Origin of the sequence: Bifidobacterium choerinum, from assembly GCF_000741135.1 — a bacterium.
Lineage (GTDB): Bacteria > Actinomycetota > Actinomycetes > Actinomycetales > Bifidobacteriaceae > Bifidobacterium > Bifidobacterium choerinum.
Map to the genome: position 1 here is coordinate 1 of NZ_JGYU01000010.1, position 57,671 is coordinate 57,671.

The following is a 57,671-nucleotide window of genomic DNA, read 5'->3' on the forward strand; positions in this document are numbered from 1 at the left end:
TCTGGGCCGTATCTCAGTCCCAATGTGGCCGGTCACCCTCTCAGGCCGGCTACCCGTCAACGCCTTGGTGGGCCGTCACCCCGCCAACAAGCTGATAGGACGCGACCCCATCCCATGCCGCAAAAGCATTTCCCACACCCCCATGCGAAGGTGCGGAGCATCCGGCATTACCACCCGTTTCCAGGAGCTATTCCGGTGCATGGGCAGGTTGGTCACGCATTACTCACCCGTTCGCCACTCTCACCAGCCAAGCAAAGCCCGGCCGGATCCCGTTCGACTTGCATGTGTTAAGCACGCCGCCAGCGTTCATCCTGAGCCAGAATCGAACCCTCCACAAAAAACCTTCATGAAGAGCCAAACGGCCCCAAAAGAAAAAGACGGACCATCCAATAAGGAAGGACGGTCACACAAAAACCCCGACACCCATCAAACCCCCTCGGGTACCACACGGGCGGGCATCGGACTGGCAATCAAAGACCACCACACAACCAACAAAGGCCATGTGATGAAGTAGTACAGTACACACTATTGAGTTCTCAAACCACCACACACACCCACAACCACACCAATCAACCAGACCGGCAAGCCGTGAGCGGCAGCAAGAAGAAAACTTACACCACCCCAAACCAAAACGCAACCCACACCACCAAAACCCAACAAACACAACCCCTCCACGGCGTGTCGCAAACCACCACAACCACACCCCAACCCGTCCAGTCCACCCACGCTACGCCCCACCCCAGCGAACGCCACCGGAAAGGAACATGCCAACCGCAATCACACAGACCCACCTCAACGAACGTCACCGGCGAGGAACGTACCAACTACGTTCGCGCAGAGAGGTCTTAGCGAACATGACCGGCGCCAACCTCACCAGCCGCGTTCACTCAGCCGGGCACAGCGAACACATCGGGCACGAACCGCGCAGGTCATGTTCGCCCGGGCGGCCCCCAGCGAACATCAGCAGGAAGGAACGCACCGGCGGGTATCGTAAACGGCGAAAATCAGGGCGCGACACGCCGAAGAGGCCATCGGATTTGGCAAATCGGCGACCATCGGGTAAGTTTACTTCTCGGCCCGGGCGGTTGGCGCAGTGGTAGCGCACTTCCCTGACACGGAAGGGGTCACAAGTTCGAATCTTGTATCGCCCACGAAACCGGTTTCCGGTTGACTTTGCGGACATAGCTTAGTTGGTAAAGCGCGACCTTGCCAAGGTCGAGACCGCGGGTTCGAGTCCCGTTGTCCGCTCCACCACAAGCCCCCCATTCGGGGGCTTTTCTCATATCCGGAACCGGCCGCCAGTCGCCCCCCTCATTCTTCCCGCATCGCCACATGGCAGAACTGCGGAACCTTGTACCACTTGACCGGGTAGCCGGCGCCGTGCGCGCAGAACACCGAATCGGGCGTATGCTCCAGGTCGGCTTCCGGATCGTAGCCGCTCTCCTCCACCACTTCGGCTTCGTTGTGGCATGCGCGGTACCCGGCGAAGGTCAGTGCCAGCCGTCCGCGTCCGTGCGAGTAGGCGTGCACGTCCATCGCATAGTCGCGCATCGCGCTGACCGGTGCCACGCCTTCCAAGATCGCGTAGTCGCCGTCGGTCCGCGGCGCCTCGCTTTCGCCGCTCATCCGCTGCACGTCGCTCATCGCGCGACCGATCGATTCCTGCGGCAGCTCAAGACGGAACCGATACCACGGTTCGAGTAGCCTGCAGTTGCCGACTCCCCTGATGCGAGCGCCGCGACGACTAACACCCTCCGCACCGTCCGTACTAACACCATCGCCATCTCCCTCATCCTCGCGCACGTCGCCGCCGAAGCGGCGCGCCACATCGAGTTCGGTACAATCGGTCGGCACGCCGGCGCGCGATTCCATCAGTCCCATGCGCAGCGCGCGGTACGTCGCCTGCCTGAAATCACCGCCTTCGGTGTGCTTGAGGTGGCCGCGTCCGCCGATGATCGTGATGCGCATGTCAGTGATCGGCGCGCCGACGAGCACGCCGAGATGTTCACGTTCGCGCAGATGCTGGAGGATGAGCCGCTGCCAGTTGCGGTCGAGTTCGTTTTCGCTCACGTCGCTGGCGAACTGCAGTCCCGCGCCCGCTTCGAGCGGTTCGAGCAGCAGATGCACTTCAGCGTAGTGGCGCAGCGGTTCGAAATGCCCGACGCCTTCGACCGGCGCGCCGATCGTCTCCTTGTACAGGATTGACCCTTCTCCGAATCCGACGTCGAGTCCGAAACGGTCGTGCATGAGCTGTTCGATGACTTCGAGCTGCACGGCGCCCATGAGCTGCACGTGCGCCTCCTGCAGCCGTTCCTGCCAGACGACGTGCAGCAGCGGCTCTTCGTCCTCGAGTTCGCGCAGCGCGAGCAGGCATCGGTGCACATCGTTGTCACCGGGCAGCAGCGTGTACGTGAGCACGGGCTGCAGCGTCGGGTCGCCCGCGTCCTCTTCGATGCCGAATCCCTCCCCCGGGAACGTGCGTTCGGGTCCGCTCACCGCGCACACGGTGCCTGCGGGCGCCGTGTCCGTCGTCGTGCTTTTCGCGCCGGACACGCTGCGCACCTCGTCGACCTTCTCGCCGTCCGCGTCGCCGTCCTTCGCCGGCAGCACCATCTTCGCCTTCAATTCGCCGCCGGTCACCTTCATCCAGCTCAGTCGTCGACCCTGCGCGTCGTGGGAGATCTTGAACACGCGCGCGCCGAAGCGCTGCGGATACCGCGGCTGGCGCGCGTAGTGCGCGAAGCCGCCGAGCAATGCGTCGACGCCGTCCATGTGCAGCGCGGCGCCGTGGTAGACGGGGAACACGCGACGCGCGGCGATGAGCTCGCGGATGAGTTCGACGTCGACGACGCTGGTTTCGAGATATGCGTCCATCGCGCGTTCGCTCTGCATCGCGATGTCCTCGAAGCTCTGCGCAGCCAATGCGCCGACATCCTCGGCATCTGCGGGCGTGAAGTCGATGCAGCCGTCACCGAAGCGACTGCGCAGCTGCGCGAGCGTGCGCTCCACATCGGCGCCGGTCGCATCGCTTTTGTTGATGAAGACGAAGGTCGGCACCTCGTACTGTCCGAGCAGGCGGAACAACGTCTGTGTGTGCCCCTGGATGCCGTCGACGGCGGAAACGACGAGGATCGCATAGTCGAGCACCTGCAATGTGCGTTCGGTCTCGGCGGAGAAATCGACGTGCCCGGGCGTGTCGAGCAATGTGAGTTCGAGGTCGCCGTCCGTGATGATCGCCGGCTCCGTGTAGATCGTGATGCCGCGGGCGCGTTCGATCGCGTTCGTATCGAGGAACGCGTCGCCGTGGTCGACACGGCCGAGCCTGCGCGTCACACCGGACGCGTACAGCAGCGCCTCGGACAGCGTCGTCTTGCCCGCGTCCACATGGGCGACGACGCCCGCCACGATTCGTTTCATCCGCGTTCCTTCCATTCATGCCGCGTTCCGCGCGCCCGCCACATGATTCGCCGATCGTATCTGCATAGTCGATTGCGCAAATCAACAGTCGATTGTATGACGACGGCACGCCGCCGGCGTCATCACGCACCTGTGAACAGGCCGACGTGCAGCGTGTACAGCAGCCCGCACACGCCGCCCACAACGATGACGGCGAACAGCGCGCGCTCCTTCACGCTGAACAGCGCGCGCAATTCGACATCCGGAGCATGCTGGCGACGCGCGAGCGTGAAGATCGGCAATCCGGCGGCGAACAACGCGCAGGCGACCATCAGATATTCGAGACCGGCCGCGTAGACGAGAAATAGCGAGAACAGCGAGCCGAGTACGCCGGTCGTCAGGGCGCGCCGACGAGTGACGTCGGCGTGCGCGTCGAACAACGCGCGCTCGCGCACGGCAACCTTCCACAGATACAGGCAGCACAGCAGATAGCACGGCATCGACATGACCGACGTGATCGAGATCATCACGTTCCATGCGTCGCCGCGTACGAAACGGCACAGGATGAACAGCAGCTGGCATGTGCAGGCCGTCAGCAGGATGCCGCCCTTCGGCGCGCCGTGCTGGTTCGTCGTCAGGAACGCGCGCGGCCAGATGCCGTCGCGCGCGCCGAACAGCGGCATCTGGCTGATCATCAGCATCCACACGAGCCATGCGAACAGGACGCTGACGATGACGCCGACGTTGACCATGACGGCACCCCACATGCCGAAACGCTGCTCCATGATCATCGACATCGACGGATTCGCCATGCCGGCGATGCGCTGCTGCCCGTAGACGCCGAGCGGCAGCATCGACACGAGGAAATACAGGACGAGCACGGCGAGATAGCCGGCGATAGTCGCGCGCGACACGGCCTTCGGCGAGCGCGCGCTGCCGGAGACGACGACGGCGCCCTCCATGCCGATGAACAGCCACAGCGTCACGAGCATCGAATCGCGCATCTGCGCGAACAGGTCGGAGGCGTGGAACGCGAGCGCCGTGCCGTCGGGCGCCTGCCCCCAGAAGTCGGCGCGCATTATCGCGGGGTTGAACACGGCGCACAGCGCGACGATGAAGACGACGACCGGCACGATCTTGCATATCGTGCCGACGACGTTGATGGCGGCGCCAGTGCGTGTGCCGAGCATCGCAACGGCCGTCATGATCCACAGGATCGCCGACGCGCCGATGATCGAGGCCGTGTTGTTGCCATCGGTGAAGACGCCGGGCATGAAGACGTCGAGCGTCGACATGATGAGCACGCCGTACGCGACGATCGAGAAGCAGTTGCACAGCCAGTACCCGTAGCCGACGAGGAATCCGATGAATCTGCCGAATCCCTGACGCGCGTAGGTGTACAGGCCGTCCTTGAGTTCGGGTTTGATTTCGGTGAGCGTGCGGAAGGTGTCGACGATGAACCACATGCCGACGCCGGTGACGGCCCATGCGAGCAGCTGTCCGCCCGCCCCGGCGCGCGCGGCCATGTTCTGCGGGAGGCTAAAGACGCCGCCGCCGACCATCGCGGAGATGACGAGCGCGAACAGTCCGAGGAATCCGACCGATCCCGCCGATCCGCTCGCGTGTTCGGTGTCCTTGTGCATGTCCCGGTGCATGTTCCGCGCCCCGCGTTTCCTTCGACGACCGTTGTTACGCCGCCATCGTAGTGCATCGCGGGACGTTATGCCGACGGCGGGCGCGCAATCGCCGCCGGCGCGCGCCGTCAGTCGTCGACGACGATCTTCATGCGGTCGAAGGCGGCCTTCGCCGCATCCTCGGAGGCGTTGCCTTCCAGGAGGACGACGGTCGCGCTGTCCTTGACCTTGACGACGTAGTTGTGTTCGGTCGCGTCGTCGACGGCTTCCTGCCAGAAGATGAAGTCGTTGCCGTTGCGTTCGCCTTCGTTGAGGATCTCGGCGGTGTCGTCGCCGTCGATCTGCTCACGGTAGAGTTCGTAGCCCTCCTCATGCAGGAACGAGCCCTCGAAGATCTCCTCGCCGTCCTTCGTAACCTCGAAGGGCACCTTGCCGGTGATGTCGTAGCCGTCGGTGACATCGAGCGTGACCTTGATCGCGTCGCCGGTGTCGACGTTGAAGGTGTATGACTTGTCCGCGTGCGCCTTGACGCCGCACGCCCCCATCGTGACGACGACCGCCGCTGCCGCGCACATCGCCGCGATCCTCTTCGCGATCGTTCCGCCTGTGATACGCATCCCTCTGTCTTCCTTTCCTTGACGTCATGGACGTGCGGCCGCTCACGTCCGCGCATTCCGGCGTCACGGGAGGCCACCGTGCCACCCTACGGCACGGCGCGCGCCTTGCGCCGCCGCGATTCCATCGCGTGGGCACCGCCCGTCCTCATCGCGGACACGTTCGCCCGTCGTGTCACCTATGTCGACGACGTCGCCGACTTCTGCGCCGTCACCTTCCGACGCTTCGCGCGGAGCCGACTGAAGACAATCGCGGCGACGAGCAGCACGAGGAAGACGACGACGGCGACGGCCGCGGCGATGAGCCGTCCGTCCTTCTGCGTCGACGCCGGCGCGATCTTCGCCGGGATCGGCTCGCGCACGCCCGTCACGAGCAGCCTGTGCGAGTTGACGCCGAGCGGCGTGCAGGTGACGAGCGTGATCGTCGCCGGACCGTCGCGGTATCGCGAGCGCAGTTCGCGCAACGTCGATTCCATCTGCTCGGGGCGGATCGTGCGGATGTCGCTGACGCGGTAGCCTTGTTCGCCGCCGAGCACGTCCATGTAGAAGACGCCGCCCTTGCACAGTTCGCCGAGCCGCGTGAACAGCATGCCCTGCACGCCTCCCGAATGCGCGGCGAGCACTGAGTAGGTGTGGTCGTCGCCGATCGGCATTGCCGTGCCGTAGATGTGTCCAGCGCCTTCGTCGAGCACGTCATCGAGCGTCGTGTGGTAGACGGGGATGTCCACCGAGATCTTCGGGATGAGCAGGCGCGCCATGCCGCCGCGTCCGTCCACGTTGAGCGTGTGCCGGTAGTCCATGTCGAGCGTTTCGACGGCCACGCCTTCCTCGTTTTCGGCGTCCGCCGGGATGCGGCCGTTGAATCGCGTTCCGAGCACGGCGTTGTAGCGTTGCGCGCGCTTGTAGGCGCCTTGGCGGCTTTCGTCGGGCCATGTCGCCGGAGCGGATGCGATGTTGGCGGCCGCCTCGCGCGCGAGCATGTCGTTGTGCACGAGCGCGCCGACGACCCAGGCGAGCAAGAGCGCGGCGATGATGTAGCACGCCCATCCGGCGATCGCGAAGGCTGCCGTGACCGGGTCGCGTCTGTCGAGGTCACGCCGGATACGCGGCGCGAAGAGAGCGCCGTGCCGCGCGCTACAGTACCGTTCCCGTCGTCCCATCATCTGCTCCCGTCCGGTCGTCATATGTTGCCGCCGTGCTCCCCACTGTAGCTGCCGCGGCCACTGTAAGCTTCACGCAGCCGTCTGTGCAGATGACCTGCACAGACGACCTATGCAGCCAATGCAAGGGAAACGGCCCCTCGCAGCGACCCTCGAAAGAGAGGTCGTGCACGAGGGGCCGTCCCCGGCGTTTCTGGTAATCGGCTGACTCATGCGTGCTCACGCATGCCGGTCAGCTCTCCGACGCCGCTCGGCTCACGCCCTGTTGCGGCGCATGCGTGCCACGATGAGGCAGACGGCGCCGGTGAGCGCGAGCGCGACGACGACGGCGAGCACAATCGTGATCTCACCGCCGGTCTTCGCGAAGTCGGAGGCGTTCGTCGTGTTCTCGACGCGGATCGTCGAACCTTCGAAGCGGGTCGTCGTGACCTGCGTCGTCGTGCCGTCGGCGGCGGTCTTCATCGTCGTGCCGGTCACGACGGTGCCGTTGAGCACGCCGGAGTCGGAGGAGTCAACGAAGTTCGTGAAGTCGGCGCCGCTTGTCGCATTGCCATTGATCTTGTAGGCGACGCCTGTCATCGTGTTCGCCGTGTACTGCGGCGTGACGGTGAGCGTGAACGTGACCGGCGTCTTGCCGAGGATGTAGCCGGTAGGCGCCTTCTGCTCGGTGAAGGTGTAGGTCGTCGGGTCGGTCGAATCGCCGCCGAGGCCGACGAGTTCGACCAATGACGTGTTCGACGTGATCTGGTTCGCGTTCGCGCGCGTTGACGTCGGGTCGACGCTGTAGACGGAGCCGTCGGCGTTCACGTCGAAGTTCACAGGGTTGCCGTTCGTGTCGGTCACGGCGAACACGGCGCCGGAGAGCACTGTCGCCGGCGTGGCGTACTTGATCTTCTGCAGCGGCAGGGCGGCAACGTAGATGTTCTTCGTGTCGTCGGCGCTGCCGTTGCCGTGCCGCGAGCTGTCGGAGGGGCTGTTCGAGAAGTTGACGCTCGCCTTGTTCGTCGTCGTGTCGACCGTCACGTCGGTGACGACGCCGGTGTAGGTGACCTTGATCGAGTCGCCGCTCAGATCAACCGGCTTGGCCAACGTGACGGTGAACCCACCGCCGTCGGTCGGCGTGACCGTATAGTCGGTGTCCTTCGTGAGCGTCGTGGTCTCCAGGGTCGAGCCGTCGGTCTTCGTTGCCGTCACCTTGATCGAATCAATCGCGAGCGTCAGGTTCGTCGGCGCATCGGTGATCGAGAACTTCGGGTTTGTCCAGTTCGTGTATTCGTCGTAGTTCGGCACGTTCGTCGTGATCGTGAACGTGCGTTCCGACTTGGCGCGGGCGAGCTCGTCCTTGATGGCCTTGCCGTCGGCGTCGGTGACGTCCTTGCCGACCACGACCTTTTCGGCCTTGAGGTAGAGCTCACCGAGGTCGTAGGTCGTCGCCGGCGTCGTGGACGTGTCCTCGACCTGATTGATCACCGTACCGTCGGCGCTGTATGCCGTGCCGGTGACCATCGCGCGCGCGATGGTCGATTGGGACTGCGCCGTCGTGGAGGCTTCGGTGATCAGATAGAGGCCTTCGGCCGGGAGGTTCGTGAAGACGACCTTGTCGTCGGAGGTGCCTGTCACCGTTGCACTGGGGGTCGTGAGCTTGCCGGCTGCGGCCTGCGCGAAGCGGCGCATGAGCGGCTGGTTGGCATGCGTGTTGCCGTACGCATCGGTGCCGCTGCCGTAGAAGTAGCGCGAGACGAACTGCAGCGGCGTGAGGTTGGCCGCGTTCCCCTTGAACGTGCAGGAGGTGGCGCTCCCGCTGCCGGTGCAGCTCATGACGTCCTTGAGCGTCGAGTCCAGATTGATGCCGGCCACGGACTGGTTGATCTATCCCATGACGTCGCTGTCGCTCACGCCGTTGGCGTTTTTGAGGCTGTAGCCGCTGATCGCCGTCTTCGCGGCGTTGAGCGTCACGTCTTCGTAGGAGCCGAGTTCGTAGGCGTTGAATGTGCGTCCGTTGACCGATGGGGCGATCATGTTGTTGCTGTTGACGGCCGTAGGCGAATTGATCGTGATCTGAGCCGCCCCGTCCTCGGCGGCATAGGCGCTCGAAGCCGTCATGGCTCCGAGCGCGAGCATCGCGGCGGCCGCGACGATTGCGGCGGCCGACCTTGCCATTGAATGAGTGTTCATCATGCACCGACTTTCTTCCCGTTATCACTACAGGGTTTCCTCGGCAAATGATGGCCACTCGGCCGTGCGGATTTCTCGTCATCCCCCGCGCGGCCTCGCACCGCACACCTTCCGGTGATTCCCATGGTGTCTCCGATGGAGTTCCATCGTTGATTCCAATCGTAGGGAAGTTTGCGTCGGTTTGGGAAACTTGCGGCGGGAGAACAAACTCACCTATTCCGCCGAAAAAACGGCACGATTTCGCCGTTTTCTCACCTGTGGATGGAATCTGCGGGCACTGTCCAGACATTTCGTCGTCCGGTATCTGATAACGCTGAAGCGTGTCCTCGCGCGCCCCAGAGCACGAGTATGCAAACGGCGAATCACGGCACACGTGCGCCGATTTTCTGCTCCTGCGGCCACGCGCGCACGGCCCGGATATGCGGGCCATGCGGACGGCGGCCCGCATGCACGCCCCCATCGGGCATGCGCGCGGACCGCCGTCTTGTGGTGGCGATCAGGGCTCAGGCCTTGCTCACCTCGGCCTTGAGGACGTCGCCTTCCTCGAGCTTCATCGATGTGGCGAGCGTCTCGGACGTGATGAGGTCCTTGAACGCCTCGACCTTCGCGACATCGTCCTGCGGCACGCTCAGCGTCAGGTCGATGCGGTCGGTCACGTCGAGTCCGGCGGCCTTGCGCGCGTCCTGCACGGCGCGGATGACGTCGCGCGCGTAGCCTTCGGCGATGAGCGCGTCGTCGAGCGCGAGGTCGAGGATGACGAATCCGCCCGACGGCAGGATCGACGACGCCGAGTTGGCGCGTTCGGACGCGTCCGCCTCCTCGACGCGGCGCGTGATGTCGTATTCGTCGCCCTGCAGCGTGATCTCACCGTCCGGCGTCTCGATGACCGGGTCGCCGGTCTTCGGATCGGCATGCCATGCGCCGCTCTTCGACGCCTTGATTGCGAACTGCACCTGCTTGCCTAGACGCGGGCCGGCGGCGCGCGCGTTGACTTTGAGCTCCTCGACGATCTTGAGGCCGTGTTCGGCCGCCTCGTCGAGCATCAGGTAGTCGATCGCCTTGATGTTGAGCTCGCTCTTGAGCAGCGCGTCGTAGACGTCGACCTGCGACGGTTCATCGACGACAACGGTCAGCTTCGCAAGCGGCTGGCGCACGCGCATCTTGTTGGCCTTGCGCAGCGACAGCGTCGCCGAGACGATCTCGCGCACCTTGTCCATCGCGGCGACGAGCGCGCCGTTCTCCTGGAGCACCCGTCCCAGCTCGGTGTCGGCGCCGGTGTCGGGATCGGTCAGATACGGCCAGTCGCCCAGATGCACCGATTCGCCGCCGGTCAGGCCGCGCCACACGGCCTCGGCCTCCATCGGGGCGAGCGGCGCGAGCACGCGCATGAACGCCTCGAGCGCCGTGTACAGCGTGTTGAACGCGTTCTCGTCCTCGTTCCAGAAGCGGTCGCGCGAGTTGCGGATGTACCAGTTCGTCAGCATGTCGATGTAGTCGGCGACCGCGTCGCATGCGTCGGAGATCGCGAAGGCGTCCATGTCGCGGGTCACGTCGGCGATGAGCTGACGCGTGCGGGCGAGCAGGTAGCGGTCCATCTGCGCGAGGCCGTCGACCTCGTCGGGGCGCACGCGGCGCGCGTCGTAGCCGTTGCCGTCGTTCGCGGCGTTCGCATACAGCGTGAAGAAGTAGTACGAGCTCCACACCGGCAGCATGATCTGACGGACCGTGTCGCGGATGCCCTCGGAGGTCACGATGAGGTTGCCGCCGCGCAGGATCGGCGAACTCATCAGGAACCAGCGCATCGCGTCGGAGCCATACTTATTGAACACGCCGTTGACGTCCGGATAGTTGCGCAGGTGCTTGCTCATCTTCTGGCCGTCGTCACCGAGCACGATGCCATGGCAGATGACGTTCTTGAACGCCGGCTTGTCGAACAGCGCAGTCGCCATGACATGCAGCAGATAGAACCATCCGCGCGTCTGGCCGATGTACTCGACGATGAAATCGGACGGGAAGTGGTGCTCGAAGTACTCCTTGTTCTCAAAGGGGTAATGGAACTGCGCGAACGGCATCGAACCGGACTCGAACCAGCAGTCGAGCACATCGGTGATGCGGTGCATCGTCGACTTGCCGGTCGGATCGTCCGGATTCGGACGCGTCAGGTTGTCGATCCACGGACGGTGCATGTTGATGTTGCCGTCGTTGTCGCGCGGATAGTCGCCGAAGTCGCGCTTGAGTTCGTCGAGCGAACCGTAGACGTCGACGCGCGGGTACTTCGGGTCGTCGCTCACCCACACCGGGATCGGCGAGCCCCAGAAGCGATTGCGCGAGATCGACCAGTCGCGTGCGTTCGACAGCCACTTGCCGAACTGGCCGTCCTTGACGTTCTCCGGAATCCAGTTGATCTGCTGGTTGAGTTCGAGCAGACGCGGCTTGATCTTCGTGACCGAGACGAACCAGCTCGAGACCGGCTTGTAGATCAGCGGCGTGCCGCAGCGCCAGCAGTGCGGGTACGAATGCACGTAGCTCTTCTCCTGGAACAGCAGCGCGCGTTCGGCCTCGGGACGCTCGGCGAGCGGACCGTCGCCGGCACGCAGGTTGCGCAGGATCGGCAGATTCGCGTCGAATACGAACAGGCCTTCATAGTCCGGGCACAGCGACGTGAAGCGGCATGCGGCGTCGAGCACGTCGACGCTCCTGATGTCGTGCGCGTTGAGCGTGTTCATATCGTCCTCGCCGTAGGGCGCCTGATGCACGAGGCCGGTGCCTTCGGTCGTGTCGACGTAGTCGGCGGTGAGGATCTGGTACGCGTTCGGGCCCGGCGTGCCGTCCTCGGCCGTCGCGTCGGCGCCGGCGAAGTACGGGAAGATCGGATAGTAGCGCCAGCCGACCATGTCGCGGCCCTTGAGCTCGCGCACGATCTCGTAGTCCTCGCCGAGCTCCTTGTTGTAGGAGCCGAGCAGCGCCTTCGCGAAGTAGAACTTCTTGCCGGCGAATCGACCTTCCTTCGGGGCGACCTCGACGTAGTCGATGTCGTCGCCGACGACGACGGCGAAATTGGTCGGCAGCGTCCACGGCGTCGTCGTCCAGATGACGGCGTAGGCGTCGTCCTCGTCGCGCAGCTTGAGCGCGACCGAGACGGTCGTGTCCTGACGGTCCTGATAGACGTCGGCATCCATACGCAGCTCGTGCGCCGAAAGCGGCGTCTGATCCTTCGGGCAGTACGGCAGCACACGGTAGCCCTTGTAGGCCAATCCCTTGTCGTAGAGCGTCTTGAACGCCCACATCACCGACTCCATATACGGGATGTCAAGCGTCTTGTAGCCGTGCTCGAAGTCGACCCAACGCGCCTGGCGGTGCACATAGTCGCGCCATTCGCCCACGTATTTGAGCACGGAGGCGCGGCAGGCGTCGTTGAACTTGTCGATGCCCATCTTCTCGATCTGATCGACCGAATCGATGCCGAGCTCCTTCTGCGCCTCGAGTTCGGCGGGCAGGCCGTGCGTGTCCCAGCCGAAGACGCGGTTGACCCGGCGCCCCTTCATCGTCTGATAACGCGGCACGACATCCTTCGCGTAGCCGGTCAGCAGATGGCCGTAGTGCGGCAGGCCGTTCGCGAAGGGCGGACCGTCGAAGAACACGAATTCATTGTCGCTGTTCTCGCCGGAGGGATTCTCATCGATGGATTTCTGGAAGGTGTCGTTCGTATCCCAGTACTGCAGCACATCCTCTTCGAGCTTGGGGAAATCCGGGTTCGGCGCCACGTTGGCGCTCTGTTCGCCGGATGCTGCCTTAGGGTACACGTGCTTTGGTGTTTCGCTCACCGTTGCTCCTCGTTCTTGCAGACTTCGGTTGCCTGCGAGGACGATGGACGCCTGCGCGGCCATGCGCGTCGTGCGCACGCCCGTGGGGCCGCCACCGCGGTACCACCTCGCTTGCCACATGCGCGCCGCGTCCGGCGACGTGCCCGTGACCGCTTGATTCGGCTGTGTCGGGCCGATCCCGTCGGTTCTACTGAGCCCGGCGGCATATGCGCCGGACCGTTCTTCCGAAGGCTCCCCGCTGATGACGGATCGTCGCCTATCGTGTGCCACTATAACACCGGCGCGGAATGATGTATTCCGCGCCGGTGTCTTCGTGGGATGGCCGCCTCGTCCGGCTCCCGCCGGCGGAGCACGCCGTCACTGCTGGGCGTCGCCGCCGTTGAGTTCGGCCTTGAGTCGGGCGAGTTCGTCGTCGACCGACGCGCTGCCGCCGGCGAGGTACTTGTTTGCGAGGTCCTCCTCGCTCGACTGCGAGTTGAGCTCGGCCGTCGCGTTCGCCTCGTTGAGCATCTGGTCGGCCTTCGCCTCCATGCGGTCGAAGGCGGCCTGGCTGCGCGAGCTCTTCGCCGTCGACTCGGTGGCCTTGTTGACGGTGTTCTGCGCCTTCGCGACGGCGACCTTCGCGTGCACGGCGGCGCGGCGCGCCTGCAGCCCGTTGATGTCGTTGACGAGCTTGTCGTGCATCTGGCGCATCTTCGCGGCGTTGTCCTCGGCGACCTGCGCGGCCTGCTCGAGCGACGGCAGCGTGCTCTCGTACTGCTGCTTGCGCGTGAGCAGCTGGCGTGCGTCGTCGTCGGCGCCGGCCTTGACGGCCGCCTTCGCCGCCGCCTCGTACTTCGCGATGTCGGCCTTGCATTCGTTGACCTGCTGGCGCGCGCTCGTGGCCGCGGCCATGACGCCGGCGGTCTCCTTCTTGACGGCGGCGAGGTCCTCGTTGAGGTCGAGCAGCATCTGATCCACCATCTTCGCCGGATCCTCCGCCTTGTCGAGCAAGGCGTTGATGTTGGCGCGCATGATGTCGCCGAATCGTTTCAGGATAGCCATTATCGTTGTCCTTTCTGGTCGTCCTGACTATATTTTTTCAAAATCGGGTCCTCCGCCTCCTCGAGCGGGGTGTTGACCATGCGTTCCACGTACGCTTCGTGTTCGCGCCGGCGCCTGATCACCATCCAGACGATGATGCCGATGATGACGAGCACGCCGATGACGATGACGGCGATGATGACCCATCTGAGCACATCGTTGGTCGTCGTCGTCTTCGTCATGATGCGGTCGGCCGTCGAGTCGAAGGTCCTGACGATCGCGTCGTCGGTGCTCATGTTGGAGTACCAGTACTGGTCGTAGTAGGCCCAGAAGATGTCGACCGCCTGCGCGTCCATCACCGTCGAGACGTTGCGTCCGTTGATGAGCACGCTGTGGCCCACGACGTTCTCGGAGTCCTTGTCGGCGAAGTACACGAGCAGCAGCGTGTCCTGGTTGTCGATGTGCTGCTTGTACCAGTCGCGCGCCCATGTCTCGCGCTGTTCGTCGGTCGTGAGGTCCGGGTTGTACTTCGCGAGCAGCACGTAGGGCTGAATGCCGGTCTTGTCGTAGAACGACTTGAGACCGCGCCCGGTCGCGCGCACATCAGTGATCCATCCGAGTTCGTCGTCGACGTCGTCGGCGTCGTAGGCGATGCCCGAATCGATCTTCTCGCGGTTGTAGGTGCTCGTCGGGATCGAGCCTCCGGAGCTGTTCGCGTCGTTCGTCCGGCTCGAGCATCCGAGGAAGCCGAGCAGGACGACGCAGGCGATCGCGATGGCGACGGCGACCGCCGTCAGCCAGCTCGGCCCCGATTTCGGGTTCCGGCCGCCGCCGTTGCCGCCGGTCGGGAACGGACCCGACCCGCCGCCGGACGCGCCGCCGCCGAACGGACCGCCGTAGGCGGCGCCGGTCGGCTGCTGCGTCGTGTGCATGCTGTCCTCGCTCATGTGCGGCACCTCGATGTGCGCATGCTGGCGGGAACGGCGTTCCTGGTCCCTGCCGTAGGCGACGCCGATGCCGAAGTTGATCAGATCGCCCAGGTCGATGCCCGAACGATACCGCGGATGACTGTCGTGATAACGGCGCGGCGGCGGACCGCCGAATCCTCCGAAGCCGCCGAAATCGCCGAAGCCGCCGCCCGAATCCATGCCCGGGCGCCGCCCGGTGCCGCGCGGGCCGTGCGAACTGGCGCGCAGGCCGTCGTCGTGGCTGCTCGACGACGGTCCGGGACCGTCGCCGCTCCCCGGTCTTGGCATGGCCTCCTCCTTGCTGCCCGTCGTTATTCGATCCTGCGCGTCCGGCGCCTTCGTCGACGCCGCCGGCAGGTCGCGTCGCGTACCAATATACGACAGATCGGCAGGCCGCGCCCGCGGCACGTGTCGTTTTGAGACCGGACCGGCCATGCCGGGCACGCCGGCGGCCCCGCGCGACCGTCCGTCACGGAAAAACGAGGGGAAGCCATGTTCGGTCATGCATGACTTCCCCTGTACCGTCAATCCGGCCTATTCGCCGGTCTGTTCGCCGACGTCCGGTCTGTTCGCCGCTCAGCGGGTGGCGTCGCGGTCCTCGAGCTCCGGATCCTCCCACTCGTTCGCGTTCTCGGATTCCTCGGGTTCCTCGGCGGCGCGCTCGATCTTCGCGTCGTCGGCGGCCTTGCGTTCGGCGGACTTGAGCGCGACGCCCAGATCCTCGTGCGGCACGTCCTCGTTCGACTTGCCGGTGACCGGATCGGCGTACGGATGGTCGGTGTCGCGCACGATGTTCTCAAGGTTGTCGAGCTCGGTCGTGCTCATGTCGTCCAGATCGTCGCCGACGTTCTTCTTGTCCTGTGCCATGTCGTCTCCATTCGTGGGTCTTCCGTGCGACGTCCTTCGCCGCAGCCGCTATCCTCAATATAACCGTTCGCCGCCGCGCCGCGCCGTAGGTTTCCCCCATCGGGCGAATGATTCTCGTTTCATTGAAAATGCCGCGTTTTCATTGCCCGTCGCGGCCGTCGACACACGCCGGCGCACGTCGGCATATCGCCGCGGGCGCGGCATCCGCCGCCTTCCGCGCGCCGCGCATCCCCGTCGCGGCGCGCGCCGCATTCATGAAAATGTAATGAAAAAATGAAAACAGGTGAAGGCGTCGGCCTTCACCTGTCATCCGTTCGATGTCCGCCGTCTCCACGCAAACGTTGGAACGACGGCGTTTCGCGGCGCCCCGGCGATGGATGCGCCGCGTCCGCGCACCTCAGCGGGGCACTTCGTCCATGTTCTCCCACGTGTTCGCCGTGTTGAACAGCAGCGACTCCTCGGCGCCGGTGCGCTCCTTCTTCTCTTCCTTGATCTCCTTGGCGCCCTCGTCGTCCTCGACGTGCTTGTCGAATCCGTCGTCGGCGTTGCCGTCGGACTTGCCGCTCACCGGGTCGATGTGCGGATGGTCGGTCTCGTCGACGACCTCCTTGAGCGCGTCGATCTGTGCGGCGTCCAGAGCCTCGAGGCCCTCTTTCTTTTCTTCGTCTGCCATATGGGGCTCCTTCCTGTCGATGTGCCGTCTTCGCCGACGGCACTGTCCATCATAGGCGGATTCCGCTTCCGACGCGCGCAGCGAAGTCATCTTTTCCCAATAATTCCAAAACCATAAGCGCTTCAGTAACTTGGGTGCCGATGGCCGTTTTCGGCGCTGCCGCCGGCACCATGCGCGGGTCGTCTATCGACGCTCGCGCAGATACTGCCGATACCACCTGCCTTCGGCGGACAGGTCGGATTCGATCGGGTCGCGTGCCTCATTCGTCGTGAACAATGCGCTGCCCTCATGCTTGTCGGACAGGTTCCAGATGATGTACGAGATGTCGTACTTGTCGAGCATGCCGAGCCACGCGTCGGCGGACTTGACGTCCACGGCGCCGTCGCCGTTCGCGGCCGTCGCGCCGAATTCGCTGACGAACACCGGCGTGCCCGCCTTGACGGCCGCCACGACCTTGTCGCGCAGCCACTGCCCATGGTCGGCCGCATAGAAATGCACGGTGTACATGACGTTGTCCACGTCGAGCGGATCGGAGGCGACCACGTCGATGTCCTGGCACCAGTTCGGCGTGCCGACGAGCACGACGGCGTCCTTCGCATGCCCGCGCACGACCGGGATCACCTGTTCGGCGTACCGCTTGACCTGCGCCCACGTCGTGCCGCCGTTGGGCTCGTTGCAGATCTCATAGAGCACGTTCGGCACGTCGGCGTACTCCTTCGCGATCTCGCCGAAGAACTCCTTCGCCTGGTCGACGTGCATGTTCGGGTCGTTGTCCGACAGCGTATGCCAGTCGACGATGACGTACATGTCGTCCTTGACGGCCGCGTCGATGCCGTCGCGCACCGTCTTCTTGAGCTGCTCCTTGTTGCCGTCGGTGCAGTAGCCGCCGCTCTCCGCGCAGTACATCGCGATGCGCACCGCGTTGATGTCCCAGTCGCGCTTGAGGTTCGCGAACAGGTCGGCGTTCACGTACTGCGGATACCAGGCGATGCCATGCGTCGACACGCCGCGCAGCTGCATCGGCTTGCCGGCGGAGTCGAGCAGCTTCGTCCCCTCCACATGCAATGGGGAGACCGTCGTCGTCTCCAGTTCCCCGGCACTCGCCGACGTGTCCGGCGCCGCCTCCGTCGACTCGCCCTTGCCGCTCGGCGCCGTCGTGATCTCCGTGTCCGCGCTCGGCTGCGGCTCCGTTCGACCCGCGCCGCCGCAGCCGGTGAGCAACGCCATGCATGCCACAATCGTCATGACGGCCGATGCCCACTGCTTCATCATCGTCCTCGCCTCTCTCCCATCGCGCTTCACGTCTTCAGGGCGCCGCCGTCCGCTGACTGTACGCGTCCGCTCTCTCCGGCCACGATATGGATGGCGCACCCGGCACATCGCCTCCCCGATGCCCGTGCAGATCATACAAGCGTTACGCTAACAAGCCGGCGCGCATGTTCCCATGTCTTTTTCAGCTCACGGCAAACATATTGACAGGGCGCGCCGCACGATGCTTCCGTGTGGCGCGCCCCGTCATACCCCATGCAAAGGCCCGTCGGTCGAATCCCGACCGGCGATCCGAGGACCGATCAGTGGGTCTGGTGGGTCTCCTCGTCCTTGGCGATCTCGTTCTTGTCGCCCTTTTCGGCGCGGGCGGACTCCCAGCCCTCCTTGGCATCCTTGAGCTTGCCGGCGATCTTCTCGGCCGAATCCTTGACACCTTCGAAGTCATCCTTGTGCTCGTCGATGCGTTCCTTGATCTCCTCGAAGTTCTTCTTCATCTGCTCGGTCATGTCGGTCATGGTAACCATCCTTCGTTCCACGGTTGAATATTGCTGTCTTCCATTACAGCACGTCCGGCGTCCTCGCCGCGCGATTGCGCAGTTAGGCGAATCGGCGCGCCGCCGCTCGCCGTCAGTCCCGCGGCATGTCGGAGGCGTCGCAGGTGTAGCGTTCACGCAGCCGTTCGAAATCGGTTTCGGACAGTCCCACCTTTGTGCGCAGGAAGCCGACGAGGCCGCCGTAGCGCGTCGTCGCGCCGATGAACGCGTGGATGTAGGCGGGCGCCGCCGTCAGGAACTGGTTGATGTCGCCGTCGACGCGCGCGCCGAGGATCGATTCGAGCTTCTGTGCGAGCTTCGACGAGGTGTGCGGCATGAATCGGTTCGTCTCGAGGTAGTCGTCGATGATGAGCGTCTCGTCGACGCCAAGCGAGGCGAGGACGAGCGCGGCGAGCGCGCCGGTGCGGTCCTTGCCCTGCGTGCAGTGCCACAACGTGCCGCCGCCGTCGTCGAGCAGATGGCCGAAGCAGTCCTTCCAGCACGAGACGGCCATCGGCGCGTCGATCATCTGCGGGTACAGGCTTTCGATGAACATGCCCGGCTCGGCGATCAGCCCCCGCAGCTGCTTGCCGAGCTCGCCGCCCTCATCGAAGACCGGAATCGGAAAATAGCGCCAATCGGGAAGCAGCCGGTCCTCCTCCATATGGCGTTCCTGCCGTGTGCGCAGATCGATGATGTTGCGCACGCCGAGCCGGTCGAGCGTAGCGAGGTCGGCGTCGGTCGCCTTGTGCAGGTCCGCCGAACGCAGCAGCATGCCCGGACGGATCCGCTGGCCGTCCTGCGTCGGGATGCCACCCATGTCGCGCACGTTGCCCACGCCCTCGAGCTCGAGCGGCTTCGAGACGATCGGCCAGTCGCCGTCCTCATGTTCGTTCTCGAACTCGACGTGGTTGATCTGCCTGATGATATGCGCTTCGTTCCCTTGCATACTGCCCCATCCTACCTGTCCGCGGCGGCGTGGCGGCGCACTCCGCGAGGGGAAAAGCCGCGGCCTCTTCACTCCCCTCCCCGTAGAACGACGGAGGGCGGCCGCCCCGAGCAACGCACGGGACGACCGCCCTCATGAGGACCACGACCAGCCGGACCGGAATCACTCGAGCTCGAGCGAACCGGTGTACAGCTGGTAGTACTCGCCCTTCTCGGCCATCAGCTCGTCATGCGAGCCGCGTTCGATGATGCGGCCATGGTCGAGCACCATGATGACGTCCGAATTCCTGACCGTCGACAGACGATGCGCGATGACGAACACCGTGCGCCCCTTCATCAGGTTGTCCATGCCGGCCTGCACGACCTCCTCGGTGCGCGTGTCGATCGACGACGTCGCCTCGTCGAGGATGAGCGCCGGCGGATCGGCCACGGCGGCGCGCGCAATCGAGATCAGCTGACGCTGCCCCTGCGACAGTCCCGAGCCGTCGCCCGACAGCACCGTCCGATAACCGTCCGGCAGCATGCGGATGAACGAATCGGCGTTGACGAGCTTCGCCGCGGCGATGCACTCCTCATCGGTCGCATCGAGCTTGCCGTAGCGGATGTTGTCCATCACCGTGCCGGTGAACAGGTTCACGTCCTGCAGCACGATGCCGAGCGAGCGGCGCAGATCCGGCTTCCTGATGCCCTTGACGTTGATGCCGTCGTAGAGGATCATGCCCTCTTGGATGTCGTAGAAGCGGTTGATCAGGTTCGTGATCGTCGTCTTGCCGGCGCCGGTCGCGCCGACGAGCGCGATCTTCTGGCCCGGCTTGGCGAACCATGTGATGTCGTGCAGCACCGGCTTCTTCGGGTCGTAGCCGAAGGTCACATCGGTGAAGCGCACGTCGCCGCGCAGCAGCGTCAGCCTGCCGTCCGGGGACGTCACCGCCTGCTCATGCGCCTTCTGCCAGACCTCGTAGGCGCGGTCGCTGAGCTGCTTCGCAGCCTCGCGCGAACGCGTGCCGTCGTCGCTCGCCTCGCGCTTCCACGCCCAATGGCCGGTCTTCCTCGACGTCTCCGTCATCGTGCGGCCGTCCGAACCGAGCTCGACGTTGACGAGCGTCACCGTGCCGTTGTCCTTCTCCGAAGGCTCGTCCATCAGCGCGAAGATGCGCGACGCGCCCGCAAGCGCCATCATGACCATCGTCATCTGCTGCGAGACCTGGCCGATCGGGTTGACGAAGGACCTCGACAGCGTCAGCAGCGAGATGATCGTGCCGATCGTGAAGGTCGCGCCCGAGAAGCTGAGGTTGCCCCAGTCGCCGAGCGCCGCCAGGCCGCCGAAGATCGCCGAGAGCACATAGAGCAGATAGCCCATGTTGCCGACGACCGGCATCAGCACGTTGCCGTAGGTGTTCGCGCTCGCGCTCGCCCGGTAGAGCCGTTCGTTGCGCTCGTCGAAGTCCGCCTGCGTCGCGTCCTCGTGGTTGAAGACCTTGATGACCTTCTGCCCGTTGACCGATTCCTCAACGAAGGCGTTCACGTCGCCGAGCTCCTGCTGCTGCACGACGAAATAGCGGCCGGAGCGGCTGACGATCACGCGGATCAGCAGCATCAGCAGCGCCGTGAAGACGAGCACGAAGACCGTGTAGGGAATCGACAGGTACAGCATCGAGACGAGCGCCGCGAGCGCCGAGACGCCGGATGCGAACATCTGCGGAAGCGACTGGCTGATCGCTTGGCGCAGCGTGTCGGTGTCGTTCGTGTAGCGGCTCATGACGTCGCCGTGCTCATGCGTGTCGAAGTAGGAGATCGGCAACGTCTGCATATGCTCGAACATCTCGTCGCGGATCTGCTTCATGACGCCCTGTTCGACGCCGACGAGCAGATACGAGTACAGCCATGCGCTGACGGTGCCGAGCGCATAGAGGACGCCCATGAACAGCAACGCCTCGATGAGCGGCGCCCACGCCGGATGGCTTTCGCCGACGAGCGGCATGATGTAGCGGTCGATCAGCGCCTGCAGGAACAGTGCTGACCCGGCCTGCGCGATCGCGGACACGATGATCGCGATGATGATGAAGACCATGCGCGCCCGGTAGGCGAACACGTATCTGAGCAGTCGCCTGAGCGTGCCCTTCTTCGCCTTCTGGCGCGGCATGCCCTGCATGCCGTTCGCGTTCGGCATGCGCGCGTCGTCGTTGAGGGTCTCCTTGTCGGTGACCGCCGTGCGCGCCGTCGTCGCTGCTGCTGCGCTCATCGTTCCTCACCTCCCTTGATCTGTTCGATGTCGTTGCGGATATGCTCCTCGCGCACCCGTTCGCGTTCCCGCTGCCGCGCGATGATGTCGGCGGTCGACGTGTCCTCGTCGTAGTCCTTGCGGTAGCCGCTGGCCTCCGCCTCCTCCTCGTGCAGGTCCTGCGCCTCCTTGCCGAGGTCGCGTTGCGTGTGCTGCTGCGTCTGCGACTCGTAGATGCTGCGGTATTCCTCGCAGCGTGCGAGCAGCTCGTCGTTCGTGCCCTGGTCGAGGATGCGGCCTTCATGCATGACGACGATCAGGTCCGACTCCTCGACCGACGCCACGCGCTGCGCGATGATAATCTTCGTCGTGTTCGGGATCTCGTGGTGGAACGCCTCGCGGATCAGCTTGTCCGTCTTCGTGTCCACGGCCGACGTCGAATCGTCGAGGATCAGGATCTTCGGCTTCTTCAGCAGCGCGCGGGCGATGCACAGACGCTGGCGCTGGCCGCCGGAGACGTTCGTGCCGCCCTGCTCGATGTAGGTGTCGTATTTATCGGGGAACTCCTGGATGAAGCCGTCGGCCTGCGCGAGCTCGCAGGCGTGGCGCAGCTCCTCGTCGGTCGCGTACGGGTTGCCCCAGCGCAGGTTCTCGGCGATCGTGCCGGCGAACAGCACGTTCTTCTGCAGCACCATCGCGACCTCGTCGCGCAGCGACTCGAGCTCGTAGTCGCGCACGTCGACGCCGCCGACCTTGAGCGCGCCGGACGTGACGTCGTACAGGCGCGGGATGAGCTGCACGAGCGACGACTTCGCCGATCCGGTGCCGCCGACGATGCCGATCGTCTGCCCGGAGCGGATGTGCAGGTCGATGTCGTCGAGCACCGGACGTTCCGAATGCTCGGAATAGCGGAAGCTCACATGGTCGAAGTCGATCGAGCCGTCGGCGACGGCCGTGACCGGCTCGTCCGCCTCGCGGATCGTGCTCTCCTCGGTCAGGACGCCGCAGATGCGTTCGGCGGACGCACGGGAGATGATGACCATGACGAAGATCATCGACAGCATCATCATCGCCATCATGATCTGCATCGCATAGGTGACGAGCGCGGTCAGGTCGCCGGTCGTCAGGCCGAGCGCGGCGTTGTTGCCGGAGGCGACGATCTGGCGGGCGCCGATCCACGCGATCGTGATCAGCGACGCGTACATGCAGACGTTGAACAGCGGCGAGTTGATCGACAGCAGCTTCTCGGCCTTGCAGAACTGGTCGTAGATCTTCTGTGAGATATGGCCGAACTTGCGGCCCTCGAAGCCCTCGCGGTTGAAGGACTTGACGACGCGGATGCCCTGCAGGTTCTCGTCGACGACGTTGTTGAGCTCGTCGTAGGTGTGGAAGACGCGTTCGAAGATCGGATGGACGACGAGGATCAGGCCGAACAGGCCGACCGCGAGCACCGGGATGCATGCGAGGAACACCAGCGAGATCTGCGGGCTGATGCGGAACGTGAAGATCCATGCGACGACCAACATGACAGGGGCGCGCATGCCGACGCGGATCAGCATCTGATAGGCGTTCTGCACGTTCGTTACGTCGGTCGTCAGCCTCGTGATGATCGAGCCGGTCGAGAATCGGTCGATGTTCGCGAAGCTGAACTGCTGCACTTTCTGGAACTCGTCGTGGCGCAGGTTCTTCGCGAAGCCGGAGGATGCGACCGCCGCGTAGCGCCCGGACAGGAAGCCCGCGCCCAGCGAGACGGCCGCGCAGCAGATCAGGATCAGGCCGTACTTCCAGATGTCCGGCATCGATTTTCCGGTGATGCCCTTGTCGATGAGCACGGCGATGACCGACGGAATCAGGATCTCGATGATGGCTTCGACGATGACGAACAGCGGCGAGAGGACGCTCGCCTTCTTGTATTCACGCAGCGACTTGCCGAGCGTGCGTATCACATGCTTCTTGCTCGGCGGCTGCGGTAACTGAGGCGGCTGCGTCTGCTGCGACGCCGGCGGTCGCTTCGTGGCGGTATCCGCCGTGGTGGTTGCGCTCACTGCTCCGCTCCTTTCTTTGCTTTCTCTGGTTGGAATCTGTGGGCCTCTGACGAGTCGGATGGCTTGTTCGGGCCGTCCGCATCGTCCGGGTCGTTATTGGTCGTATTGGTTGTATAGGCTGCGTCGGCTGCGTCGGTCGTATCAGTGTCGGCCGACTGCTGTGGGCGGGTCGGCGACGCGTCCGCGGGTGCGCGAGCGCCGTCGCCGTGCTGCTCTTCGTCGGCCGGCGGATGCGCGCAGGCGCACCCCGGCGTCTCCTTGCCGAGCAGGCCGGTGGCGTACAGATTCGACTGCATGCGCTCGAGGTCGGCGAGGAAACGCCGCTGCTCGTCATCGGAGAACCCTTCGAACAACGTACGTTCGAGTTGCCGGGAACGGCGCTGTAGCTCTTCGACGATGCCGTCGGCGGCGGCCGTGAGCTCGATCTTGCGCACGCGCGCATCCCATTGGACGCTCGTGCGCGTGATCAGCCCCTTCTTCTCCATCAGCGCGAGTACACGAGATGCCGTGGAACGCGTAATCGAGAACGCCCGCTCGATGTCGTATTGGAAGACGTCCTCATGGCGATGGTCGTGCAGATACAGGATGATCGGCATGTTCGTGCCCGAGCCCGTGGATTCCGACGGCGTGACGACGTTCCAGTACCGCGCGATAAGCTGATGCACCGCACGAATCTCCAGACTCGGCTTGAGCCACTCCTGCCCGTGCCCGCCGTCCGCGTTCCCGATGACCACGATCCGCTTCCTTTCCTGCGCGCTATGTGTCGTATGCGTTGGTTGTACGCCGTCCGGTCAGTCTAGACCGGACGGCATACAACTGTTGTAGATGCAATTGTTGTATGCCGTCGGCGTAAGGAGATGGGGCTGGCGGGGATGACGGGCCGGATGGCCGCATTGCGGGTGGCTTCATCGACGGAGTCGACGGGCCGGGACAGAAACCGGTCCGATTGCGGGACGGTCCGTCGACGGAGCCGACAGGACGGGACGCAGCGGGACAAACCGTCGGGCACCTCGACGAATCGGGACGGAAACTGGCCTCTCCGCGGTCGGGTTCATCGATGTGGTCGATGGAATGGGACGGAAACCGGTCCGATTGCGGGACGAACCATCGATGGAGCCGACAGGACGGGACGCAGAACGGCATGGCTACGGGTGTAGTCGTCGACGGAACCGATGAAATGGGCCGGAAAGCATTGGCAATGTATGGGACGACCCGCGCAGCTCGTCGGGAGATGCGCGGGTCGTCGTGAAATCAGTCATCCACAGCGGTGTGCGAACGGAACACTCACTTCACTTCGTTCTCGGAGATGAAGGTCAGGAAGTCCTCAGCCTGCGTGCGCAGCGCCTCCTGATCGGCTTCCGTCATCGCCCAGTCGCCGGTCTGCACGGCCTCGTCCGGAACGGACAGGCCGACCTCGACAGGGAAGAGACGCATACCGGCATCCTCGAGCAGATCGCCGACCATGATGCGCGGATGCAGCTCCTCGAAGCCGCCGACGCCGGAAATCGCGACCGGCTTCTGGTTGAGCACGTTCTCGCCCTCCTCATCCTTCGTGGACGGCAGCGACAGCCAGTCGAAGAGGTTGCGCAGCGAATCCGGAATCGTCTTCTTGTACTCGGAGACGACAACCCAGACGGCGTCCGCGTTGCCAAGCTTGTCACGCACGGCGAGCGCGGCCTCCGGCAGCGGGTACTCCGGGGATTCGCCGGCGAGCGGCAGGTCCTCGTAGTCGAGGGTGATCGTCTCGGCGCGGTCGCCGACGATGCTCATGATCTCCTTGGCGAGGTCCGCCTCGAACGAACCGTCGGTGAGCGAAGTCTCGACGAATGCAATGGTTGGCTTATCCGCCATGGTGTCCTCCTATTGGTGGTTCAGGCACGGACCGAGACGACCGTACGCCGCCGCAATCCGTCTTGCTGACTACCATCTTCGTGCCACGGGAGGTGTCAGGGAACCGGAAATAGCCACCGGTGAACAAATGCGGCGCACGGTATGCGGAAGGTGGGCGCTACGCACGCTCACGCACCGCGCATCAGTCGCTCGAGGGGTCACGCAAACGTTCGTCGAGCGCCGCCACGAGATCCCCGTAGCCCTCCTCGGCCATCCTCCCGCGCGGCACAAACCGCAACGCCGCAGAATTCATGCAATACCGCAGGCCGCCGCGCTCACGTGGACCATCCGTGAACACATGTCCCAAATGGCTGTTGGAGTGCACGGCCCGCACTTCGACGCGTGGATGCAGCGGCAGACTGTCATCCCTGACGCCGCGCACCGCATCCTGACTGATCGGCGCGCTGAACGACGGCCAGCCGCATCCGGAATCGATTTTGTCGGTGGAGAAGAACAGCGGCTCGCCGCTGACGCGGTCCACATAGATGCCGGGATCGAACAGGCGGTCATATGCGTTGGCGAACGGCGGTTCGGTGGCGGAGCGCTGCGTAACGGCGTATTGCTCCGGCGTGAGTTCCCAGATGCGCTCGATGTAACGCTGACGCTCCCGCATATGGTTGATCGCATCCATCGGGATATGGCAATATCCATTTGGATTGACGAGCAGATAGTCCTGATGCTCGGGCTCCGCAGGCGTGAAATCGCGCAGCTCCTCAATCTCCACGGCTGGGGTCTCCCCCACACGTCGCTCGAGGTCCTTCAGCGCCTGTTCATACACCGTACGCTGTTCGTCCGTGTCTTCGCCGGACGGATACAGGCCAGAACGGTACTGCCGGCCGACGTCATTGCCCTGACGGTCGACGCTGAACGGATCGATGACGTCAAGGAACAACAGCGTCAGCGTCCGCAAGCTCACCCGGGTCGGATCGAAATCGATGCGCACGGTCTCGACGGCATCGGTCGCCCCGGAGCACACCTGACGGTAGGTGGGGTTCGGCGTGCGCGACTGCGCATATCCCACCGCCGTGTCGACGACCCCATCGACGTTCTGCATGGCGCGCTCAAGCCCCCAGAAGCATCCTCCGGCCATGTACGCCGTCTGCGTTCCGACTCGCGGCGTAGCCTCCTCTTGCCCAGCGCGGACCACCGGCTCTCCCTCTCCCGCGGCCGCGTGCGGCGCGCCGGCGACATCCTGCGAACCATAAGCCGTGCCACGTATGGGATCTATGTACTGCTCCTTCGTCATCATCCGCTCCTTCGACGCTATCCACAATTACGAATCGCCATACACAGCGTACGCACGCGCGATGCAAGACGCCGACGGCACAAATCAGCGTCGCGCATACGCTTCACGATACGAAGCGTGGATGCCGTCGCCGGCTTTGTCAGCATCCACAACAGGTCCCTATAGCAGCATACCGAGGACCAGCATGCCCAGCTCGGGTGGGTAGAGCGGCCAAGTGGCGCCCCGTTCATTGCTTCTGGCCTCGACGCCCAGCTTCCTGCCGTAGTCAGTGGGAATCCAGTAGCCCTGCTCCGTATGGATGATCAGCCCTTTGGCGGCCAGAATCGGATTGGCCTTCTGCGCGGTCATGGATTTGTCCAGAAGACCTTCATCATGAAGAGGCTGCAGGAGACGGGTCAACGCGACCTTCCCATCAGCCTGCACAGCGGGCTGCGCAGCGGGCGTCGAAGGTCCGGCCGGCGCGACCGCGGCGGCAACGGGCCCGGTTTGGACAGCAGGGGCCGAAACCACGGTCGGATTCTGCCCACCATGGTTCCCCTCATCCTCTTCCGTATTTGCGGATGCATCGGAAACGGGTATGCTCCTCTCTTCGACAGAGACGACTTGAGCCGACTCCTGCATCCGCCCCGCCGTTTCGGCAACCGCACCCGGGTTGTCCACGCGCTTGCGAGGAGCACAAATCGGTGAACGCCTTCATGAACCCGCTCAGGGGATCACCCCGCGCTTGCGGGGAGCAAACAACGTGGCTAACTCAAACAAGCGGCGTCTGTTCGGATCATCCCCGCGCTTGCGGGGAGCACCACAATCACTTTCCTTCGCTTGTTTGGTTTGAGGGATCATCCCCGCGCTTGCGGGGAGCACCGCGACCTCGGCGAACGGACGATTGCCCTGACGGGATCATCCCCGCGCTTGCGGGGAGCACGGCTGGCCGAAACGCCACATCAAAGGACGCCTGGGATCATCCCCGCGCTTGCGGGGAGCACCGCGAGATGGTCGTTTGTAGCGTCAGCCCAATGGGATCATCCCCGCGCTTGCGGGGAGCACTGCTGCATGATGTTTTCCACCGATAATTTCGTGGGATCATCCCCGCGCTTGCGGGGAGCACGCACACGGCCCCAACCAGCCGGCACGACACCTGGGATCATCCCCGCGCTTGCGGGGAGCACAGCACAAGCTCAGGCGTGTGCCCGTCATCCAGTGGATCATCCCCGCGCTTGCGGGGAGCACTTCGACTGCGACCGATGGGCCGACAGCAACCCGGGATCATCCCCGCGCTTGCGGGGAGCACGGCCGTTCCGTTCGGCCGGGAATACGCGATGGGATCATCCCCGCGCTTGCGGGGAGCACCGCCTTGATGCCGTATAAGCGTGGGCTTGTCGCGGGATCATCCCCGCGCTTGCGGGGAGCACGGCGACTCGGCGAACAGTGCGCAGTCGTTGAAGGGATCATCCCCGCGCTTGCGGGGAGCACGCACCTGCCCTCTTGACCATTTTTCGGGCCGGTGGATCATCCCCGCGCTTGCGGGGAGCACTCCCCTACGTGGAGACGGACCCTACGGCGGGAGGGATCATCCCCGCGCTTGCGGGGAGCACTGTAGCGTCATCCCAATGGTTTCAACGCTTTCGGGATCATCCCCGCGCTTGCGGGGAGCACTGTAGCGTCATCCCAATGGTTTCAACGCTTTCGGGATCATCCCCGCGCTTGCGGGGAGCACTTCTGCCTACGCTCAGACAACCCCGATGTCACGGGATCATCCCCGCGCTTGCGGGGAGCACCAGACCACCGGCTCGTTCCAGGATTCGTGGACGGGATCATCCCCGCGCTTGCGGGGAGCACACTAAGAAATCCTTGTGTTTCCAACATATCATTGATCAGCGAGAAGCATTTTCATTCACTTTTCACGGCGCACTTCGCATCTCCTCCTCCGCTGTATCATTCCCCGCATATGCGGGGCATGTCCGAAGTACATCTATACAGGGGGATCACTCCCGCAATTGCAGGACTCTTCTAGAGTAGCCTCCTCCTACCCCTGCCTTACCTCCGGCCGCATCGCATCCCCCGGCACCTGATCAAGCGTATCCCCGACGCCCAGTACCTCCGCCCAGTACTCCATCGGCCGGTCGTACGGTTTCGCGTCTCCCCCGCGCGACTGCAGCACGGCCTTCGCGGCGTGCACGTCCTCGCCGGTCAGTCCACTGAAATACGATTCAAGACGCCCGCGGCGCTCCGGATCGTAGAACAGGTCGCCTACGATCTGCGTGAGCCGTTCGGCGCGCTCCACCGGCAGTGAATCCCAGTGCCGCATCTCGATGAAGTTCTTCAGGCGCACATCGTTGAAATGCGTCGAGAGCACATGGTTGACCTCGTAGGCGTTGAGCTCGCGGTCCGGGTAGACGTCGGCCGCATTCGAGCAGAACGCCGCGAACTCGAGTTCGTGCTCCGGGCGTCCTTTGCATTCCGGCGTATGCGTCAGGTCGGCGAACATCAGCGGCGTGCTGAGCACGTCCGCCGCGTAGTCCTCCCAGCTGAAGCGTTCATCGTAGAGTCCCGGCGTCACGTTCGTGCGCTGCACGTCGAGATAGTCCCACATCCGCTGTCGGCACAACGGCCACGGGTTGCGCGCTCCTTCGAAATACGGGGTGTTGCGGAAGAACCATGCGAGGATCGGACCGATCGCGGTGCCGAGCCGCATCTTCGCGATCGCGTCGCGTTCGCTCGTGTAGTCGATGCTCACCTGCGTCGACGCCGACGCGCGCATCATGCACGGGCCGAACTGTCCGATGCGTCCCAGATACTCATTCATCGCCGCGTAGCGTCGCTTCGGGTTGAGCGGGATGTCCGCGAACGATGTCTTCGGCTGGTAGCCGTAGTTGACGAGGCGGAAACCGAGTTCGTCGAGGATCGGCTGCGCCTCCTCGATGAACCGTCCGTGCAGTGCAAGCAGTTCTTCCGGCTTGCGCAGGATGCCGATTGACGTTTCGATCTGGCCGCCGGGTTCGAGCGAGACGGCGAGTCCCTCACGTCCCAGTCCGACCAGATGGTCGTCCTGCCAGTATTCCTGGTCGGCGTCATAATATGGCCGCAGGCGGCGCAGCAGCTCCTCGACGCCGTTCGGCTCCCCGTAGGTGACGGCCGTGTCGTCGGCGTTGTGCACCGGCAGATGCTCGATCTCGACGCCGAAGCCCCCGGTTCCCGGCGCGGAGCATCCCTGTTCGAAGAAGCGGACAAGGCTGCGCACATGCTTCGGATTCGGCTGGACGAGCAGATGCGCGTATGAGACTCGTGGTGTTGTCATAAGTGCCCATAGTAACGTGCATCCGCGGGGACACGGCGGCGCCGTTCTAGGAAATCTCAATAATCAGTCCAAAAACGGCCATCTGACGCTGACGGGCGGCGAAGCGCCCGCCCGTCAGCGACGCGCCGCCTTTTTCGCCGCCGCGATCATCAGCTTGATGCGGTTGAGCTGGTTCGCTTCGCTCGCGCCCGGGTCGTAGTCGATCGAGACGATGTTCGCCTCCGGGTACATCCTGCGGATCTTGCCGAACATGCCGCGGCCGGTCACATGGTTGGGCAGGCATGCGAAGGGCTGCGCGCAGATGACGTTCGGGCAGCCGGATTCGATGAGTTCGACGATTTCGCCGCTCAGCAGCCATCCTTCGCCGGCCTGCACGCCGATCGACGTGACGGTCGCCGCCTTCTTCACGAGCTCGCCCATCGGCAGGTCCTTCTCGAACTTGCCGCCGCTTGCGTCGAGCGCGTCGTGCACCGGCTTCATGTAGGCGTGGATGACGCCCTTGAACGCGCCCATCAGCGCTTTGTTGCGTCCCATGCCGATGTTGTGCTCGTTCCAGTCGTTGATGTACGGGCGCATCGTCATGAAGTCGATGATGCCCGGCACGACGGCTTCACAGTCCTGCGATTCGATGACGTCGACGACGTGGTTGTTCGCGTCCGGATGGTATTTGACGAGGATCTCGCCGACGACGCCGACGCGCACCTTGCGTGGCACGTCGCGCAGCGGCAACGCGTCGAAGCTGCGCACGATTCCCTTGACGAGCGCGGCGTAGCTCCAGTGGCCGCGTCCGTAGAGCATCTTCGCAGTCCTCGAGTTGCCATGGTTGAGCAATGTCTCGCGCACGATTGTGTTCCAGCGTTCGTACAGCCGGTTCGCGCTGCCGGGACGCTGCTCGTACGGGCGCACGCGGTAGAGGCATTTCATCAGCAGATCGCCGATGATGAGCGCCTTCGCCGCGCGGTGCAGCAGCGGCACCGTCGGCGTGAATCCGGGATTGTCGACGAATCCCTGCGTCGAGATCGCGAGCACCGGGATCTGCGGGTAGCCGGCGTCAATCAACGCCTTGCGAATCAGGCCGTAGTAGTTCGTCGCCCTGCACATGCCGCCGGTCTGCGAGATCGCGAGCGCCGTCGTGTCCGGATCGTAGCGTCCTGATTTGATGGCTTCGACGAGTTGGCCGACCGTCATGATCGCCGGGTAGCAGGCGTCGTTGTTGACGTATTTGAGTCCGGTTTCGACGTCGGTCTTGTCGGCGTGGGTGAGCACGTCGAATTTGTAGCCGCTGGCGCGTACGGCAGCTTCGACGAGGCTGAAGTGGATGGGGCTCATCTGCGGTGCGACGATCGTGTGGGTCTTGCGCATCGCCTTCGTGAACGGCACGTGCTGCGCGTAGTTGCTCATTGTGGCTTTCTGCGTGCGTGTGTGACGACTGCCGTCGCCATCGCGCGCGCCGAGGATCGCGTCGAGCATCGCCTGTCGTCCGGCTGTCGGCGCCATTGTGCCGGTCTTGCGGAACGTCGATGTCGGCTGCGTGGGCGTCGTCGATGTCGATGTCGATGTCGATGTCGTCGATGTCGCCGTCGCGGCGTTCACGTCGGCGGCGGCTGCGTGTGCGCCGCGGCTGCTTTCGCGTTCCTCGACGGCGGCCTTGAGCGAGCGCAGTCGTATCTTGGCGGCGCCGAGGTTGCTCACTTCGTCGATCTTGAGCATCGTGTACACGTCGGCCTTGTCGGCGAGGATCTCGGCGACCTGGTCGGTCGTGATCGCGTCGAGGCCGCAGCCGAAGGAGTTGAGCTGCACGAGTTCGAGTCCCGGCCAGTGGGCGACGAAGTCGGCGGCCTTGTACAGGCGCGCGTGGTATGCCCACTGGTTCATGACGCGTAGCGGCAGTTTCGTGACCTTGCGGTCGTCGACGTGGCGGAAACCGGCGGCGTCGTGCCTGTGCGGGTCGCTTTCGCCGTCGGCGAGGTATGCGGTCAGGTCGAGCTTGTCGTCGGGGTTCAGCCAGCTGACGGAGTCCTCGGAGAGGACGACCATGCCGAGCGAGCAGATCGTTTCGGGGATGCCGTGGTTGATTTCGGGGTCGACGTGGTAGGGACGGCCGGCGAGGACGATGCCGCGGCAGTCGTGTTCCTTCATGTAGGCGAGCGCGCGCAGTCCTTCCATCTGCACGTCGTGTTTGAAGACCTTGTCTTCGGCGTAGGCGGCGGCGACGGCCAGTTCGGCCTCGTCGCGCGTGACGCCGGCCCAGGCGAACTCCTCGACGATGCGGTCGACCATCAGGTCGTGTTTGGACAGGTTGAAGTACGGTTTCATGAACCGTATGCCGTCCTCGCGCAGTGCCGCCATGTTCGCGGCGATGACGACCGGGTAGTTGGCGACGATCGGGCAGTTGAAATGGTTGTCCGATTCGGGAACGAGGTCGTCCTCGAAGCTCACGCACGGGTAGAAGATCGTCTTGATGCCTTTGTTGAGCAGCCATGTGATGTGGCCGTGGACGAGTTTCGCCGGGTAGCAGATGTTCTCGGACGCGATCGATTCGATGCCCGTCTCGAACAGTTCGTGGTTGCTGCGGCCGGAGATGACGACCTTGAAGCCGAGCGACGTGAGCAGTGTGAACCAGAACGGGTAGTTCTCGTACATGTTGAGCACGCGTGGGATGCCGATTTCGCCGCGCGTCGCCTTCTTGTCGGTCAGGCGCCGGTAGGCGAAGGCGCGCTTGTATTTGTAGTCGTAGAGGTTCGGGCGGTCGCTGCGTTTGCGTTTCGCGTCGCCGCCGCGTTCGCAGCGGTTGCCGGTCACGTAGCGCGAACCGTCGTGGAACGTCGTGATCGTCAGCTTGCAGTGGTTCTGGCACAGCTTGCACACGTCGCGTTCGGTCGTCATGCTCAGTTCGTCGAGCGCGTCGCCGGTGAGGATGCTCGATACGGTGTGCGCGGTGCCGGCGACGGTCACGACGTGCGCGGCCGCGTCGTCGGTGTCGCCGTCGGTGTCGTCGGCGACGTCGTCGTAGTGCATGCGCGCGGTCAACGCGGCGCCGTATGCGCCCATCAGACCGGCGATGTTCGGCCGCGTCACCTCGCGTTCGGTGAGCAGTTCGAAGGCGCGCAGCACGGCGTCGTTGAGGAACGTGCCGCCCTGCACGACGACGTTGTCGCCGAGCTCGCCCGAGTCGCGCAGCTTGATGACCTTGTACAGCGCGTTGCGAACGACCGAATAGCACAGGCCGGCGGCGATGTCCTCGATGCTCGCGCCTTCCTTCTGCGCCTGCTTCACGCTCGAGTTCATGAACACGGTGCAACGCGAGCCGAGGTCGACCGGATGCGTCGAGTTCAGCGCGGCCTGCGTGAACTCCTCGATCGACAGTCCCATCGACTGCGCGAAGGTCTGCAGGAACGAGCCGCAGCCGGACGAGCACGCCTCGTTGACGGCGATCGAATCGATGACGCCGTCGTCGATCGCGAGGTACTTCATGTCCTGTCCGCCGATGTCGATGACGGCGGTGACTCCCGGGCATGTCATCTCGGCGCCGCGGTAGTGCGCCATCGTCTCGACGACGCCCTCGTCCAGATGCAGGCCGGTCGTGATCAGGCCTTCGCCGTAGCCGGTCGCGCAGCTGCGCGCGATCCACGCGTCCTCGGGAAGCTCATGCTGGATGCGACGGACGATGTCGATCGCAGCGGTCAGCGGCGAGCCGTCGTTCGTCGCGTACGAACTCCAGACGATCTCACGGTCGTCGTTGACGAGCGTCGCCTTGATCGTCGTCGAACCGGCGTCGATGCCGAGGAAATGCGGTCCGTGCGCGCCGTCGAGCGTGCCGACGTGCACATGTTCGCGATGATGGCGGGCGTCGAAGGCCTCGCGGTCCTGCGCGCTCGCGAACAGCGGCGGCATCGTCGCCGTGTTCGCGCCCAGATTGCTCAGGTCGGCGAGCGCGGCGATGATTGCGTCGAGCGTGCGCGGCGGATAGTCGTCGGCATGTTCGATCTGGTCGGGTTCGCCGGCGGTGAGCGCGGCGCCGTACGCGACGTACAGGTGGGCGTCCTTGGGCGTGACGAATTCGTCGACCTTGCCGTCGAGCGCACGGCGGAACGCCTCGCGCAGCTCGGACATGAAGAACAGCGGGCCGCCGAGGAAGACGACGGTGCCGTGGATCGGGCGGCCGGCGGCGAGGCCCGCAATCGTCTGCGTGGCGACGGCGGTGAAGATCGAGGCGGCGAGGTCGGGTTTAGCGGCGCCGTCGTTGATGAGCGGCTGCAGGTCGGTCTTCGCGAAGACGCCGCAGCGCGACGCGATCGGATACAGGTTCTCGTAATGCTTCGCCATCTCGTTGAGGCCGGCCGCGTCGGTGTCCAGCAGCGTCGACATCTGGTCGATGAACGCGCCGGTGCCGCCGGCGCACGAACCGTTCATGCGCTGTTCGGGCGTGGGCTTGAGGTAGGTGATCTTCGCGTCCTCGCCGCCCAGCTCGATGATGACGTCGGCCTGCGGGATCCGCTCGTCGATCGCACGCGTCTCGGCGATGACCTCCTGGACGAAGGGCACATGGACGGCGTCGGCGAGCGCGAGGCCGCCGGAGCCGGTGATCGCCAGACGCACCGGCTCGTCGGCGCGGCCCAGTTCGGCGAGGCGTGCGCGCACGTCGCGCAACAGCTCCTCCATCGTGGCGCGCACATTCGCGTGGTGGCGGCGGTAGTCGGCGAACAGCGGTGCGTCGAACGCGTTGGAATTGTCGAGGACGACGGCTTTGACGGTCGTCGAGCCGATGTCGAGGCCGATGCGCGGCACGGAAGGCTCCGGACGCGCCCCGGTCGCGGATGCGAACTGCGATGCGGCCGGCGGCGTGTGCCTCCCCCTCGTTGCATCGTCGTTCGGCATCTGCTCCTTCGGATGAACCATCGTTACCTCACTCGCTCATGGTGCCCGGCAATGGCGGAATTGCGCCGCTGCCGCAGTGGACGTCCGACTTCGCGCCCCTGCAGGACCTGCATAGGGCAATCACCCCAGCATAGTCAGGCCTCGGTACGTTCGTCGCGGTGCGCGCAGGGCCGGTTCGGGGCGCCGCATACGTGTGCAACGCCCCTTTGCGGATGTATCTGCGCTGAGGGAGAGCGTCTTCTCGGCATTGGGTGAGTATCCGCGGTTTTCGGCGTTGGAACCATGCGGTTCCCGGGGCGCATACTCGCCATATTCGCACATGTTGCTCTCCCTCAGCGCAGATACATGCCGGCAGGGGCCGTCGATGGCCCTGCATGCCGGCAATTCCATGCCGATGGCCAAGCGGCGCTGCTAGAATCACCGGTATCGCGCAGCCGGGCATCACGCAGGGTGGCGGACAGGCACGCTACCCGACGCGGAGACGCCGGGCGATGGCGCGCACAGAAGACGTACGTAGACCACATAGACATAGATAGACAGACAGCAGACCAGCATACGGGGGTGCCCATGTCCGAACGCAGATACGAACCGACCGAGCAGGAGGCGCCGACGGAGGCTATGCCACAGTCGATGCCGACGACGCGCATCGACATCGAGACGCAGGTCAGCGAGGGGCCGGTCACGGCCGCGTTGCCGCCGCGCCCCGCCGCGCCAACCCCCGCCAGCTTCCCGCCGGCCCAGCCGCCGACATCCCACGACGGCGACAATGCCGGCGGAGAGGGGGACACCGACGGGAAACCCAGGAAGGCGGGCAGGAAGTGGCCAATCGTCACGGCGGTCGTGGTCGTCGTCGCGCTCATCGCCGGCGTGTGCGGCGCAATCGTCTACAGCAACAAGCATTCCGAGGCGCTGCTGCGGTGCCGCGCGGCGGTCAGCGATTTCAGCGCCGCGCGCAAGAAGCTCGTCGACACGACGAAGAACCTGTCGTCGACGCAGCAGTGGGTACTCGACGCGCTCGGCGTCAACGGCATGATCGACGCGGTCGCGGATGCCGCGTCCGCCGCCGAACAGACCATCTCGACCGAGGGATGCGCGACGAACGCGACGATCACACAGCTCAATCTCGTCGCCGACACCGTCAACAGCACGACCGATTCGCTCAACAAGTCGGTCAGTGAAATCACGAAGCAGCAGGAAGAGCAGCGCAGTCTGCTCGACAGCGGCGACTGGAGGAAAAAGGCGATGGAGTGGCTCGGCGGTTCCGGCACCGACGAATCAAGCAGCGCGGAGACCGACGGCGCGGACGGCGACAAGACCGACAAGACCACCGACGACGCCGACGACGATACGTCCGCGGCGAAGAAGGGCTTCAAGGATTCGCTCGAGCATGCGAAGGGACTGCTCGCGTCGGTCAAGCAGCAGTACGGATCCTCCGAGGCGGGCAAGCGAATCAGCGAAGGCCTGCAGTCGGCGATCGACGCGGCCGAAAAGCTCGACCTGTCGCCGATCACGAATTCGAAGATCTACAAGGCCGCCAAAGTGACGCTCGACGAGGCGATCGCCACCGTCAGCAATTGGATCGACTCGCAGGCCGCAAAGGCGCAGTAAGCAGGCAATAAACGCAACATTCTTCGATATTCTATGTCACACAGGTGTATCAGGCCCGCATTCAGGGACATGTGTGGCCGTACACGTGCGCAGGTGCAAACGGCGGATTCGCGTCTCGGATTGCGCTTAGATACGCGGCACTGGACGCCGACGTGGCCACATATGTCACACACCGCGCATAGGTACGCTAGACGGAACGCCCGCAAGGTCGCCGGCGTCACACACCGCGCACGCATACGCGACACCGGACACCGGCACACACGTTTGGGACGCCTCCAGCGCACGGATACGCCAGACGTGACGCCGGCAACACCGCCAGCGTCATGTACCGCGCACGCATACGCGACACGGGACGCCGGCACGGCCGCCGGCGTCGCATGACGCGCATGGGTACGCTGCGCGGAATGCGTCCCAGCCCCACCTCAGCTCGCGTCGCCTTCGCCGGCGGCGCGCTCGTGGCCGTAGATCTCCGGGATGAAGCGCTCCTGGTCGTGCAGTTTGCTCCAGATGACGACCTCGCCGCGCTCGAGCGAGGCGGGCACGTCGATGATCCGCTGGTTGCGCGAGCCGCGGAACTGCAGCAGCGAATCGTGCTGGTCCTTGAGATACCGACCGTCGACGAGGATGTCGATCTCGCGCAGCAGCTCCATCTTGTCGGCGCTTTCGCCGTCGCGCATCAGCTCCTCCCATGTGTAGCCGGTCCAGCACCAGATGTCCTTGTCGTGGCCGAAGCGTGCGCGGATCTTGCGTGCGAGCGGCAGCAGCACGCCGGTGTTGAGCAGTGGCTCGCCGCCGAGGAACGTGATGCCCTGCACGAAGCTCTGCGCAAGATCGTCCATGATCTGCGCCTCGAGCTTCTCGTTGTACGGATGCCCCGCCTGAAAATCCCAGATCGACGCGTTGTAGCACTGTTCGCAGTGAAACGGGCAGCCGGAGACGTACAGCGAGCAGCGGATGCCTTCTCCGTCGGTCATCAGGAAGCGCTTGTAGTCGGCGATCATGTTGTGGCTCATCCGCTCGCTCGTCCACTGCCCCGCCTTCGGATTGTTCGACAGCGGCGTCGGGATTCCCGGACCGCGGCCGCGCTCGCCGGCGGCGAAGTCATGCAGCCGCGGCTTCTTCCGCACCGGTCGCGCGTCGTCGAGCGGCGAATCCGATGCGTCGGTCATCGGTTCCGTCGACGATTCGACGACGCTCGCCGAACCGTCCGCGCTCGTCGTGCCTTCCGTTCTGCGCCATTCCTGGGCCATGTCCCGTCCTCTCCTGTGCGCCTGCCGCGCATCGTTGCCGACCTACCGATTGTAGACCGCGAAAAGGGGCGGCCTTACGACCGCCCCAATGTGTCCATGTGTCCATCCGAGCCTGTGTTCCGGTCATCCGCGCCGGCCGAGCCGACCGTATCGACGGTGTCGATTACGCCGATCGCACCGGCTGCGCATGGGCGTCAACGGCTCACTTCGTCTCTTCGAACCATTCGCGCGTTTCGCCGTCGGCGAGCGTGACGTGTCCGGTCTCGCCCGACATGTGCTTGACGCGGTGCGCGATCTCCTCGTGGCGGCCGTGCACCATCGGGCGCTGCACCGGGTTGCCGAGATAGCCACAGGTGCGCTTCGTCACATTGCACTTGTCGGGGTCGGAGTTGCCGCACTCGGGGCACTTGAAGCCCTCCTCGGTCGGCTCGAAGTCGCCCTGGAAGCCGCATTCGAAGCAGTGGTCGATCGGCGTGTTCGTGCCGAGGTATCCGATGCCGATGTTGTACGCGTAGTCCCACACCGCCTCGAGCGCCTTCGGGTTGGCCTGCAGGCACGGGAACTCGCAGTAGTTGATGAAGCCGCCGGACGCGTAGTACGGGAAGTCCTTCTCGTAGTCGAGCTTCTCCATCGGCGTCGGCTGCAGCCACACCGGATAGTGGAACGAGTTCGTGTAGAAGTCGTGGTCGGTGACGCCTTCGACGACGCCGAACTTCTCGCGGTCCATGCGGTTGAAGCGGTCGGTGAGCGATTCCGCCGGCGTCGAGTACACCGAATAGTGGTAGCCTTCGGCGGCCGACCAGTCCTTGCACAGCTGGTTCATGCGGCGCACGATCTCGAGCGCGAACTCCTTGCCCTGCGGATCCCAGCCGTGGTCGCGCATCCAGTTCTTGCCGTAGAAGACGGACGTCGCCTCATACAGGCCGATGTAGCCGAGCGACACCGTCGCGCGCTCGTTGCGGAAGAGCTGATCGACGTTGTCGTTCGCGCCGAGGCGGCCGAAGGCGCCGTAGCGGAACAGCGTCGGCGCGTTGACCGGCGTCGCCTGCTTGCAGCGCATGATGCGGAACTGCAGCGCCTGATGCGCCGTCTCCATGCGCTCGTCGAACAGTTTCCAGAAGCGTTCGATATCGCCGTGCGATTCGAGCGCGATGCGAGGCACGTTGACGGTGACGACACCGAGGTTCATGCGGCCGTCCTCGACGTCCTCGCCGGTCTCCGGGTCGATCCATCCCTGCAGGAACGAGCGGCAGCCCATCGGCGCCTTGAACGAGCCGGTGATCTTGACGATGTTCTCATAGAACACGACGTCCGGATACATGCGCTTCGTCGAGCATTCGAGCGCGAGCTGCTTGAGGTCGTAGTTCGGGTCGCCCGGATCGGCGTTGACGCCGTGCTTGATCGTGAAGACGAGCTTCGGGAAGATCGCCGTGTGGCGGTCCTTGCCGAGGCCGCGGATGCGGTTGAGCAGGATCGCGCGCTGGATCTCACGGGCGAACCAGCTCGTGCCGAGGCCGAAGCCGACGGTGACGAACGGCGTCTGGCCGTTGGAGACGCGGTTCGAGTTGATCTGGTATTCCATCGTCTGCATCGCATCGTAGATGGCCTTGCGCGTCATGATCTTCGCGTAGATCTCACGCAGCTGGTCGATCTCGGGCAGTTCCTCGTCGAAGGCGGTGTCGGCCGGCAGCGGGTCACGGTTCTCGAAGTGCAGCCAGTCCGGCTCCTGCGCCTTGAGTCCCCTGACCATGTCCTCGGCCACTTCGATCGGCATCGAATCGGGGATGAGCGCCTGAGCCATGTTGAGGTTCTTCGCATAGTCGCGGCGCGCGTACTCCTCGAGCATCTCGTCGGCGCGGTTGACGGTCTGGCCGCCATACTGCGCGCCCGCGATGTCCTTGATGATCTGCGTGATCTGCGTGGCCGCCGTGCCGATCGACTTCGGCGAATCCATCATCGCGTTGCCGAGCGCGAAACCATGGCGCAGCATGTCGCCGAAGTCGGGCAGCGAGCAGTTGTTCATCGACGTGAACGGCGAGTAGTCGGCGTCATGGAAGTGGATGTCGCCCTTCATGTGGGCGTTGGCGACGGCGTCCGGCAGCATCGAGAACGCCGACGCCTTCGAGACGGCGCCCGCGAGCAGGTCACGCTGCGTCGCGTAGACGTTCGAGTCCTTGTTCGCGTTCTCGCGCACGAGCGACTCGTCCTTGTTGACGAGACGCTTGACGGCCTCGTTGATGTCGGTGGCCTTCGCGCGCTGGATGTCCTTGTTGAGACGGTAGGTCGTGTAAGTGCGCGCGACCTCGTAGAGATGGTCGTCGATGAGCGCATGCTCGACGAGGTTCTGGATGTCCTCGATGCGCGCCGGGCCGTTGTAGCGTTCCTTGATCTCGCCCTCCACCTGATCGGCGATGTCGGAGATCATGCGCTCCTCTTCGGGACCGACTTCCTTGTCCAGATCGGCGAACGCGGACTTGACGGCGACGATGATGTTGACCGGGTCGAAATCGACGATGCGGCCGTCGCGCTTCTCGACGAGTACCTTCGCTGCGGTCTTCGGCTGCGTCATCGGCGCCTCCAGTACCTCTGCTTCCATTCGCTGCTCCTTGCTTCGGGGCCGGCCCGGCCGGCTCGTTTCGTGCGTCCGGACGATGCCGGACGTCTTGCTGACGGATAAGACTGTACGCCCTTCTGCCAAGCGACGCGCCGCTATATGTAGTGCAACAGACGTCACACAATCACTAAATATGGAACTTTCGTTGAAACAGTGCCGAAAATCCACGATGCCTCCCGACGGTGTGGCCTTCGTCACTCGGCGCGGTGTTCGCTGAGCGGGAATCATCATAGCGACACCGCCGCCATGGCCGCCGTGAAACGCCACCGAGGCGGCGGAATCAGCCCTGACACGCCGTACAGGATACGGACGATGTCCCTTCGCTGATGGAACCTAGAACCATGTCTTGGAACAACGGATATGGCATGGCGGGACGGCCTTCAGGCACCCCATGGACAGGAGCGGACGGCGCCGCCGCCGGACCGCGCCCGCTCGACGAGCTGCCGAAGTACGCGCGCGACACGACCCCGGAGCACCCGTGGCCGGTCAATCTGCTCAGCCGCAAATGGCATGACGTGATCGAACGCTGGCCGACGGTGTGGATCGAAGGGCAGATCGTCGAGATCAACGCGCGCCGCGCGACGTCGGTGTACATCACGTTGCGCGACAACTTCGAGGACGTCTCGATCTCGGTGAACGGCTTCGGCGCGTTCGCGCAGATGGCGCGCGGCTTCAAGCAGGGCGACCGCGTCGTCGTGCACGGCAAGGCCGACCTGTGGGTCAAGCAGACGAGGCTGAGCCTGCGCGGCGACGACATCCGCAAGGTCGGCGTCGGCGACCTCAAGGAGCAGATCGACGAGCTGCGCCGCAAACTCAAGGGCGAAGGGCTCTTCGACGCCTCGAACAAGGTGCCGCTGCCCGAGTTTCCGAAGAACATCGGCCTGATCTGCGCGCCGCAGGCGAGGGCCGAGGGCGACGTCATCACGAATGTCATGCTGCGCTGGCCGACCGTCGACTTCACCGTGCAGCACGTGCATGTGCAGGGTCCGCAGTGCCCGCCTGAAGTCATCGACGCAATCCGCAGGCTCGACGCCGACCCGAACGTCGACGTCATCATCGTCGCGCGCGGAGGCGGCAGCTTCGAGGACCTCATCGGATTCTCCGACGAAGGCGTCGTGCGCGCGACGGCGGCATGCGTGACGCCGATCGTCTCCGCGATCGGCCACGAGGACGACTGGACGCTCATCGACCTCGCCGCCGACGTGCGCGCCTCGACGCCGACCGACGCCGCCAAGCGCGTCGTGCCCGACGTGCGCGAGCAGCAGCAGCTCATCGCGAACGCGATCGGCACGATGCGCATGCGCATCGGCGCGATGGTCAACAACGAGACGCGGCTCGTCGAAGGCTACGCGAACCGTCCGAGCCTGACGCGGCCGCAGACGATGCTCGACCCGTACCAGCGGCAGATCGACGACGCCGTGCGCACGATGCGCATCGGGCTGACGCGAATCGTCGACGACGAGCAGCTGCGCGTCGAGAAGCTCGAGGCGACATTGCGCGCGCTGAGCCCCCAGTCGACGCTCGACCGCGGCTACGCGGTGCTACAGACCGCCGACGGCCACGTCGTCGACGACGCGGCGAAGCTCGAGGTCGGCGACGAGATCACCGTCACGCTGCGGCGCGGCGCCGTCGTCGCGCAGACGACGAAGATCGTCGAACCATAAATACATACGCAGTCATAAAAACGCAATCACAGACAACGCAACCGAACCAACCATCAACCAGCACGAAGGAGCAGCCATGGCGGAGGAAACCATCGAAGTCACCGCGACGGAGACAACCGGCGAGAGCACGGCGGCCGAGCAGCCGCAGATCGCGTCGAGCCTGACGCAACAAGAACGCGACATCATCGCGAACATGCCGTACGAGGAGGCGCGCGACAAGCTCATGCAGGCCGTGCGCGCGCTCGAGAACGGCGGCCTGAGCCTCGACGAGTCGATGCGCCAATGGGAGATCGGCGAGGCGCTCGCCCAGCGCGCGCAGTCGCTGCTCAACACGGTGCGCGCCAAGCTCGACGCCGCGCAGGCGCAGCAGGCGCAGACGGCGGCGACGGCGGGCACGCAGTCGAACCTGCAGTAAGCGGCGGATCCGCCGCGGAATCGACGCGCGCGGCTACTGCGCGAATTCGAGCGTCGCGAGCAGCGCGTCGTGGTCGGATCCGGGGATATGGATCGTCTTGATCTGCCCGACGCGCACGCCGCGTTCGGTGACGATGTGGTCGATGCCGGCTCCGGCGGGCACGAAACGCATGTTCGCCGGCCAGGTGAAGACGAGGCCGTGGCCGCTCGCCACCGACGCGTCCTGGAAACGTTCGCCGAGCAGTCGGCGGAACGGCGCGTGGTCGGTCGTCGCGTTGAAATCGCCCATGAGCACGTAGTGCACGTCGGTGCGCGAGCGCAGCACGTCCATCTCGTCGAGCGAACGGCGCCACAGGTCCCAGGTGCTCGTGCTCGGCGACGTCGTGTGCACGCTGACGAATCGGATGGGAAGGCGGCCATGGTCGAAGAGGACGGTGCCGGCGGGCATGTCGGATGCGCTCGACTCGAATTCGGCGTCCGCCGGCGATTCGAGCGGCGACGACGAGAACAGCGCGTTGCTGTAGTACTTGTGGTTCGCGTTGGCGATCGTCGAATGCGGCAGATAGTCGTAGATGCCGGCGTTCGCGAGCTCCTTGAGGAAGGGTTCCGTCGTCTCCTGCAGCGCGAGCACCTCGACGCGCTGGTCGCGCACGGCGTCGACGATGTCCTGCGCGTTCGCCTGTCCTTTGTAGACGTTGCACGTCATGACGCGCGCGTATGCGTCGTCGGTGGACGGCTTGACCTGGGCGACGGCGCTCATCGCGGCGCCGCTGATCGGATGTCCGTTGCGGAAGTACGGCAGCTGCCACCACACCTGCAGCGCGATGCACGCGCAGGCGACGACCGCCGTGAACCAGCGGCGCGAGATGCAGGCGAGGACGAACGCGATCAGTGCGACGAGCGCGAACCACGGCGACAACGCGATCACGTACGGCACGTATGGCAGCGACTGCATGTCCTCGGGCAGCAGCCGCGCCGCGCAGCCGAGCAGTGCGACGATCGCGAGGATCGCCGCGAGCGCCGCCAGAACCGGATGCTTGTGCCGTGTCATACGTCTCCTTTTCCTTTCCTGTATTTGGCATGCGCTGCGGATGCGGCCGTGCCGGGCGGCCGTCCGCCGACGCCGCGCGTACGGCGAGCGTGGTGTGCCGACGTGTTCCACACTAACGCAGCGAAGGACGCACATGCATCGTCCGCACGGCTGATTTTTCCTACGCGCATGACGACCGGCACGGCGACGCACGGTTGTGCCGGATGCATGGGCATGTGTATAATGTCGGGTTGTTCGCCCTGGTAGCTCAGTGGATAGAGCACCGCTCTCCTAAAGCGGGTGTCGCGCGTTCGAATCGCGTCTAGGGCACCATCAGCCGCGTCGGCCTCTACGCCGCCGCGGCTTTGTCATTACTGCCCCGTCCATCGTCGACGCCAGCGAACACGACCGGCGCAATCCGCACCCGCGATGATCGCAGGGCGACGGCGTCCACTGCCGCGGCAGGACAGGGAGTGCCGCAAACGGCGGCGCGGATGGCCGATATCCGCCGCCCAGGCCAACGGCGTCCGTCCTGCCCACCGGCCGCGCCCAATCCGGACGCTGGTCCGTCCCGGGCGCGGCGAACATGAGATGCCGCGGCCGGCCGTGGCCGTGTGCCGGTACAGTGGAAGGGCGGAAGGCAGCATCCGCGCACTATCCGCCAGGAAATCCGCTAGGAAAGAGGGCCCACGATGACGATGGCCGCATGTGGTTCACTGACCGCCGAAACGCTGGGGCTCTCCCCCAAGACCGCCTTCCCGGCGGCCAAAAGCATACTGCCGAAGGGATTGTTCGCCGCGAAGGCGTCCGCGCCGCTGTCGGCGAAGACGAAGCAGCATCTGGTGCATGCCGTCGACTCGATCACAATGCTCGCGCTGCTGCGCCCGTCGAACACAGGACTGGAGCCAAGCACGCGCATGCCGGAGATCCTCGTCCTCGGCCTCAGGCTCGCCGACGGCGTCAAGGAGACGCCGGACGACGTCGTCGAACTCATCGCCTCGCAGCGCAAGTCGGGTATCGTCTTCGCCGTCGTGCGCACCGCGGAGCATGAGGGCGCGACGCGTGAGGAGTGCCAGTTCGCGGTGCGCCGCGCGCTGCCGGGCCGCGCCGGCCACACGCCGTCCTTCCGGATCTTCCACGGCCCGTGGGAGCCGTGCGGCGAGACCTACCTCGATGTCGACGGCGCGACGATGGACGAACTGTGGGCGTCGCTGTGCTCGCAGATCATCCTCGGTTCCGTCGACGGCGCCGACCTCGACGCGCGCATCGCCCGCGCCGAACGGATCCGCCAGCTCGAGGCGGCCGTCGCGAAGCTGTCCGCCGACCATGCACGCGCGAAGTCGCCCACCCAGCGCAACGAGATCTACGCCAAACTGCACAAGGCGAAGAACGAGCTCGCCGCGCTCACGAACTGATCCTTCCGCGAATCCGCCTGCGCGGCCATACACCGCCCGCGCAGGCTCGTTCAGAACCCGATCCGCGTACGTCCGTACTGGTCGAGCCACCGCAGGATCGCGCCTTCGCGCAGCGCCCACGGGCACACTTCGATCTCATTGATGCCGAGCGCGTCCATGATCTCGACGGCCACGATGCCGGCGCCGACGATCGAGAACGCGCGGTCCTGCGTGATGCCGGGCAGTGCCGTACGCTGCGCCGGGTCGATGCTCGCCAGCCTAGGCAGCCAGTCCTCGAGCTGTTCGCGTTCCACCGACAGCGCATCCTCGCGTCCCGGCTGATGAATGACCGATCCGGCGAGCCGCGCGAGCGAGCGGATCGCCTTCGACGTGCCCACCGCGTGGCTCGAATAGTCCTCGGTCGGGATTGCGTCGGCGACGTCGGCGACGTCGGCGATGCGCTTGCGCACCTTCTTGCGCGCCGTCTCGAGTTCCTTCGGCGTCGCCATGCCGCCGGGCAGATAGTCGCGCGTGACGATGCCGGCGCCGATGCGCGCGCTCGTCGCGACCGACGGCTCCTCCTCGGAGCCGACCGCGACCTCGAGCGAGCCGCCGCCGACGTCGATGACGAGCAGCCGGCCGGCGTCCCATCCGTACCAGCGGCGCGCGGCGAGGAACGTGAGCCGCGCCTCGTCGTCGCCGGAGAGCACGGTGATGCGCTGCCCGACGATCTCCTCGATCCGATGCAGGATCTTGTTGCCGTTCGCCGCGTCGTGGATCGCCGACGTCGCGAGCGCAAGCAGCTGCGAGATCTGGTAGCGTTCGGCGAGCTGCATCGATTCGTCGACGGCGTTGAGCAGCGCCTCGACGCCGGCTTTCCTGATCGAGCCGTCCTCTTTGAGGAAGTCCATGAGCCGCACCGTCGTCTTCGTGCTCGCCTCCGGTTCGGGCCGTGAGCCGACGGCGGCGTCGACGATGAGCATATGCACGGTGTTCGAGCCGATGTCGAGTACGCCGAGTCGGGTGGAATGCCGGGTGGAATGCGTGTTCGGATTCGTCATGCGTCCTCTTTTGCTGGGTGGTTGTTTCGATTCCTCCCGATGCCGAAGGCGTCCCGCAGACGCCTTCGGCATGGCCGGCGTCACTGTCCGCGCAGGCCGGCGACGAAAGTCTTGAGGCGTTTGAGTCCTTCGCGCAGCGCGTCACGCGACGCCGCGTACGACAGTCGCACATGCGTGTCCGCGGTCGCCTCGCCGAAGTCGGCGCCCGGCGTCAACGCGACGTGCGCCTCGGTGAGCGCGCGTTCGCAGAACTCGGTGGCCGTCAGTCCGGTCGGACTCACGTCGAAGTACGCGTAGAACGCGCCGTTGGGCGCGACGTCGACCGGCAGTCCCAGGTCGGCGAGGCCGTCGACGACGATCTTGCGCCGCGCGAGCAGTTCGAGCCTGCGCTGTTCGCTGACCGCGAGCGCCTCGTCGTCGAAGCACGCCATCGCCGCCATCTGCGTCGGCGTGTGCGCGCTGAGGAAGAAGTTCGTCGCGAGCCTGTCGACGGCGTCGACGACGTCGTCGGGCACGACGAGCCAGCCGAGCCGCCAGCCGGTCATGCCGAAGTATTTCGAGAAGCTGCTGCAGACGATCGCGTTCGGGTCGATGCTGAGCACCGAGGGCACGCGGCTGCCGTCGGATTCGACGTCGGCGAGGTCGAGGTAGGTCTCGTCGACGATGCGCCAGGCGCCGTGTTCGGCGGCGTAGTCGCAGACGGCGCGCAGCGTGTCCGCCTCGATCGTCGTGCCGGTCGGGTTCGACGGCGACGTCACCATGACGGCTGTTGTCCGTTTCGACCAGTAGTCGTCGAGCAGCTGCGGCGTCAGGTGGAAGCGCGTCGCCGCGCTCGTCGGCACGTCGACGACGACGCCGCCGAAGGAGCGTACGAGTTCGCGGTTCGTCGGATACGAGGGGTCGGCGATGATCACCTCGTCGCCTTCGTCGACGGTGAGCGCGGCGGCGAGCAGCAGCGCCGACGAGCCGCCTTCGGTGATGATGATGCGTTCGGGGTCGACGTTCACGTTGTGCTGTTTCGCGTAGAACCGCGAGATCCGTTCGCGCAGCTGCGGCAGTCCGCGCGATTCGGTGTACGGCAGCGGGCGGCCGTCGTACAGGTCGCGCATCGCCAGGCGCACCGGTTCGGGCGCGCCGTAGTCGGGCTGGCCGACGTTGAGTTTGACGACGTCCTCGCCGGCGGCGATCATGACGTTCGCGCGCGCGCCGATCTGCATCGCGCGGAACGGGCGCACCTCGCGCGCGCGTTTCGACAGTTTCGGCTGCGGCAGCGGCTGCGTCGTGCCGACCGCCGCGCGCATGACCCGATCGTCCACCGCCTGCTGCGCGGCCGCGGCGTCCTCCGCCTCGTCGGCACGCGCCGTTGTACGCGCTTCGTCCGTCATATCGTCGTCTCCTTGCCGTGCGCCGCACGTCACGTGCGGCTCTCCGCTGCGTTCTTCGCTGCATTCATTGTGCCACCACTCCCGCACACCGGCGTGCGCGCCGCATCGCCGTCGGAGCGCGCGTCGGCGCCGCCGTCGACGATCTGCTCGACGAGCCGGTCGAGCCGGCTTTCGCGCGTCGCCTTGCCGAGTTCGCATTCCCACACGTCGATGACGTGCCATCCCATGCGCCGCAGCTCGTCGTGCTGCCGCCGGTCGCGCTCGCGGTTGCGCTGCAGCTTCGCGCGCCAGAACGCCGTGTTCGTCTTCGGCATCGAGTGCTTGGAGCAGCCTTCGTGCATGTGCCAGAAGCAGCCGTTGACGAACACGATCGTGCGGTACTTCGGCAGCACGACGTCCGGATGCCCCGGATAGCGCTTGTCGTTCTTGCGAAAGCGCATGCCGTGGGCGAACAGATAGCTGCGCACGACGCGTTCGATCGACGTGTCCTTGCCGCGGATTCGCGACATCGTGTAGCTGCGCGTCCCCCGCGCGTACTTCGATGCCGTCTTCGATTTCGATGCCGCCATATCGCCCACACCGCCATCCTAGCGGGATCGGCGCACGCGGCCCGGCGCGTGACGGCCACCCGCATGCCGCGCGCCCGCGACATGCGCGAACCCTCCGCAATCCGCGAACGCGACGGGACGCCGTTGGTCGATATGGCGGCAAATGCGCAGTGCGCGCCGGTTTTGCGCTCGCAGACAACACGCAGCGGCGCCGCGGACACGCTAGCGTAGAAGACGAACGAAACGATACGACGACCGTAGCACGCGCAGCGACGCGACGACGGCACAACGCGAACCCTGCGGTGCGACGGCACGGCATGACGCGCAGTGCAACGACGCAATGCGCCGACCGCAACGAAGGACCCGACCCATGACCGACACGACCCACGACGACCCGACCACACTTCCCCCGACCGATCCCGCCCCAGCCGGCAGTACGACCAAGACCTCCGACACAACCAAGTCTTCCGACACAACCGCCGCCACGACCAGCACGACGGCGACCGCCACGACGACGTCGGCGGCGACGATGCCCGCAGTCGACGCGGCGGCCGAGACCGAGCTCGACGAACGTCCGCTCAACGTGGCGATCCTCGGCGCCGGTCGCATCGCGCAGTCGATGGCGCGCACATTGGCGATGATGGCCTCCGACGCGCGCTACGCCTCCCTCGTCACGCCGTACGCGGTCGCGTCGCGTTCGGCGGCGAAGGCGCGCGCGTTCGCGCAGCAGTTCGGCCTGCGCACCTCCTACGGCTCCTACCGCGACATGCTCGCCGACCCGAACGCCGACCTCGTCTACATCGCGACGCCGCATTCGCTGCACGCCGAACAGGCGGTCGCCTGCATGCGGGCCGGCAAGCACGTGCTCGTCGAGAAGCCCTTCGCCGTCAACGTCGACGAGGCGAGGCACATGCTCAACGTCTCGTCGGCGACGAACCGCTTCTGCGGCGAGGCGATGTGGACGCGCTTCATGCCGTCGCGCCTGATCATCGACCGCATCGTCTCCTCCGGCAGGATCGGCGCGGTCACGTCGATCGCCGCCGACCTGAGCTACCCGATGACGCACAAGAAGCGCCTGACCGACCCGAACCTGGCCGGCGGCGCGCTGCTCGACATCGGCGTCTACCCGCTCAACTTCATCGACATGGTCATCGGCGGACGCGAGGTCACGAAGATCGTCACGTCGATGACGCCGCTGCCGACCGGCGTCGACGCGCAGAACGCGACGACGCTGTACTTCGACGACGGCACGATGGCGAACGCGACGTCGTCGATGTTGTGCGCGTCCGATCGCGCCGGCCACATCCGCGGCACGAACGGCTACATCGACTGCGCGAACATCAACGACATCAGCGCCATCGACGTCTACAACGCCGACCACACGCTCGTCGACCACATCGACGTGCCGGCGCAGCTGACCGGATACGAATACGAGGTCGCCGCCGCCGTGCGCGCGATCCGAGCCGGGCGCCGCGACTGCATCGAGATGCTGCACGCCGACAGCCTGCGCATGCTCGCGCTCACCGACACCTTGCGCGCGCGCTGGCAGCTGCGCTACCCCTTCGAGGCCGCCAACCGCTGAACGCGCGCCCATGCGCACCGTCCGCGCGGCGCACGCGACGAATAATGAGATGCCCGGGTACACAATGTAGAAACTTCACCAAACGGTCATCCACAAGCTGCTAGCGTGACTCTGTGCGCACCAGCGCGCAAGCACGCACAGCCGTTATCGCGTGTACACGAAACCGCGACCTTCCAGCGGAGGGAATACCATGACGATGCGAGCCGAACGCTCCGGCCTGCTCAAATACCATGAGCTCGCGCAGATGCAGGACTTCGTCGACGACGAATGGGGATTCGCCGACGAATTCGACGGACCCACGTTCCTGTGGGACCCGGCGATCGGCACCTGCGCGCACCACGACGACGCATTGCGCGCCGACGTCCCGGTCGCGCCCGCCGACGAGGCCGAACAGATCATCGACCGCCCGATGCGGTGGTACCTCGACGGCATCGCCGCCGCCACGCCGAGCGCGCACCACAGCCCCGAAGGCGTCGACGTGCCGCGTGCCGACATGCCGACCTTCCGGCTCGAGACGCAGGCGCTCGCCGGCGTCGACGCCGTCGTCGCGAACGCGACCGGCAGCACCCGCTGGCTCGACGGCACACGCAACCTGTGCCGCGCGATCGAACTGACGGCGCGCTTCCTCGGCATGTGCGAGGACCGCAACCAGGAGGGGCTCGAATACCTCAAGGAGCTGCTGCAGGTCACGCGCATCTACCTCGACGCCGTCGCGCGCCACGCCGACCCGGCCGTGGGCGCGCAGGCGCTGCGCATGGTCACCGCCGTCGCCTGCAACGAGGATTTCCGCATCAACCCGATGCCGATGATCGAACTGCTGTCCTGCTGCCTGTCCTTCGCACGATACGACGACACCTGCATGCACGCGTACGAGACGCTCGACACGGCGCTCGCCAGCATGGACGAGATGGCGCGCCGCTACAGCGAAACGGCCGACGAGGACGCGCGCTTCCGTTCGATGATCGACGACGAATACGCCTTCGAACTCGCCGACCTGTCCGGCCTCGCCAACGACCTGTACGCGTCGAAGCAGTCGCCGCAGCTCGACCGCCAGGACATGGAGCTGCACGCGCACTACCGTTTCCGTCAGGCGGTGCTGCTGCTGCGGCACGACCTGATGCGCATGAGCGGCGACGTGGACGGCGCCGACGCGCTGCTGCGCGAGCATGCGACGACATCGCCGCTCGGCGACGCGTACGCGGCCCGACTGATCCACGCGCGCCGCTGGAACGACCTGCTCGAGTTCACGTCGACGATGGTCGCCGACCAGAGCGCGCCGTTCCTCGTCATGTTCCCCGACGAGCTCGTCCCTTACGACTGGGAGTCGCTCGAGGAGGTCGCACTGCAGGCGCTCGACGACCGCCCGCGGCTGCGCGACCTGTACCGCGAGCGCGTACTGTCCTCCTTCGACGAGGACGAGATGCCGGCGCTGACGAATCTGCGCCGCGTCAGCACGAACCGTGAATGGCGCGAGCAGGTGGCGCGCATCGTCGAGATCTACAACCATGAGCAGACGCATGCGGTGCGCAACCGCGTCTACGAGCGGATGCTCGTCATGCAGGGGCTGCGCGACGAGGCGATGCGCTACCTTGATGATTTCCCTGACGCGTGGCCCGATCTCGCCGAGATCCTGTGATGCTTGCCGTCCCGATGTGTGATGAGGCGCCGTCCCCGCAACTGCGGGACGGCGCCTCATCACGATATCCTCATTGTTGATGTGTCACATCATCGATGTGTCACATCAACGGCCTAGGTTTCACTGCGCGGCCTGGTCCTCGTGGCGCTTGTCGTAGAAGGCCTTGAGTTCGGGGCCGGCCGCGGCGAGCGCGACGTCGTCGCAGTACAGCATGTGGCCGTTCGAATGCAGATGGTATTCGATGCGGTCCTTGAGCGCCTGCGGCAGGAACAGCTTGTTGATGTCGTGGCGCACGTTCCAGTACGGCGTCGCGGCGTCATGGATGCCGCCGAGCACGCAGATGCGGCTCGTCGGGTTGCGGCGCAGCGCGGTCGCCAAGTCGTAGGCCACGTTCGGCACCTGGGGCGAGCCCATCGTGCCCGGCGCCTGATGCGTCCAGTTCCAGCTCGAGTTGACCTTGAGCGACAGGCCCTCGTAGTTCTCGTAGCCCTTGAAGCCCATGTCCCCGAGCATCTTCATGTAGACGTCGAGGTAGGCGGCGTTGATCGCGTCGTAGGACGGATCCTCGCCGGCGAAGAACTCGTTGTCGCCCTGCACGTCCTGGTAGCCGTAGGTGGTGAAGCGCGTGTCGTAGCGGCCGGTCGTCTCGCCTTCGTCCTTGAGCAGGTTCTTGCGGAAGGTGTCGAGTTCGATGCGCAGGCCCTTGGCGAGGATGAAGTCGGCGGGCAGGCCGATGAATTCGCTCATCTCGCCGGCGATCTTCTTCATCTCGTCCGCCGGCAACGCGTCGGCGAGCGTCAGCGCGCGTGCAAGCGTGTTGTTCGCGTAGTCGAAGGCCTTGTCGTACCACTCGTACTGGTCGACGCCCACGCCGGCCTTCTTGAAGTAGTTGGCGGTGGCCGCGTACACCGGGAACATGCCCATATAGTAGTCGTCCTCGCCGGAGAGCGTCGGCTCGTAGTCGAGGATCGTCGACTGTTCGGTCACGCCGGCGACGCCTACGCCGTGCTCGCCGAGCATGCGGTAGACGACGGCGTTGCGCATCGTGCCGTAGGATTCGCCGTACAGGTAGTGCGGGCTGTTCATGCGGCCGTACTTGGTGAGCCATGCGATGATGCCGCGCGTGAAAGCGTCGGCGTCGCCGTCGACCCCCCACACCTTCTTCGCGTCGTAGTTCGGGTCGACATGCGAGTAGCCGGTGCCGAACGCGTCGATGAACACGAGATCCGAGCTCGGCAGCAGCGAATACGGATTGTCCTCGACTTCACCGACGCCGGTGAGGTGCGCCATGCCGTCCGTCTTGACGCGCTTGGCGCCCATGCCGCCGATGTTGACCATGTAGGATGCGCCGCCGGGGCCGCCGTTCCACAGGAACGTGACCGGGCGGTCGGACTTGTCGTCGGCGTCGGAGATCTGCGAGAACATGAACATGTGGCCGATCATCGTGCCGTCGTCGGCGCGCACCGGGATCATCTCCGCGGTGGCCGTGTAGTTGATCGACGCGCCGTCCGGGCCCTTCCAGACGTAGTCCTTGCTGGCCGTGGCCGGAAGCGGCTCAAGCGGCTTCTTCTGGTCGTTCTGCGTTGTTTCGCTCTTGGTTTCATTGGCTTCTGCCATGACAATGCTCCTTTGGGATGCGGCGCCTGCGCGGCGGGATCCGCGCAGGCGCCGACGGATATTGGCGGCGTATGCGTCCGGCCGTGACGCCGGCTGGACGCATACGCCTTGCGACGCGGCGCCTCTCAGTGCTTGGGCTGCGAGGTGCCGGAGGCCGGCTTGGTCGGATCGGTCGCCTGGGCGGCGTCGACGGAATCGATGGGCTTGACCGCGTCCTGCGCCTCATGCGCTTCGGCCTCGTCCACCTGGACGGCGTGGGCGTCGTGCAACAGCGTCGCATCGTCCTTCGCCTCGTTGGCGAGCGCCACGGCTTCGTCGTGGTACTCCCGGGCGTTTCGGCTGGCCACCTGCGCCTCGGCCTGGGCGCGGCGCGCGTCGGCGGCCGCGTCGACGGGCACCGGCGCCGCGGCGACGTCGGCCGCCGCGGGCTTCGGGATCATGTCGCCGGCGGCGTTCGTATGCACGGGCTGCGGTTCGTAGGACACCGTCTTGACGCCGACGGTCGGGTCGCCGACCAATGCGACCTTGGCCGGCTCGGACGGTTCGGTGATACCCTGCTGCTTGAGCAGCGCGGCGGCCGCCTCGCCCTGCTTGGGATCCTTGCCGGTGGGCAGGTCCGCCATCATCTCGTCCTTGTCGTAATGCTTCTTGATCGGCAGGCCCATCGGGTTCTGGCCTTCGGACAGCAACGCGGTCGGTATGTTGGACAGCGCCTTGCCCGGCTTCGTCAGTCCTTCGATCTGCCAGGTGAAGGGGGCGAACTGGTTCGTCGGATCGGCCCAGTCATGCTTGCGCGACGCACGGTAGATGAGCACGCATGCGATGAACACGAACGCGAGCAGGCCGATGATGATCAGATCGTAAGTGGCGCCGGAACCGACCTCGGCGCTCAGCTGCGCCGGCGGGTAGAACGCGAGCACGATGCCGAAGACCGAGACGAGGATGCCGATGCCGGCCACGATCCACGCGCCGGCCATGCCGCCGGGCACGCGGAAGCCGCGCGGTCGGTTCGGCTGCTGGTAGCGCAGCCGCAGGAACGCGACGAACATGAGCACGTAGTAGCTCAGGTACAGGATCGTGATCGCCTGTGTGATCAGGGCGACGAAGCCCTCGACGTTCGGCAGCAGGAACACGATGAACGCGATGATCGTCATCAGCGCCATCTGCGTGTACATCAGACGGCTTGGCATGCCGTGCTTGTTGTTGTTCTGCAGGAACTTCGGCAGGAAGCCGGAGCGTCCCGCCTGGCCGAGCATGTAGGACGGGCCGGCGAGGTTCGTGATGAGCGCGGCGAAGCTGTTGAGCATGCCGAGCCAGCAGAAGACGAGGTAGAGGTCCGGGAATCCGATTGTCGCGCCGAGTGCACGATAGGTGGCGAACAGCGTGTACAGCAGGTTGATCTGCTTGTTCGGGATCACCATCGCGATGATCAGCGTGCCGACGATGAAGATGAGCAGCGCGAGGATCATCGAGACGAAGATCGCGAGCGGGAACTGCTTGTTCGGCTTTTTCAGGTCCTTGATGTGCGCGGCGTTCATGTCGATGCCGGCGAAGGAGAAGAACACGCCGGCGGCCAAAGCGAGCGTCGACATGCCCTCCCACTTGGGCACGAGCGCGCTCGGGGCCATGTCGATGGCCGGCGCGTGTCCCTGGCACAGCCAGACGACGGCGAGGATCGTCATGACACCAAGCGGCAGGAAGGTGCCGAGGATGACGCCGTACTGCGCGATCTTGCTGAAGGTCTTGACGCCCTTCGTTGCGAGGAAGCAGCAGAACCAGTAGTAGGCGAGCCAGCCGATCATGATCGGCAGCGTCACCTTCCAGCTGTGCGAGTTCTTCGCAAAGTCGACGGCCCAATCGTACTTCGTCGTGAAGAAGCCGATCGTCGCGGACATCGACGGGATGCCGGAGCCGAAGGTGAAGGTGGTCTGGAACCACAGGATCAGCAGGCAAGCGACCGCCGGGAACACGCCGACACCTTCGCCGACCCAGCGGAAGATGCCGCCGCGCTGGCTCCAGCCGGATGCGAGCTCGGCCGCCACAAGACCGGTCGGCAGGAAGAATAGCAGACCGCCGAGCAGGAAGAAGGTTACTGAGGAGAGCCCGTAGAACGACTGCTGCACATCGTTGGCGAGACCGGCGATCACGGTGACGTTCATCATGATCAGCGCCAGCGTCGTGAGATTGCCGGTGCCTCCTTTGGCGCCCTTGACTATGGCGCCTGATTTGGATTTCGTGTTATCACTCATGTTTTCCCTGACTTACGTCCATGCGCCATGCCGCCCGGTCGGGGCCGCACGGCGCCATCGGTTATGGACGGGACCCGTACAGGCCTCGCGGCATCACGGTTCCGGGTTGAAGGTGTTCCAATACGGCAGGATCCTCGGCTCGCTGTCGTAGGCCTTCACGACGTCTTCCGGCAGGTATTCGCGACGGATGGCGACCTCGTAGTTGTATTCGGTGAACCACGAGTCGTCCATGATGAAGTAGCCCTCATGGCCGACCGGCTTGTTGTGCGCGGTGGTGCCCCACGAGTTCTCGACCTTCCAGCGCAGCGGATTGCCGTCCGCGTCCAGATCGACGCCGGCGATCATCATCGCGTGGGTCGGCAGGCTCTGGTTGTACTGGAAGCGTTGGCCCTTGTCGAGCTTGAACTCGAGGCCCATCATCCGCTGCACGTCATAGAGGTTGAGTGCCATGATGCCCTTCTGGAAATCGGAGTCCTGCAGCACGTCGCAGCCGAACCACACCGGTTCGCCAGCCTTGAGCTGCTTGATCGTCGCCTGCTTCATCACGTCGATCGGCACGTTGACGTAACGGCAGCGGCGCTTGGAACCGAGCACTTCGCCGGTCATGTCAATCTCGTAGGACTGGTTGTATCCCATGCCCTCAACCGGCAGGTTGATGACACCGATGCAGTCGGCGAACTTGACATCGCCCAAATACTTCTTGTAGAACTCGAGCGGGGTCAGGCCGCGGTCCGCATGGTAGTGCTTGTCGGTGTCACGGTACACGAAGTCGACTGTCTTCGGCGGCTCGCCGAAGCTCACGCACAGCACACGGTAGATGTCGGAGAGCATGCCACGGCGCGCCTCGTCGATGTCCGCGTCCGACTTGCCTTCGGCGACCATCGTGCGCAGTGTGTACGCGTCCTCGCGCAGCATGCGGTTGAGCAGCGCGTCCAGTTCGGAGGAGTTCTTCGTGACCGCCGTCTCCGGCATCGCCTCCTCGGGCACGACGCCGTACTTTTCGACGAGCGCGACGATCGGGTCGAAGTCGCCGCCGTCCTGCTGCGGTGTGGCGAGCAGGAAGTCGATGCGGCGGTCGTCAAGGTCGCTGCCGGCGTACTTGACCATGTTCTCCATGAAGAAGTTGGCCTTCTCGAGCTTGTCGTAGAAGAAGTTGTAGGCCTGCGACAGCTGGAAGCTGCCCTTCGGCAGCTTGAGCTTCTTCTCCATGTGGAAGCGCAGGAAATTGAGCGCCGAATACATCCAGCAGCGGCCGGACTGGCGCTGGTTGGCGACGGCCTCGTCGTCCACGTCCACCGAGAACACGAAGTTGTTCTTGGTGACGACGACGTTCTCACGCTCGCTCGAAGCATGGATGCCGTTGTTCTTGACGGCCTGCTCGGCGATTTTCTGGGCGGCGTCCTTCCTGTAGGATTCTGCCATCTTCGACAGATCTTCTTTGGTTAGTTCCATGATGGATCCTTTCTGCTAACCGTTTCCTTACTCGAACAAAGTCCAAGGCTGGCTCGGGCGGCTCTTGAGATACCCGCGCTGCCAATTCCACTGAGGATGCTGGTCCATGAACGCGTCCGCGTCGAAGGGCTCGCCGTCCGCGCGTCCGAAGATGCCCCACATCCTCATGTTCCTGATATCCTCGGCGTCCGCGCATTTGCCGTCGCACGAGCCGCCCGGGAAGAACGGCACGTTCCACACGCCATGCGGATCGTCGGCGTAGTACTGCGGATCGACGTCGTAATGCGCGCAGATGTCACGCGAGCTCGCGCACTCGTAACCCAGATACGGGTCGAACTTGTCTGCGAGAATCCTCTTGGCCATGTCGTCGTCGATACGGCCGGCGACCTCGGGCATGAGCCGTTCGAGACGCGTGCGGCGGCCGCCGGTCTGCTGACGCGGATCGTTGTAGCCGTTGTCGACGCATTCGAGGTTGCGGATGCGCGGATTGTGCGCGGCGTTGCAGCCGTAGAACCAGCCGTCCTTCGTGCGCAGCAGCTCCTGGTGCTTGAGCCCCTGCTCGTAGCGCGCGATCTCGTTTGTATTGGCATCCACGAGCATCCAGATGTTCGCGTAGCCGCCGTTGTTGCCGTCGTTTTCGATGGCGACCCATTCGTCGATCGTCTTCGCGTATTGCGAGGCCTTGCGCGAGCGCACATATTCAGGTACGCCGTCCACGTCGTAGCCGACGAAGCCCGCGAGCGTCGTCTCGGTGATCCCCAGACCCGCGGAGGTCACGTAGAAATCGGTCATCGAACTGGTGTAGCCGGGGATCGTCTGCATCTTCATCGCATAGCCGTGCGCCGGCTTGATCATTTCGCAAACGTTGAAGTACTGGCCGCTCCAGAAGTCGTCGAAGCTTTCGTGGGCGATGACCGGGCGGCCGTCCACAGTGGCGGAGCCGGTGGCGACGAACCCGGTGCAATGCGACCCTTTCGGACCCATCGGCGGGTTGTTCGAATACTGCGCGGCCACCTGCGGCCACCAGTACCCGGTCAGTTCCATCCATGCGTTCCAGCCGATCACGTCGTCGAGCGTCGTCGGGAAGCCGCCGGCGGTGAAGCCGTCCGCCATCCCCTGCATCTCGTCGAGATACTCCTGGGGGATCTTGTCCTTGTGCAGCTTGACGGCCTGCTCGACGAAGAACGAATAATCCATGCCGAGCGTCTCAAGCGTCATATGGGTGTAGACGCGGATCGCGTCCTTGAATTCGTCGACGAGCAGGTAGCCGTGTTCGAATCCGATCTCGTACGGCTCCCCCTGCACCGTGATGTAATGCCAGCCGTTGATGTCCTTGCGCTCGCCCTTCGCGAGCGCCGCGCGTTGTGCGTCGGTGAGCTCCGCCATGATCGATCGCCGTCCTTTCGTGATTGCTAAGGCACACGCTAGGTTCGCGGTCGCGGTGGTCGGTGGTGTTTTCTATCAAGGCATAACGTTTTTCCATCGCCATGCGCGCAACAGGGAAAATC

The 57,671-nt window shown here is 64.9% G+C and carries 38 protein-coding genes, 3 tRNA genes, 1 rRNA gene and 1 CRISPR repeat array; of the genes, 9 read left to right on the forward strand and 33 right to left on the reverse strand.

From position 1 onward, the window contains the following. Positions 1-338 (reverse strand): 16S ribosomal RNA (locus tag BCHO_RS07040); the annotation flags it as partial. Between the two features lie 741 nt (positions 339-1,079). On the opposite strand from BCHO_RS07040, the gene BCHO_RS07045 reads away from it, so the two are divergent. Both BCHO_RS07045 and BCHO_RS07050 read left to right on the forward strand, forming a co-directional pair. Next, a tRNA-Val gene (locus tag BCHO_RS07045) sits at positions 1,080-1,151 on the forward strand. 24 nt (positions 1,152-1,175) lie between these two features. Next, positions 1,176-1,251, forward strand: a tRNA-Gly gene (locus tag BCHO_RS07050). 60 nt (positions 1,252-1,311) lie between these two features. Here the strand turns inward: BCHO_RS07050 and BCHO_RS07055 are convergent. The 22 genes from BCHO_RS07055 to BCHO_RS07160 form a co-directional block, all read right to left on the reverse strand. Further along, complete coding sequence (locus BCHO_RS07055; RefSeq protein WP_024540492.1) at positions 1,312-3,417, reverse strand: elongation factor G; 2,106 nt, start codon at positions 3,415-3,417, stop codon at positions 1,312-1,314. 122 nt (positions 3,418-3,539) lie between these two features. Next, a complete protein-coding gene (locus tag BCHO_RS07060; protein WP_024540491.1) occupies positions 3,540-5,039 on the reverse strand; it encodes a basic amino acid/polyamine antiporter in 1,500 nt (499 codons plus the stop codon). A gap of 119 nt (positions 5,040-5,158) precedes the next feature. After that, the gene (locus tag BCHO_RS07065; protein WP_024540490.1) at positions 5,159-5,647 is read right to left on the reverse strand and encodes a hypothetical protein; all 489 of its coding nucleotides are present in this window, start codon (positions 5,645-5,647) and stop codon (positions 5,159-5,161) included. Between the two features lie 176 nt (positions 5,648-5,823). Then, a complete protein-coding gene (locus tag BCHO_RS08865) occupies positions 5,824-6,828 on the reverse strand; it encodes a class C sortase (RefSeq protein ID WP_024540489.1) in 1,005 nt (334 codons plus the stop codon). A gap of 231 nt (positions 6,829-7,059) precedes the next feature. After that, positions 7,060-8,661, reverse strand: coding sequence for a SpaA isopeptide-forming pilin-related protein (locus tag BCHO_RS07075; protein WP_024540488.1), 1,602 nt, complete (start codon positions 8,659-8,661; stop codon positions 7,060-7,062). Between the two features lie 12 nt (positions 8,662-8,673). Next, a complete protein-coding gene (locus tag BCHO_RS07080) occupies positions 8,674-8,964 on the reverse strand; it encodes a hypothetical protein (protein ID WP_024540487.1) in 291 nt (96 codons plus the stop codon). 518 nt (positions 8,965-9,482) lie between these two features. Further along, positions 9,483-12,803, reverse strand: coding sequence for a mupirocin-resistant isoleucine--tRNA ligase (ileS, locus tag BCHO_RS07085; protein ID WP_024540486.1), 3,321 nt, complete (start codon positions 12,801-12,803; stop codon positions 9,483-9,485). A gap of 357 nt (positions 12,804-13,160) precedes the next feature. Further along, on the reverse strand, positions 13,161-13,847 hold the full coding sequence (locus tag BCHO_RS07090; protein ID WP_024540485.1) for a PspA/IM30 family protein: 687 nt from the start codon (positions 13,845-13,847) through the stop codon (positions 13,161-13,163). Further along, the gene (locus tag BCHO_RS07095; RefSeq protein ID WP_024540484.1) at positions 13,847-15,082 is read right to left on the reverse strand and encodes a hypothetical protein; all 1,236 of its coding nucleotides are present in this window, start codon (positions 15,080-15,082) and stop codon (positions 13,847-13,849) included. Before BCHO_RS07095 ends, BCHO_RS07090 begins: the two co-directional genes overlap by 1 nt. Positions 15,083-15,370: 288 nt before the next feature. Continuing rightward, positions 15,371-15,661 (reverse strand): hypothetical protein, encoded by a 291-nt coding sequence (locus BCHO_RS07100; RefSeq protein WP_024540483.1) that lies wholly within the window; start codon positions 15,659-15,661, stop codon positions 15,371-15,373. A 397-nt stretch (positions 15,662-16,058) separates the two neighbouring features. Then, entirely contained in the window at positions 16,059-16,334 is a 276-nt protein-coding gene (locus tag BCHO_RS07105; protein WP_024540482.1) for a hypothetical protein, read from the reverse strand. A gap of 183 nt (positions 16,335-16,517) precedes the next feature. Continuing rightward, positions 16,518-17,603 (reverse strand): glycoside hydrolase family 5 protein, encoded by a 1,086-nt coding sequence (locus BCHO_RS07110; protein ID WP_024540481.1) that lies wholly within the window; start codon positions 17,601-17,603, stop codon positions 16,518-16,520. A gap of 302 nt (positions 17,604-17,905) precedes the next feature. Next, positions 17,906-18,118 carry a hypothetical protein gene (locus BCHO_RS07115; RefSeq protein ID WP_024540480.1) on the reverse strand — a complete coding sequence of 71 codons (213 nt, stop codon included), beginning with the start codon at positions 18,116-18,118 and terminating at the stop codon, positions 17,906-17,908. Between the two features lie 112 nt (positions 18,119-18,230). Then, positions 18,231-19,085, reverse strand: coding sequence for a tyrosine-protein phosphatase (locus tag BCHO_RS07120; RefSeq protein ID WP_051354845.1), 855 nt, complete (start codon positions 19,083-19,085; stop codon positions 18,231-18,233). 162 nt (positions 19,086-19,247) lie between these two features. Then, positions 19,248-21,254, reverse strand: coding sequence for an ABC transporter ATP-binding protein (locus BCHO_RS07125; RefSeq protein ID WP_193345755.1), 2,007 nt, complete (start codon positions 21,252-21,254; stop codon positions 19,248-19,250). Positions 21,255-21,322: 68 nt separating this feature from the next. Continuing rightward, the gene (locus tag BCHO_RS07130) at positions 21,323-23,251 is read right to left on the reverse strand and encodes an ABC transporter ATP-binding protein (RefSeq protein ID WP_051354847.1); all 1,929 of its coding nucleotides are present in this window, start codon (positions 23,249-23,251) and stop codon (positions 21,323-21,325) included. A gap of 95 nt (positions 23,252-23,346) precedes the next feature. Further along, positions 23,347-24,084, reverse strand: coding sequence for a MarR family winged helix-turn-helix transcriptional regulator (locus BCHO_RS08870; RefSeq protein WP_024540476.1), 738 nt, complete (start codon positions 24,082-24,084; stop codon positions 23,347-23,349). Between the two features lie 550 nt (positions 24,085-24,634). After that, positions 24,635-25,201: an NADPH-dependent FMN reductase gene (locus BCHO_RS07140; RefSeq protein WP_024540475.1), complete on the reverse strand. Its 567-nt coding sequence runs from the start codon at positions 25,199-25,201 to the stop codon at positions 24,635-24,637. A 181-nt stretch (positions 25,202-25,382) separates the two neighbouring features. Then, positions 25,383-26,330, reverse strand: coding sequence for a peptide-methionine (R)-S-oxide reductase MsrB (gene msrB, locus BCHO_RS07145; protein WP_051354846.1), 948 nt, complete (start codon positions 26,328-26,330; stop codon positions 25,383-25,385). A gap of 315 nt (positions 26,331-26,645) precedes the next feature. After that, on the reverse strand, positions 26,646-27,146 hold the full coding sequence (locus BCHO_RS09290) for a hypothetical protein (protein WP_024540473.1): 501 nt from the start codon (positions 27,144-27,146) through the stop codon (positions 26,646-26,648). Positions 27,147-27,257: 111 nt separating this feature from the next. Beyond that, a CRISPR array of direct repeats spans positions 27,258-28,322; the repeat unit is 29 nt; unit sequence GGGATCATCCCCGCGCTTGCGGGGAGCAC. A 187-nt stretch (positions 28,323-28,509) separates the two neighbouring features. Further along, a complete protein-coding gene (locus BCHO_RS07155; RefSeq protein ID WP_024541076.1) occupies positions 28,510-29,781 on the reverse strand; it encodes a glutamate-cysteine ligase family protein in 1,272 nt (423 codons plus the stop codon). A 114-nt stretch (positions 29,782-29,895) separates the two neighbouring features. Further along, positions 29,896-34,680 carry an acyl-CoA dehydratase activase-related protein gene (locus tag BCHO_RS07160; RefSeq protein ID WP_237743064.1) on the reverse strand — a complete coding sequence of 1,595 codons (4,785 nt, stop codon included), beginning with the start codon at positions 34,678-34,680 and terminating at the stop codon, positions 29,896-29,898. Positions 34,681-35,226: 546 nt separating this feature from the next. On the opposite strand from BCHO_RS07160, the gene BCHO_RS07165 reads away from it, so the two are divergent. Continuing rightward, positions 35,227-36,267 carry a hypothetical protein gene (locus BCHO_RS07165; RefSeq protein ID WP_024541078.1) on the forward strand — a complete coding sequence of 347 codons (1,041 nt, stop codon included), beginning with the start codon at positions 35,227-35,229 and terminating at the stop codon, positions 36,265-36,267. A 422-nt stretch (positions 36,268-36,689) separates the two neighbouring features. Here BCHO_RS07165 and nrdG read toward each other — a convergent pair whose 3' ends face one another. After that, positions 36,690-37,436: an anaerobic ribonucleoside-triphosphate reductase activating protein gene (gene nrdG, locus BCHO_RS07170; protein WP_081707982.1), complete on the reverse strand. Its 747-nt coding sequence runs from the start codon at positions 37,434-37,436 to the stop codon at positions 36,690-36,692. Positions 37,437-37,719: 283 nt separating this feature from the next. Beyond that, positions 37,720-40,113: an anaerobic ribonucleoside-triphosphate reductase gene (nrdD, locus tag BCHO_RS07175; protein WP_024541080.1), complete on the reverse strand. Its 2,394-nt coding sequence runs from the start codon at positions 40,111-40,113 to the stop codon at positions 37,720-37,722. Positions 40,114-40,472: 359 nt separating this feature from the next. Between nrdD and xseA the strand changes: the two genes are divergently transcribed. Further along, the gene (xseA, locus tag BCHO_RS07180; protein WP_024541081.1) at positions 40,473-41,795 is read left to right on the forward strand and encodes an exodeoxyribonuclease VII large subunit; all 1,323 of its coding nucleotides are present in this window, start codon (positions 40,473-40,475) and stop codon (positions 41,793-41,795) included. Positions 41,796-41,871: 76 nt separating this feature from the next. Next, complete coding sequence (locus BCHO_RS07185) at positions 41,872-42,210, forward strand: exodeoxyribonuclease VII small subunit (RefSeq protein WP_024541082.1); 339 nt, start codon at positions 41,872-41,874, stop codon at positions 42,208-42,210. A 33-nt stretch (positions 42,211-42,243) separates the two neighbouring features. Here BCHO_RS07185 and BCHO_RS07190 read toward each other — a convergent pair whose 3' ends face one another. Next, positions 42,244-43,260, reverse strand: coding sequence for an endonuclease/exonuclease/phosphatase family protein (locus BCHO_RS07190; protein ID WP_024541083.1), 1,017 nt, complete (start codon positions 43,258-43,260; stop codon positions 42,244-42,246). Positions 43,261-43,496: 236 nt separating this feature from the next. On the opposite strand from BCHO_RS07190, the gene BCHO_RS07195 reads away from it, so the two are divergent. Further along, a tRNA-Arg gene (locus BCHO_RS07195) sits at positions 43,497-43,572 on the forward strand. Positions 43,573-43,931: 359 nt separating this feature from the next. Beyond that, positions 43,932-44,654 carry a DUF4391 domain-containing protein gene (locus tag BCHO_RS07200; protein WP_024541084.1) on the forward strand — a complete coding sequence of 241 codons (723 nt, stop codon included), beginning with the start codon at positions 43,932-43,934 and terminating at the stop codon, positions 44,652-44,654. Between the two features lie 50 nt (positions 44,655-44,704). On the opposite strand, the gene BCHO_RS07205 is transcribed toward BCHO_RS07200, so the two are convergent. The 3 genes from BCHO_RS07205 to BCHO_RS07215 form a co-directional block, all read right to left on the reverse strand. Further along, entirely contained in the window at positions 44,705-45,694 is a 990-nt protein-coding gene (locus BCHO_RS07205) for a Ppx/GppA phosphatase family protein (RefSeq protein ID WP_029675539.1), read from the reverse strand. A gap of 80 nt (positions 45,695-45,774) precedes the next feature. Further along, positions 45,775-46,995 (reverse strand): pyridoxal phosphate-dependent aminotransferase, encoded by a 1,221-nt coding sequence (locus BCHO_RS07210; protein WP_051354899.1) that lies wholly within the window; start codon positions 46,993-46,995, stop codon positions 45,775-45,777. Between the two features lie 113 nt (positions 46,996-47,108). Further along, on the reverse strand, positions 47,109-47,648 hold the full coding sequence (locus tag BCHO_RS07215; protein WP_024541087.1) for a very short patch repair endonuclease: 540 nt from the start codon (positions 47,646-47,648) through the stop codon (positions 47,109-47,111). A 508-nt stretch (positions 47,649-48,156) separates the two neighbouring features. Here BCHO_RS07215 and BCHO_RS07220 point away from each other — a divergent pair. Together BCHO_RS07220 and BCHO_RS07225 are read left to right on the forward strand one after the other, a co-directional pair. Continuing rightward, complete coding sequence (locus tag BCHO_RS07220) at positions 48,157-49,209, forward strand: Gfo/Idh/MocA family protein (RefSeq protein ID WP_024541088.1); 1,053 nt, start codon at positions 48,157-48,159, stop codon at positions 49,207-49,209. A 190-nt stretch (positions 49,210-49,399) separates the two neighbouring features. Further along, complete coding sequence (locus tag BCHO_RS07225) at positions 49,400-50,845, forward strand: hypothetical protein (protein WP_024541089.1); 1,446 nt, start codon at positions 49,400-49,402, stop codon at positions 50,843-50,845. A gap of 120 nt (positions 50,846-50,965) precedes the next feature. Here BCHO_RS07225 and BCHO_RS07230 read toward each other — a convergent pair whose 3' ends face one another. From BCHO_RS07230 to BCHO_RS07245, 4 genes are all read right to left on the reverse strand, one after another. Next, positions 50,966-52,462, reverse strand: coding sequence for a S10 family peptidase (locus tag BCHO_RS07230; protein WP_024541090.1), 1,497 nt, complete (start codon positions 52,460-52,462; stop codon positions 50,966-50,968). 125 nt (positions 52,463-52,587) lie between these two features. Beyond that, a complete protein-coding gene (locus BCHO_RS07235; RefSeq protein WP_024541091.1) occupies positions 52,588-54,711 on the reverse strand; it encodes an APC family permease in 2,124 nt (707 codons plus the stop codon). A gap of 93 nt (positions 54,712-54,804) precedes the next feature. Further along, positions 54,805-56,163 (reverse strand): C1 family peptidase, encoded by a 1,359-nt coding sequence (locus tag BCHO_RS07240; protein ID WP_024541092.1) that lies wholly within the window; start codon positions 56,161-56,163, stop codon positions 54,805-54,807. A gap of 27 nt (positions 56,164-56,190) precedes the next feature. Then, a complete protein-coding gene (locus tag BCHO_RS07245) occupies positions 56,191-57,549 on the reverse strand; it encodes a C45 family autoproteolytic acyltransferase/hydrolase (RefSeq protein WP_024541093.1) in 1,359 nt (452 codons plus the stop codon). Positions 57,550-57,671 lie beyond the last annotated feature (122 nt).

What these genes read in the sequence shown, in the direction of transcription:
- BCHO_RS07055 (WP_024540492.1), bottom strand. Translation starts at nt 3,417, where the DNA reads ATGAAACGAATCGTGGCGGGCGTCGTCGCCCATGTGGACGCGGGCAAG.
- BCHO_RS07060 (WP_024540491.1), bottom strand. Translation starts at nt 5,039, where the DNA reads ATGCACAAGGACACCGAACACGCGAGCGGATCGGCGGGATCGGTCGGA.
- BCHO_RS07065 (WP_024540490.1), bottom strand. Translation starts at nt 5,647, where the DNA reads ATGCGTATCACAGGCGGAACGATCGCGAAGAGGATCGCGGCGATGTGC.
- BCHO_RS08865 (WP_024540489.1), bottom strand. Translation starts at nt 6,828, where the DNA reads ATGACGACCGGACGGGAGCAGATGATGGGACGACGGGAACGGTACTGT.
- BCHO_RS07080 (WP_024540487.1), bottom strand. Translation starts at nt 8,964, where the DNA reads ATGGCAAGGTCGGCCGCCGCAATCGTCGCGGCCGCCGCGATGCTCGCG.
- BCHO_RS07090 (WP_024540485.1), bottom strand. Translation starts at nt 13,847, where the DNA reads ATGGCTATCCTGAAACGATTCGGCGACATCATGCGCGCCAACATCAAC.
- BCHO_RS07095 (WP_024540484.1), bottom strand. Translation starts at nt 15,082, where the DNA reads ATGCCAAGACCGGGGAGCGGCGACGGTCCCGGACCGTCGTCGAGCAGC.
- BCHO_RS07100 (WP_024540483.1), bottom strand. Translation starts at nt 15,661, where the DNA reads ATGGCACAGGACAAGAAGAACGTCGGCGACGATCTGGACGACATGAGC.
- BCHO_RS07105 (WP_024540482.1), bottom strand. Translation starts at nt 16,334, where the DNA reads ATGGCAGACGAAGAAAAGAAAGAGGGCCTCGAGGCTCTGGACGCCGCA.
- BCHO_RS07110 (WP_024540481.1), bottom strand. Translation starts at nt 17,603, where the DNA reads ATGAAGCAGTGGGCATCGGCCGTCATGACGATTGTGGCATGCATGGCG.
- BCHO_RS07115 (WP_024540480.1), bottom strand. Translation starts at nt 18,118, where the DNA reads ATGACCGACATGACCGAGCAGATGAAGAAGAACTTCGAGGAGATCAAG.
- BCHO_RS07120 (WP_051354845.1), bottom strand. Translation starts at nt 19,085, where the DNA reads ATGCAAGGGAACGAAGCGCATATCATCAGGCAGATCAACCACGTCGAG.
- BCHO_RS07125 (WP_193345755.1), bottom strand. Translation starts at nt 21,254, where the DNA reads ATGCCGAACGCGAACGGCATGCAGGGCATGCCGCGCCAGAAGGCGAAG.
- BCHO_RS07140 (WP_024540475.1), bottom strand. Translation starts at nt 25,201, where the DNA reads ATGGCGGATAAGCCAACCATTGCATTCGTCGAGACTTCGCTCACCGAC.
- msrB (WP_051354846.1), bottom strand. Translation starts at nt 26,330, where the DNA reads ATGGCCGGAGGATGCTTCTGGGGGCTTGAGCGCGCCATGCAGAACGTC.
- BCHO_RS07155 (WP_024541076.1), bottom strand. Translation starts at nt 29,781, where the DNA reads ATGACAACACCACGAGTCTCATACGCGCATCTGCTCGTCCAGCCGAAT.
- BCHO_RS07160 (WP_237743064.1), bottom strand. Translation starts at nt 34,680, where the DNA reads ATGGTTCATCCGAAGGAGCAGATGCCGAACGACGATGCAACGAGGGGG.
- BCHO_RS07165 (WP_024541078.1), top strand. Translation starts at nt 35,227, where the DNA reads ATGTCCGAACGCAGATACGAACCGACCGAGCAGGAGGCGCCGACGGAG.
- nrdG (WP_081707982.1), bottom strand. Translation starts at nt 37,436, where the DNA reads ATGACCGACGCATCGGATTCGCCGCTCGACGACGCGCGACCGGTGCGG.
- nrdD (WP_024541080.1), bottom strand. Translation starts at nt 40,113, where the DNA reads ATGGAAGCAGAGGTACTGGAGGCGCCGATGACGCAGCCGAAGACCGCA.
- xseA (WP_024541081.1), top strand. Translation starts at nt 40,473, where the DNA reads ATGTCTTGGAACAACGGATATGGCATGGCGGGACGGCCTTCAGGCACC.
- BCHO_RS07185 (WP_024541082.1), top strand. Translation starts at nt 41,872, where the DNA reads ATGGCGGAGGAAACCATCGAAGTCACCGCGACGGAGACAACCGGCGAG.
- BCHO_RS07190 (WP_024541083.1), bottom strand. Translation starts at nt 43,260, where the DNA reads ATGACACGGCACAAGCATCCGGTTCTGGCGGCGCTCGCGGCGATCCTC.
- BCHO_RS07200 (WP_024541084.1), top strand. Translation starts at nt 43,932, where the DNA reads ATGACGATGGCCGCATGTGGTTCACTGACCGCCGAAACGCTGGGGCTC.
- BCHO_RS07205 (WP_029675539.1), bottom strand. Translation starts at nt 45,694, where the DNA reads ATGACGAATCCGAACACGCATTCCACCCGGCATTCCACCCGACTCGGC.
- BCHO_RS07210 (WP_051354899.1), bottom strand. Translation starts at nt 46,995, where the DNA reads ATGCGCGCGGCGGTCGGCACGACGCAGCCGCTGCCGCAGCCGAAACTG.
- BCHO_RS07215 (WP_024541087.1), bottom strand. Translation starts at nt 47,648, where the DNA reads ATGGCGGCATCGAAATCGAAGACGGCATCGAAGTACGCGCGGGGGACG.
- BCHO_RS07220 (WP_024541088.1), top strand. Translation starts at nt 48,157, where the DNA reads ATGCCCGCAGTCGACGCGGCGGCCGAGACCGAGCTCGACGAACGTCCG.
- BCHO_RS07225 (WP_024541089.1), top strand. Translation starts at nt 49,400, where the DNA reads ATGACGATGCGAGCCGAACGCTCCGGCCTGCTCAAATACCATGAGCTC.
- BCHO_RS07230 (WP_024541090.1), bottom strand. Translation starts at nt 52,462, where the DNA reads ATGGCAGAAGCCAATGAAACCAAGAGCGAAACAACGCAGAACGACCAG.
- BCHO_RS07235 (WP_024541091.1), bottom strand. Translation starts at nt 54,711, where the DNA reads ATGAGTGATAACACGAAATCCAAATCAGGCGCCATAGTCAAGGGCGCC.
- BCHO_RS07240 (WP_024541092.1), bottom strand. Translation starts at nt 56,163, where the DNA reads ATGGAACTAACCAAAGAAGATCTGTCGAAGATGGCAGAATCCTACAGG.
- BCHO_RS07245 (WP_024541093.1), bottom strand. Translation starts at nt 57,549, where the DNA reads ATGGCGGAGCTCACCGACGCACAACGCGCGGCGCTCGCGAAGGGCGAG.